This window comes from Lysinibacillus sp. 10T31, from assembly GCF_056394365.1.
On sequence record NZ_JBFTHS010000008.1, the window covers coordinates 57,225 to 114,895 of the forward strand.

Annotated in this window: 66 protein-coding genes and 2 other annotated features (1 of these 68 only partly in view); of the genes, 63 read left to right on the top strand and 3 right to left on the bottom strand. The window is 39.2% G+C overall.

Features of this window, described 5'->3' with window-relative positions:
* The first annotated feature begins 15 nt into the window (after positions 1-15).
* The 4 genes from AC1DCY_RS06555 (at position 16) to AC1DCY_RS06570 (ending at position 2,997) form a co-directional block, all read left to right on the top strand.
* On the top strand, positions 16-369 hold the full coding sequence (locus AC1DCY_RS06555) for a DUF4003 family protein (RefSeq protein ID WP_477348564.1): 354 nt from the start codon (positions 16-18) through the stop codon (positions 367-369).
* The gene (locus AC1DCY_RS06560; RefSeq protein WP_477348566.1) at positions 329-979 is read left to right on the top strand and encodes a DUF4003 family protein; all 651 of its coding nucleotides are present in this window, start codon (positions 329-331) and stop codon (positions 977-979) included. Before AC1DCY_RS06555 ends, AC1DCY_RS06560 begins: the two co-directional genes overlap by 41 nt.
* A 43-nt stretch (positions 980-1,022) precedes the next feature.
* Entirely contained in the window at positions 1,023-2,450 is a 1,428-nt protein-coding gene (locus tag AC1DCY_RS06565; protein WP_477348568.1) for an aldehyde dehydrogenase family protein, read from the top strand.
* 67 nt (positions 2,451-2,517) lie between these two features.
* Positions 2,518-2,997 carry an acyl-CoA thioesterase gene (locus AC1DCY_RS06570; protein ID WP_477348570.1) on the top strand — a complete coding sequence of 160 codons (480 nt, stop codon included), beginning with the start codon at positions 2,518-2,520 and terminating at the stop codon, positions 2,995-2,997.
* 48 nt (positions 2,998-3,045) lie between these two features.
* Here AC1DCY_RS06570 and AC1DCY_RS06575 read toward each other — a convergent pair whose 3' ends face one another.
* Positions 3,046-4,356, bottom strand: coding sequence for a protoglobin domain-containing protein (locus tag AC1DCY_RS06575; RefSeq protein WP_477348572.1), 1,311 nt, complete (start codon positions 4,354-4,356; stop codon positions 3,046-3,048).
* 296 nt (positions 4,357-4,652) lie between these two features.
* On the opposite strand from AC1DCY_RS06575, the gene AC1DCY_RS06580 reads away from it, so the two are divergent.
* Complete coding sequence (locus tag AC1DCY_RS06580; RefSeq protein ID WP_477348574.1) at positions 4,653-4,862, top strand: hypothetical protein; 210 nt, start codon at positions 4,653-4,655, stop codon at positions 4,860-4,862.
* A 127-nt stretch (positions 4,863-4,989) separates the two neighbouring features.
* Here the strand turns inward: AC1DCY_RS06580 and corA are convergent, their stop codons facing one another.
* Together corA and AC1DCY_RS06590 are read right to left on the bottom strand one after the other, a co-directional pair.
* Positions 4,990-5,949, bottom strand: a complete 960-nt coding sequence (gene corA / locus AC1DCY_RS06585; protein ID WP_477348576.1) for a magnesium/cobalt transporter CorA — start codon at positions 5,947-5,949, stop codon at positions 4,990-4,992.
* A gap of 49 nt (positions 5,950-5,998) precedes the next feature.
* Positions 5,999-6,685, bottom strand: coding sequence for a class I SAM-dependent methyltransferase (locus AC1DCY_RS06590; protein WP_477348578.1), 687 nt, complete (start codon positions 6,683-6,685; stop codon positions 5,999-6,001).
* A gap of 119 nt (positions 6,686-6,804) precedes the next feature.
* On the opposite strand from AC1DCY_RS06590, the gene AC1DCY_RS06595 reads away from it, so the two are divergent.
* The 58 genes from AC1DCY_RS06595 to secY all read left to right on the top strand — a co-directional run.
* Complete coding sequence (locus AC1DCY_RS06595) at positions 6,805-7,110, top strand: magnetosome magnetite crystal formation protein family (protein ID WP_477348580.1); 306 nt, start codon at positions 6,805-6,807, stop codon at positions 7,108-7,110.
* A gap of 204 nt (positions 7,111-7,314) precedes the next feature.
* Positions 7,315-7,776 (top strand): CtsR family transcriptional regulator, encoded by a 462-nt coding sequence (locus AC1DCY_RS06600; protein WP_477348582.1) that lies wholly within the window; start codon positions 7,315-7,317, stop codon positions 7,774-7,776.
* A 23-nt stretch (positions 7,777-7,799) separates the two neighbouring features.
* Complete coding sequence (locus AC1DCY_RS06605) at positions 7,800-8,348, top strand: UvrB/UvrC motif-containing protein (protein ID WP_477348584.1); 549 nt, start codon at positions 7,800-7,802, stop codon at positions 8,346-8,348.
* A complete protein-coding gene (locus AC1DCY_RS06610; protein ID WP_477348586.1) occupies positions 8,345-9,454 on the top strand; it encodes a protein arginine kinase in 1,110 nt (369 codons plus the stop codon). Before AC1DCY_RS06605 ends, AC1DCY_RS06610 begins: the two co-directional genes overlap by 4 nt.
* Entirely contained in the window at positions 9,444-11,888 is a 2,445-nt protein-coding gene (locus AC1DCY_RS06615; RefSeq protein WP_477348588.1) for an ATP-dependent Clp protease ATP-binding subunit, read from the top strand. Before AC1DCY_RS06610 ends, AC1DCY_RS06615 begins: the two co-directional genes overlap by 11 nt.
* 137 nt (positions 11,889-12,025) lie before the next feature.
* Complete coding sequence (gene radA, locus AC1DCY_RS06620; protein ID WP_387084952.1) at positions 12,026-13,402, top strand: DNA repair protein RadA; 1,377 nt, start codon at positions 12,026-12,028, stop codon at positions 13,400-13,402.
* A gap of 516 nt (positions 13,403-13,918) precedes the next feature.
* Positions 13,919-15,004, top strand: a complete 1,086-nt coding sequence (locus AC1DCY_RS06625; protein WP_477348590.1) for a PIN/TRAM domain-containing protein — start codon at positions 13,919-13,921, stop codon at positions 15,002-15,004.
* A 12-nt stretch (positions 15,005-15,016) separates the two neighbouring features.
* On the top strand, positions 15,017-15,709 hold the full coding sequence (ispD, locus tag AC1DCY_RS06630; protein ID WP_477348664.1) for a 2-C-methyl-D-erythritol 4-phosphate cytidylyltransferase: 693 nt from the start codon (positions 15,017-15,019) through the stop codon (positions 15,707-15,709).
* A 287-nt stretch (positions 15,710-15,996) separates the two neighbouring features.
* Positions 15,997-16,473 carry a 2-C-methyl-D-erythritol 2,4-cyclodiphosphate synthase gene (gene ispF, locus AC1DCY_RS06635; protein WP_477348593.1) on the top strand — a complete coding sequence of 159 codons (477 nt, stop codon included), beginning with the start codon at positions 15,997-15,999 and terminating at the stop codon, positions 16,471-16,473.
* A 91-nt stretch (positions 16,474-16,564) separates the two neighbouring features.
* Positions 16,565-18,025, top strand: a complete 1,461-nt coding sequence (gene gltX / locus AC1DCY_RS06640; RefSeq protein ID WP_477348594.1) for a glutamate--tRNA ligase — start codon at positions 16,565-16,567, stop codon at positions 18,023-18,025.
* Between the two features lie 50 nt (positions 18,026-18,075).
* Positions 18,076-18,294: a binding site (T-box leader), on the top strand.
* Between the two features lie 187 nt (positions 18,295-18,481).
* The gene (epsC, locus tag AC1DCY_RS06645; RefSeq protein WP_477348596.1) at positions 18,482-19,132 is read left to right on the top strand and encodes a serine O-acetyltransferase EpsC; all 651 of its coding nucleotides are present in this window, start codon (positions 18,482-18,484) and stop codon (positions 19,130-19,132) included.
* Complete coding sequence (gene cysS, locus AC1DCY_RS06650; protein ID WP_477348597.1) at positions 19,129-20,529, top strand: cysteine--tRNA ligase; 1,401 nt, start codon at positions 19,129-19,131, stop codon at positions 20,527-20,529. Before epsC ends, cysS begins: the two co-directional genes overlap by 4 nt.
* Before the next feature lie 5 nt (positions 20,530-20,534).
* Positions 20,535-20,954: a Mini-ribonuclease 3 gene (locus AC1DCY_RS06655; protein WP_477348599.1), complete on the top strand. Its 420-nt coding sequence runs from the start codon at positions 20,535-20,537 to the stop codon at positions 20,952-20,954.
* Complete coding sequence (gene rlmB, locus AC1DCY_RS06660; protein ID WP_477348601.1) at positions 20,954-21,706, top strand: 23S rRNA (guanosine(2251)-2'-O)-methyltransferase RlmB; 753 nt, start codon at positions 20,954-20,956, stop codon at positions 21,704-21,706. The genes AC1DCY_RS06655 and rlmB overlap by 1 nt, the downstream gene beginning before the upstream one ends.
* Positions 21,707-21,708: 2 nt before the next feature.
* Positions 21,709-22,221 (top strand): NYN domain-containing protein, encoded by a 513-nt coding sequence (locus AC1DCY_RS06665; RefSeq protein WP_477348603.1) that lies wholly within the window; start codon positions 21,709-21,711, stop codon positions 22,219-22,221.
* A gap of 68 nt (positions 22,222-22,289) precedes the next feature.
* Positions 22,290-22,937, top strand: coding sequence for an RNA polymerase sporulation sigma factor SigH (sigH, locus tag AC1DCY_RS06670; RefSeq protein WP_049662792.1), 648 nt, complete (start codon positions 22,290-22,292; stop codon positions 22,935-22,937).
* 76 nt (positions 22,938-23,013) lie between these two features.
* Entirely contained in the window at positions 23,014-23,160 is a 147-nt protein-coding gene (gene rpmG, locus AC1DCY_RS06675; RefSeq protein WP_079562383.1) for a 50S ribosomal protein L33, read from the top strand.
* A 48-nt stretch (positions 23,161-23,208) separates the two neighbouring features.
* Positions 23,209-23,394 (top strand): preprotein translocase subunit SecE, encoded by a 186-nt coding sequence (secE, locus tag AC1DCY_RS06680; RefSeq protein WP_053596042.1) that lies wholly within the window; start codon positions 23,209-23,211, stop codon positions 23,392-23,394.
* 313 nt (positions 23,395-23,707) lie between these two features.
* Entirely contained in the window at positions 23,708-24,241 is a 534-nt protein-coding gene (nusG, locus tag AC1DCY_RS06685) for a transcription termination/antitermination protein NusG (protein ID WP_477348606.1), read from the top strand.
* A gap of 225 nt (positions 24,242-24,466) precedes the next feature.
* The gene (gene rplK, locus AC1DCY_RS06690; RefSeq protein ID WP_004233593.1) at positions 24,467-24,892 is read left to right on the top strand and encodes a 50S ribosomal protein L11; all 426 of its coding nucleotides are present in this window, start codon (positions 24,467-24,469) and stop codon (positions 24,890-24,892) included.
* A gap of 119 nt (positions 24,893-25,011) precedes the next feature.
* A complete protein-coding gene (gene rplA, locus AC1DCY_RS06695; RefSeq protein ID WP_370043892.1) occupies positions 25,012-25,710 on the top strand; it encodes a 50S ribosomal protein L1 in 699 nt (232 codons plus the stop codon).
* Positions 25,711-25,771: 61 nt separating this feature from the next.
* Positions 25,772-25,918 (top strand) — a sequence feature (ribosomal protein L10 leader region).
* Between the two features lie 32 nt (positions 25,919-25,950).
* Positions 25,951-26,451, top strand: a complete 501-nt coding sequence (gene rplJ / locus AC1DCY_RS06700; RefSeq protein WP_477348610.1) for a 50S ribosomal protein L10 — start codon at positions 25,951-25,953, stop codon at positions 26,449-26,451.
* Between the two features lie 73 nt (positions 26,452-26,524).
* Positions 26,525-26,884, top strand: coding sequence for a 50S ribosomal protein L7/L12 (gene rplL, locus AC1DCY_RS06705; protein WP_049662812.1), 360 nt, complete (start codon positions 26,525-26,527; stop codon positions 26,882-26,884).
* 76 nt (positions 26,885-26,960) lie between these two features.
* Complete coding sequence (locus tag AC1DCY_RS06710) at positions 26,961-27,563, top strand: class I SAM-dependent methyltransferase (RefSeq protein WP_370077741.1); 603 nt, start codon at positions 26,961-26,963, stop codon at positions 27,561-27,563.
* A gap of 242 nt (positions 27,564-27,805) precedes the next feature.
* Positions 27,806-31,381: a DNA-directed RNA polymerase subunit beta gene (rpoB, locus tag AC1DCY_RS06715; protein ID WP_477348612.1), complete on the top strand. Its 3,576-nt coding sequence runs from the start codon at positions 27,806-27,808 to the stop codon at positions 31,379-31,381.
* A 342-nt stretch (positions 31,382-31,723) separates the two neighbouring features.
* Positions 31,724-35,410 carry a DNA-directed RNA polymerase subunit beta' gene (rpoC, locus tag AC1DCY_RS06720; protein WP_477348614.1) on the top strand — a complete coding sequence of 1,229 codons (3,687 nt, stop codon included), beginning with the start codon at positions 31,724-31,726 and terminating at the stop codon, positions 35,408-35,410.
* Positions 35,411-35,548: 138 nt separating this feature from the next.
* On the top strand, positions 35,549-35,797 hold the full coding sequence (locus AC1DCY_RS06725; protein WP_142509905.1) for a ribosomal L7Ae/L30e/S12e/Gadd45 family protein: 249 nt from the start codon (positions 35,549-35,551) through the stop codon (positions 35,795-35,797).
* A gap of 98 nt (positions 35,798-35,895) precedes the next feature.
* On the top strand, positions 35,896-36,315 hold the full coding sequence (rpsL, locus tag AC1DCY_RS06730; protein ID WP_010860613.1) for a 30S ribosomal protein S12: 420 nt from the start codon (positions 35,896-35,898) through the stop codon (positions 36,313-36,315).
* A 148-nt stretch (positions 36,316-36,463) separates the two neighbouring features.
* Positions 36,464-36,934, top strand: coding sequence for a 30S ribosomal protein S7 (gene rpsG, locus AC1DCY_RS06735; RefSeq protein WP_100542814.1), 471 nt, complete (start codon positions 36,464-36,466; stop codon positions 36,932-36,934).
* 42 nt (positions 36,935-36,976) lie between these two features.
* Complete coding sequence (gene fusA, locus AC1DCY_RS06740; protein WP_477348618.1) at positions 36,977-39,055, top strand: elongation factor G; 2,079 nt, start codon at positions 36,977-36,979, stop codon at positions 39,053-39,055.
* Between the two features lie 139 nt (positions 39,056-39,194).
* Positions 39,195-40,382 carry an elongation factor Tu gene (gene tuf, locus AC1DCY_RS06745; RefSeq protein WP_142509903.1) on the top strand — a complete coding sequence of 396 codons (1,188 nt, stop codon included), beginning with the start codon at positions 39,195-39,197 and terminating at the stop codon, positions 40,380-40,382.
* A 538-nt stretch (positions 40,383-40,920) separates the two neighbouring features.
* The gene (locus AC1DCY_RS06750) at positions 40,921-41,604 is read left to right on the top strand and encodes a response regulator (RefSeq protein ID WP_477348666.1); all 684 of its coding nucleotides are present in this window, start codon (positions 40,921-40,923) and stop codon (positions 41,602-41,604) included.
* Between the two features lie 6 nt (positions 41,605-41,610).
* Positions 41,611-42,627 (top strand): sensor histidine kinase, encoded by a 1,017-nt coding sequence (locus AC1DCY_RS06755; RefSeq protein WP_477348620.1) that lies wholly within the window; start codon positions 41,611-41,613, stop codon positions 42,625-42,627.
* Positions 42,628-42,723: 96 nt separating this feature from the next.
* A complete protein-coding gene (locus tag AC1DCY_RS06760; RefSeq protein ID WP_477348622.1) occupies positions 42,724-43,485 on the top strand; it encodes an ABC transporter ATP-binding protein in 762 nt (253 codons plus the stop codon).
* Entirely contained in the window at positions 43,475-45,433 is a 1,959-nt protein-coding gene (locus tag AC1DCY_RS06765) for an FtsX-like permease family protein (RefSeq protein ID WP_477348624.1), read from the top strand. Before AC1DCY_RS06760 ends, AC1DCY_RS06765 begins: the two co-directional genes overlap by 11 nt.
* Before the next feature lie 164 nt (positions 45,434-45,597).
* Positions 45,598-46,914: a Na+/H+ antiporter family protein gene (locus AC1DCY_RS06770; RefSeq protein WP_477348626.1), complete on the top strand. Its 1,317-nt coding sequence runs from the start codon at positions 45,598-45,600 to the stop codon at positions 46,912-46,914.
* Positions 46,915-47,284: 370 nt separating this feature from the next.
* Positions 47,285-47,593, top strand: coding sequence for a 30S ribosomal protein S10 (rpsJ, locus tag AC1DCY_RS06775; protein ID WP_004233624.1), 309 nt, complete (start codon positions 47,285-47,287; stop codon positions 47,591-47,593).
* A 45-nt stretch (positions 47,594-47,638) separates the two neighbouring features.
* Positions 47,639-48,268, top strand: coding sequence for a 50S ribosomal protein L3 (gene rplC, locus AC1DCY_RS06780; protein WP_286925569.1), 630 nt, complete (start codon positions 47,639-47,641; stop codon positions 48,266-48,268).
* Between the two features lie 26 nt (positions 48,269-48,294).
* The gene (gene rplD / locus AC1DCY_RS06785) at positions 48,295-48,918 is read left to right on the top strand and encodes a 50S ribosomal protein L4 (protein WP_477348629.1); all 624 of its coding nucleotides are present in this window, start codon (positions 48,295-48,297) and stop codon (positions 48,916-48,918) included.
* Positions 48,918-49,202, top strand: a complete 285-nt coding sequence (gene rplW, locus AC1DCY_RS06790) for a 50S ribosomal protein L23 (RefSeq protein ID WP_053482811.1) — start codon at positions 48,918-48,920, stop codon at positions 49,200-49,202. Before rplD ends, rplW begins: the two co-directional genes overlap by 1 nt.
* A gap of 47 nt (positions 49,203-49,249) precedes the next feature.
* The gene (gene rplB, locus AC1DCY_RS06795) at positions 49,250-50,080 is read left to right on the top strand and encodes a 50S ribosomal protein L2 (protein WP_477348631.1); all 831 of its coding nucleotides are present in this window, start codon (positions 49,250-49,252) and stop codon (positions 50,078-50,080) included.
* Positions 50,081-50,140: 60 nt separating this feature from the next.
* Positions 50,141-50,419 (top strand): 30S ribosomal protein S19, encoded by a 279-nt coding sequence (gene rpsS, locus AC1DCY_RS06800; RefSeq protein WP_049662848.1) that lies wholly within the window; start codon positions 50,141-50,143, stop codon positions 50,417-50,419.
* A gap of 22 nt (positions 50,420-50,441) precedes the next feature.
* Entirely contained in the window at positions 50,442-50,786 is a 345-nt protein-coding gene (rplV, locus tag AC1DCY_RS06805; RefSeq protein WP_004233639.1) for a 50S ribosomal protein L22, read from the top strand.
* Positions 50,787-50,789: 3 nt separating this feature from the next.
* Positions 50,790-51,443 carry a 30S ribosomal protein S3 gene (gene rpsC / locus AC1DCY_RS06810; protein WP_049662850.1) on the top strand — a complete coding sequence of 218 codons (654 nt, stop codon included), beginning with the start codon at positions 50,790-50,792 and terminating at the stop codon, positions 51,441-51,443.
* A gap of 1 nt (position 51,444) precedes the next feature.
* Entirely contained in the window at positions 51,445-51,879 is a 435-nt protein-coding gene (gene rplP / locus AC1DCY_RS06815; RefSeq protein ID WP_010860599.1) for a 50S ribosomal protein L16, read from the top strand.
* Entirely contained in the window at positions 51,869-52,069 is a 201-nt protein-coding gene (gene rpmC / locus AC1DCY_RS06820; protein WP_049662852.1) for a 50S ribosomal protein L29, read from the top strand. Before rplP ends, rpmC begins: the two co-directional genes overlap by 11 nt.
* A gap of 18 nt (positions 52,070-52,087) precedes the next feature.
* Positions 52,088-52,351: a 30S ribosomal protein S17 gene (gene rpsQ, locus AC1DCY_RS06825; protein ID WP_053482810.1), complete on the top strand. Its 264-nt coding sequence runs from the start codon at positions 52,088-52,090 to the stop codon at positions 52,349-52,351.
* Between the two features lie 43 nt (positions 52,352-52,394).
* Positions 52,395-52,763, top strand: a complete 369-nt coding sequence (gene rplN / locus AC1DCY_RS06830; RefSeq protein ID WP_004233650.1) for a 50S ribosomal protein L14 — start codon at positions 52,395-52,397, stop codon at positions 52,761-52,763.
* A gap of 35 nt (positions 52,764-52,798) precedes the next feature.
* Entirely contained in the window at positions 52,799-53,107 is a 309-nt protein-coding gene (gene rplX / locus AC1DCY_RS06835) for a 50S ribosomal protein L24 (RefSeq protein ID WP_053596063.1), read from the top strand.
* Positions 53,108-53,134: 27 nt separating this feature from the next.
* The gene (gene rplE, locus AC1DCY_RS06840) at positions 53,135-53,674 is read left to right on the top strand and encodes a 50S ribosomal protein L5 (RefSeq protein ID WP_008181719.1); all 540 of its coding nucleotides are present in this window, start codon (positions 53,135-53,137) and stop codon (positions 53,672-53,674) included.
* Positions 53,675-53,696: 22 nt separating this feature from the next.
* A complete protein-coding gene (locus AC1DCY_RS06845) occupies positions 53,697-53,882 on the top strand; it encodes a type Z 30S ribosomal protein S14 (RefSeq protein WP_004233656.1) in 186 nt (61 codons plus the stop codon).
* 29 nt (positions 53,883-53,911) lie between these two features.
* Positions 53,912-54,310: a 30S ribosomal protein S8 gene (rpsH, locus tag AC1DCY_RS06850; protein WP_008181717.1), complete on the top strand. Its 399-nt coding sequence runs from the start codon at positions 53,912-53,914 to the stop codon at positions 54,308-54,310.
* Between the two features lie 30 nt (positions 54,311-54,340).
* Positions 54,341-54,880, top strand: a complete 540-nt coding sequence (rplF, locus tag AC1DCY_RS06855; RefSeq protein WP_402931239.1) for a 50S ribosomal protein L6 — start codon at positions 54,341-54,343, stop codon at positions 54,878-54,880.
* A 32-nt stretch (positions 54,881-54,912) separates the two neighbouring features.
* A complete protein-coding gene (rplR, locus tag AC1DCY_RS06860; protein WP_477348637.1) occupies positions 54,913-55,272 on the top strand; it encodes a 50S ribosomal protein L18 in 360 nt (119 codons plus the stop codon).
* A gap of 21 nt (positions 55,273-55,293) precedes the next feature.
* Positions 55,294-55,797 (top strand): 30S ribosomal protein S5, encoded by a 504-nt coding sequence (gene rpsE / locus AC1DCY_RS06865; protein ID WP_053482806.1) that lies wholly within the window; start codon positions 55,294-55,296, stop codon positions 55,795-55,797.
* Between the two features lie 13 nt (positions 55,798-55,810).
* Positions 55,811-55,993, top strand: a complete 183-nt coding sequence (gene rpmD, locus AC1DCY_RS06870; protein WP_049662869.1) for a 50S ribosomal protein L30 — start codon at positions 55,811-55,813, stop codon at positions 55,991-55,993.
* A 34-nt stretch (positions 55,994-56,027) separates the two neighbouring features.
* Entirely contained in the window at positions 56,028-56,468 is a 441-nt protein-coding gene (rplO, locus tag AC1DCY_RS06875) for a 50S ribosomal protein L15 (protein WP_323654724.1), read from the top strand.
* A protein-coding gene (secY, locus tag AC1DCY_RS06880; protein ID WP_477348640.1) for a preprotein translocase subunit SecY crosses the window boundary here: on the top strand, positions 56,468-57,671 show its 5' portion. 92 nt of this gene lie beyond the right edge of the window; 1,204 of the gene's 1,296 nt are visible here — the first part of the coding sequence; it begins with the start codon at positions 56,468-56,470; the stop codon falls past the right edge of the window. Before rplO ends, secY begins: the two co-directional genes overlap by 1 nt.

Sequence of the window (57,671 nt, forward strand, 5' to 3'; positions counted from 1 at the left end):
AGGAGCGTGCCAAACATGGATTTTGTTATGATTGAAAATCAGTTTACAAATACGGTGGAGGATATTTCAAAGGCTGTTGGTCGGACGGTAGATCGTAAAATTGTTTTAGCTATTGCTAGCAAATATGTAGCGTCAGGAAAACCCTTTGACTCCGTAAAATATAAAGAAGTATTACAAGAAATGAAAAAGCAAACGTCATGGACATCTCCGTTAAGAACAACGGTAGGTTATAGTATTGCTGCAAATTTGATGGAGCAAGAGGATACAGAACAAGCAGTAAAAAATTTACTGACCAACGTTCACATAATGAAGGAAGCAAAATTTAGAAGTGGAAACTTTAGTTTTATTGGTGCACAGTTTTTTAACTAAAAAGGAAAGTGAGAAACGTGCACATGCACAGGCAGCCCGTGCATTATATGATGCAATCCGCAAACATCATAAGTTTTTAACGTCATACGATGATATTCCTTATGCAGTATTGTTAAGCAGCCCATCTGAGGATGTAGAGCTACGTGCGGAAACAATGAATCGTTATTATAAAGAATTACGTACGTATAATTTTAATGCGGGTAATGAGCTTCAATGGCTATCACAAGTACTGACATTCTTATCACTTCAATATGATAATAAATTAGTGCCAAATGTTGTGACAATCCGTGACACATTAAAAAATCAGGATGTAAAGGTCAAGACGATGCACTATCCATTACTTGGCTTTTTAGCAATCCTTGAAGTGAATCAGGCACAGCTTCAACAGATTGTTGATTTATATCATGAGTTAAAGGGTATGAAACTTCTAAAATGGCATCGTGAATTTGTGTTATTTATGGCCATTCAAATTGCTATTTATGATATGGCGCAGGTGCAACAATCCTTATCAATGACGATCATGTCTTCTATTGAATTATTGATTCAAGCACAGCAAGCAGCAATGTTCGCGGCAGTAAGTGCAGCAGCTGTAGCATCAAGCTCTTCGTGATAAAATAAAGAAGAATTTGATTTTTTGGAGGTGCATTTGAAGGATGAAGGAAACAAAGCTTTGGATAAATGGCCAGTGGCAGAACACAAAGGCAACATATGAGTTGAAATCACCATATAGTGGTGAGGTTATTGCAAAGGTAGCTAAGGCGTCAATTTCTGACGTGGAGCAAGCAATAGAAGGTGCACAGGAGGCATTCCAAACGTTTAAAAAGACAACAGCCTACGAACGTGCAGAAATATTATATAAAGTAGTCGACATCATGCGCCAGCGTAAAGAGGGATTAGCTGAAATTTTGGCCTTAGAGGCAAGTAAGCCAATATCAGCAGGTTTAATTGAAATAGAACGCACAATAGCAACCTATCAATTTGCCGCAGAGGGAGCTAAACAAGCAAAGGATGAAACGGTACCGATGGATGCTGCACCTGGAGCAGGAGATCGTATAGGCTGGACAAAACGAGAACCTCTAGGTGTAATTTCAGCCATTACACCATTTAATTTTCCATTTAATTTAGTGGCACATAAATTAGGTCCTGCTTTTGCAGTCGGAAATACTGTCGTGTTAAAACCAGCAAATCAAACACCATTAAGTGCTATAGTGTTGGCTGAAATATTTAAGGAAGCGGGTTTGCCTGATGGTGCGCTACAGATTGTTACCGGTAGTGGTGGTGAGCTTAGTGATACGCTCGTGACACATCCATACGTGAAAAAGGTGACATTCACGGGAAGTGGTAAGGTTGGATTGGGCATTAAAGAAAAAGTAGGCTTGCGTAAAGTCACTTTAGAGCTTGGTTCCAATGCTGCAGTAATTGTCGAGCCATCGACACCAATTGATAAAATTATTTCGCGTTGTGTTGGAGGCGCCTTTAATTTTGCTGGACAAGTTTGTATCTCCTTACAACGTATTTATGTACATGCATCTATTATTGATGAATTTACAAAGGCGTTTGTAGCTGAGACAGAAAAATTAGTGGTAGGTGATCCACTAGATACAAATACTGATGTTAGTGCAATGATTAATCCAAAAGAAGTTGAACGTATTCGTCAATGGATTGAAGAAGCAAAGTCACAAGGTGCGGTAGTTGCAACAGGAGGGACATTCACGGAACGTGCTTTAACGCCAACTGTTATGACGAATGTAACGGCGGATATGAAAATTGTTTGTCAGGAAACATTCGCGCCAATCGTCTCAATTGTTTCATATGAAACATTAGACGACGCTATTCGACTAGTGAATGAGTCGGAACTTGGCCTAAATGCTGGAATTTATACGAATGTGTTACCTGATGCATTACGTGCAGCAGATGAAATACAGGCAGGTGCTGTTATTATTAATGATATTCCGACATTTAGAGTTGATAATATGCCATACGGTGGCGTAAAAATGAGTGGCTACGGACGCGAAGGTATTAAGTGGGCAATTGAGGAAATGACAGATATGAAATTTATTACGATGAAGAAATCGTTCTAATTTGCATCAACTCTTTTTCTACGATACGATGACGAAAGAACATTCATGAAGGGAAGTTGCAAGAACTATGACAAACAACGCAATACCGATGGGTCAGTCACGTACTGTTCAAACGCGTCTCGTATTACCGCCAGATACAAATAATCACAACTCCATTTTCGGTGGAAGAGTGTTAGCTTATATTGATGAAATTGCTGCTATTACAGCAATGAAGCATGCGAAAGGGCATGTAGTTACAGCCTCTATTGATTCGGTTGATTTTTTATCGGCAGCACATGTGGGGGATATTTTAGAAATTGAAAGTATTGTTTCGTCAACTGGACGATCTTCAATGGAAGTTTACGTTCGGGTTATTTCACGAAACATTGAAACTCGTGAGGAAAAATTAACGACGGAATCCTTTGTAACGATGGTTGCAGTAGACGATGACGGTAAACCTAAGTCAGTTCCTGCAATTTATCCTGAAACAGATGCAGAAAAACGTCTGTTTGAAACAGGCCCTGCAAGAAGAGAACATCGTAAACAAAAACGGGAATTACCGCATTAAAATTAAAAAGGGAAATTGACGTATACGGTCAGTTTCCCTTTTTCGTGCTTACATTTTTAACTCATTTACGACATTAATAAGTGAATCGGAAGAAGAGGAAACTAGTGTTGCCCCTTGTGACAGTTCAGTAATCAAGTTAGAGATTGCTGAAATATCTCTTGATGTATTTACATACTGCTGTTGAATTCCAGAAACCGCATCGGCGATATCATTAAATGATTTAGATAAACTGTTTTGTGTATCTACGCTATGTTGAATCTTTTGATCCACGTTAATAACTGAATTCGACATTGTTGTAATATTACTTTCTGTTTCTTTAATGAGATGAGAAACATTTTGTACAGCATTTTTTGTTTCTTCTGCAAGTTTACGGACTTCCTCTGCAACAACAGCAAAACCTTTACCATGCTCACCTGCACGGGCTGCCTCGATAGAAGCATTCAATGCTAATAAGTTAGTTTGATCTGCAATTCCTGTAACTAGCCCGACAATCTCTGATATTTTTTGAGAAGATGTGCGTAACTGGTTCATCGTAACTTCGAGACTGTTTACGCTTTGCAAAATAACCTGTATTAAATCATTTTGATCTTGTAGCTGCTGCTGTCCACGTCTGGATTTTTCTTGTGTATCAGCAACGAAGGTTAAGCCTTGCTTAGTAGCTACTGCGATATCATCCGTTTGAGAAGAAATGACTAATAAAGAAGCTGCTGTTTCTTCGCTAATCCCATTGAGTTCCTCTGCCGTTTTTTGAATGGTAGTAACAAGTGCATGTTTTGTGTCGTCAGCTGCTGTACGAATGCGTTCCTCTTCTTTTTCATAGGCTTCGATTACAAGCTGCTGCTCGAAGTTAATGATTTTGCAGAAGGCATTGATAGCACGTATTGCATCATGTTTCGATATATCTAACTCATTTGTAAAGCGTGTAAATGTCGTTGTTAATGACTGGAATGAGGCGATATACCACTTCGATTGTAGACCAATTCGAACATGGGTTTCGGCGATTGCCTTCCGTTCATCAATATAAGAGTTATTAATATGACTTTCGAAAATATCACTCATATGCTTATGTAAAGTAACTTTTAAACGATCGATTTGTGACGTTCTGTTTATAATATCTAACAAATCTTGGCTCAAACTAATGGCTGCATAAAATTGATCCACCATTTCAGGAACTAAATCCTTAGCTAAAGGCTGTAGTTGTTTAATGATGGCTAAATCCTCAATTGTTAAATCTAAAAGTTGCAACTGTTTTTGAAGTTTTGGATGGTTTGAAATATCCAATTGTACATTGTTCTTATAATTTTCAGGTGCTAATGTAATTGAGTAGCTAGAATCGTTCTTTTTTGTAAACCAACTCATTGTTGTTTGCTCCATTCTTTATAAATGCATAGTAAGTATATAAAAAATCGAATTGCTTAGTTTGTTAATTTTTCGAAATATATGGTATTTAGTCTATTCTACTATTTTTTGTAGTAAATTTGGTTAAAATTTTAGTTTATTTCTTTATTTTTTTATAGGTATTATAGATGATTGTCGATTAAAAGTCATGAAATAGACTATTAAAAAGGTAATAGGTAAATTGAATTTGAAATAGGAAACCTGTAAAATACGAACTGTTTAGATTGAACGTAACAATAGTTTTGAGGAGGTATTACATGGAGAAGAAGCGTTTCAAATTTGTCATTCCGGTTATGGTAATTGTAGCAATTGGATCGGTTTACATGTTACGAAACTACTATGCTGATGTACCAGACTTAGATCAACTATTAATCACTATCGGTGCAACATTAGTTTCAGGGGTACTTGCATACTTTTTATTTCCACAGCAAGGCGAAGATAAAATTGATGATCGTGGTCCTTACTGACAGTAAAAAGGCACCTTAGAAAAATTTCTAAGGTGCCTTCAGCTTGTCGACAAAAGAATAACTGGCTGAAGGCTTGGCTTCAATCTGTGTCGTTGGTCCCAAAGGAATTGCTATAGCAACATCACTTTTAAGATTTAAATAAACCGAACCATCCTTTAAGTTTAAAGACTCCCAACATAAATAAAACGATAAGAATCATAATTGCGAGTACAATAAAGTAGCTATATTTTCCGTGTAGCTCTGGCATATAGTCAAAATTCATTCCATAAACACCGGCAATGAATGTTAGGGGAATAAAGATTGTTGAAACAATTGTTAAGGTCATCATAATGCCATTCATGCGACTAGAGCTCATCGCCATGTAGCTATCACGCATATCAGCAGTGAGCTCGCGGTTAGATTCGATCATTTCGGTGAGTTTAAGCAGATGATCGTAAATATCTCCGAAATATGCTCGTTCTGATTTCTTAAGTGAAAATCGGTAAGAGTTAAGGATACGATATAATAGATCACGCATTGGTAAAATGGTGCGTCGTAGATCAAGTAAATCACTACGGAATTCAAACACAACTTTCATAGCATTGGGGTTACTTTGATAGGTAAGCTCATCTTCTAGTGCATTTAAATGATCCTCAATCTTATAGACAAGAGGGAAATAGCTATCAACAATTTTATCGATTACTTGGTATGTTAAATATACTGTGCCGCGTTCCCAATTTTTTGGCTGTTTTTCTAACATCATTTGTACTCGATCTATTTCTGGAGCTATGTTTTTATGAAATGTGACAATAAATTTATTAGAAACAAAAATGTTTACTTCCTCAGCTGTTAATTCTTCATTAACTCTTTGGATAACAAAGAAATGGAAATCATCATAAAAATCGAGCTTTGGCCGCTGTAAACGCATTAAACAATCTTCTATAGCGAGTGGATGAAAATGAAAAAATGTATCTAACAGTAGTTCTTCCTCATCGGTCGGGCAATTAAAATCGACCCAGTACCATTCAAATTCGTTTTTGTGTATATCTTCAAGAGGAAATTCCTTTATAAGCTTTTGGTCTTTTGTAATTCCAATTGTGCGTATCACAGCATTCACCTCAATTCTGTTCATTCTATCCTAACAGGTGTATATATCTTCACAAGAAACTTTCTTTATAACATATCCAACCACCAAATAAAGTGGTAGCAAAGAATCTAGATGGTTTTGTAAAGCCTGCCTGCTGTAGTAGTGATAAAATGTCCTCTTCACGCATAAATGAAAGAGAACGTATGGATTTCTCCATTTCAGCTACGTCCGATGGTGTTAGCTTTGTATGCTGTAGCCAATAAGCACGCCATAAATCAAATTGTAGCTCAGTTTCTAAGGAACCGAGTTGCCCGTATTTTGAGACGAGAACAAATGGGGCACCAGGCTTTAAATTATTCGCTATTTCTTTTAATGTTGCAAGCTTCTCTTGATCATCTTGTATAAAATGAAGCACTAATACACAGCTTGCTGCATCAAACTTCACTGCAGGTAGCTGAGTATCCAGTATAGTTCCTTGATATAAAGAAATATTATTAGGTAGGGATTTTAAACGTTCACCAGCAATTTGTAGCATCGCTTCTGACGGATCTATACCAAAAAATGACCAATGTGGTCTTTCCTCAGCGAGCTGTAAAATTTCATTACCACTTCCGGAGCCAACTACTAAAAATGCAGCTTTTTCGTGTAACGCAGATTGGTAAAAGGTTTGTGTCAAACGTAGCATTGCATCATAGCTAGGTAGCGTGCGGCGAATACCTTTTTCGTATTCGTTTGCAAGTTTGTTATTAAATTCCATCGAGTATCACATGCCTTTCAAAAAGATTTTAAAATCCAATTATATTTGAAACTATTTAAGGAATAGATCCGTAAATAGTAGTACATAAAATAAAAAATTAAATGGAAGGGTTGATATAAATGGAAACTAAATGGTCTAAGGTAATCATACACGCAAGTGCGTTTTTTGCGCCATGGTTAGTACCAATAATATTTTTCTTAATTGGATCGGATGAAGAGGTAAAGAGTATTTCTGTGCAAGCCTTATTGTTCCAAGTTGTGATGGTGGTATTACTTACAATTTCGGGTATTTTAAGCTTCTTGCTTATTGGTATACCGTTCGTGATTATTTTTGGTATTATTTATTTTATTGCGCCAATTATCGGTATTGTGAAGGCTTTATCTGATGAGCCTTGGCGTTATCCAATTGTTGGTCGTTGGGTATAATTTTTATAGACGCAAGTATATGCTAGTTGCATATGCTTGCGTTTTTTCTATAGCTGAAAAGGGTATCTTATAAAAAGGACAGAAAACGCTTTGATTTTTCTATGTGCGAATTAATTGCAATTATTTTCAAGCGTTTTGTATAATATACTCAAAGAAAGTCAAAGATAGTCAAAGTCAGTGGAGTAAGCGAGGTGTATTCCTAAAATGCGTAATATATCAGACATCATAGAAGGCTACTTAAAGCAAGTACTTGAATTAGGTGGAGAAGGGCATATTGAAATAAAACGTAGTGAAATCGCAGATAAATTTCAATGTGTGCCCTCGCAAATAAATTATGTAATTAATACAAGATTTACTGCCGAACGAGGTTACCTTGTTGAAAGCAAACGTGGTGGTGGTGGATACATTCGAATTTTACGTGTCCGCGCGAATTCACAAATTGATTTAATCGATGATGTCCTCAGGCAAATAGAAGGTGGGGCATCGCAAACAATGGCAGAAGATTTAGTTTATCGACTAATTGATGAGCAGGTAATTTCAAAGCGAGAAGCGAAAATAATGTTAGCAGCAGTTGATCGCTCAACTATCGATTTTCAACTCCCGTTACGGGATATCATTCGAGCAAAAATTTTAAGAGCAATGCTAACAACGATTAAATATGAATAGCAAAAATAAAAGAGGTGATGGAAATGATATGCGAACATTGTAAGCAGCGTAATGCGACAGTTACCGTAACACAAGTTCAAAGTGGCCAAAAGGTGGAGCACCATTATTGTGACGTCTGCGCCTCGCAATTCCATCCATTTCATGCTGAATTTAAGCAAGAGCCAGTATCTATTCAACAGCTATTATCTAATTGGTTTGGCTCACCATCATGGCAGCAACAACAAGTGGGTGAAAAACAGCAGGCACCACCACAACCGCAAACATGTCCACGATGTGGATTTACGTATAAACAATTTTTAAAAGAAGGTAAATTTGGATGCCCTAGCTGCTATGACACCTTTAGCGAGCATTTACCGAAGCTCTTTAACCGTATACAGGCTGGTCCTCAACATATAGGGAAAATGCCTGGTGCTCGAAATAATGTTTATGTCATCAAAAAGCAAATTGAAGATATTCGTAAACGTATGAAGATTGCTGTAGATGAAGAACACTTTGAAGAGGCAGCAAAGCTTCGTGATGAAGCGAAGGAACTTGAGAAGCAGCTACAATTTGAAGGTGGTGATGTGTCGTGATGATTGAATCGTTTTTAGAGCGTGCTACACCAATATGGATGAGTGTGGAGGACGATTATTCAGATATTGTCATAAGTACACGCATTCGCCTGGCGCGAAATTTAGATGGTTATCGTTTTCCATTAGCCTTTACAGAGGATGAAGCATTACATGTGGAACAGGCAGTTACACATGCAATCAAGGATAGTACAGAACTTCGAGAAAATTATTCATATTTTGCTATTAAAGATTTAACGCCTTTACAGCGTCAAATACTTGTAGAAAAACATTTAATTAGTCCTCAGCTTGCTAAAAAAGAGCAAGTTGGCTCCATGCTCTTATCTGATGACGAATCCATTAGCATTATGGTGAACGAAGAAGACCATTTACGCATTCAATGTATGACAGCGAGTTTTCAACTTCAAAAGGCATACGAGCAGGCCAATAAAATTGATCGTACCTTAGAGAAAGCTTTGCCTTATGCATTCCGAGATACATTTGGTTATTTAACAAGTTGCCCAACAAATATTGGTACTGGTTTGCGAGCATCTGTCATGATGCACCTACCAGCCCTTACACTCACGGGTCAGATGAATCAAATCATTAATGCAATGACACGATTAGGAATGACCGTAAGAGGAATATATGGAGAAGGTAGCGAAAATATAGGTAACGTTTACCAAGTGTCAAATCAGATTACACTAGGGAAAACAGAGGATGATATTTTAGCGGATATCCAAAGTGTCGCTGAAAAAATAATTCAAAAAGAACGGCATGCAAGAGGCAAGTTAATGGAAAAAGCTGAGCTTGCACTAGAAGACCGTGTATACCGTGCTTTAGGCACTTTAATACATGCTCGAATTTTAACGAGTGAGGAAGCTGCTACCTGTCTATCCAATGTTCGCTTAGGAGTAGATTTACAGTTAATTGAAGGTATTAAAGCGACTAAATTAAACGAATGTGTAGTTAGTATGCAACCTGGATTTTTACAGAATTACGCAGGTGACGTTTTGCCACCTGCTGAGCGAGATCGCGTACGAGCTGAAATGCTTCGTGAGGCACTATCTCGAGAAAATATGAGTAAGCCTATTATTCGGGGAAAAGGAGAGGATTCATTTGATGTTTAATCGTTTTACACAACGCGCGCAAAAAGTATTACAGCTTGCACAAGAAGAGGCAATTCGTTGGAAACACGAATCAATTGGAACAGAGCATATTCTATTAGGGCTTATCCGTGAAGGTGGCGGTATTGCTGCAAAAGCATTAGAAGCCATTGATATTAGTCCTCAAATGATTGAAGCAGGTATTGAAGAGCTTGTAGGGAAAGGTAAAGAGGATGTTGGTCCAATTGTCCACTACACACCTCGAGCTAAAAAGGTAATAGAACTATCAGTCGATGAATCACGTAAATTAGGTCATTCCTATATCGGCACAGAGCATTTACTATTAGCACTTATTCGTGAAGGTGAAGGTATAGCGGCCCGTGTATTAAATAATGCTGGTGTCGGATTGAATAAGGCTCGTCAGCAAGTGCTATTGTTATTAGGCAATAACGATAATGCTCAGTCTGGCCAACAAGCTGCACAGGCTGCCAATACACCAACATTAGATAGCCTTGCGCGTGATTTAACGCAAATTGCTCGTGAAGGCACTTTAGATCCGGTCATTGGTCGAAGCAAGGAAATTACACGTGTTATTGAGGTTTTGTCACGTCGTACAAAAAATAACCCTGTATTAATCGGAGAGCCAGGTGTTGGTAAAACAGCTATTGCTGAAGGCTTAGCACAGCAAATTATTAATAATGAAGTGCCAGAAATTCTTCGTGATAAACGTGTTATGACACTTGATATGGGGACAGTTGTTGCTGGAACTAAATATCGTGGTGAATTTGAAGATCGCTTGAAAAAAGTAATGGATGAAATTCGCCAAGCAGGTAATGTTATTTTATTCATCGATGAATTGCATACATTGATCGGTGCAGGTGGTGCAGAAGGTGCCATTGATGCATCAAATATTTTAAAGCCATCTTTAGCACGTGGCGAGCTTCAATGTATTGGTGCAACGACACTAGATGAGTATCGCAAATATATTGAGAAGGATGCAGCATTAGAGCGCCGTTTCCAACCAATTCAAGTTGATGAGCCAACTGTAGAAGAAGCGATTCAGATTATTCAAGGCTTACGTGATCGTTATGAAGCACATCACCGTGTGAAAATTACAGATGAAGCAATTGAAGCGGCAGCAAAAATGAGTGATCGATATATTTCTGATCGTTTCTTACCAGACAAGGCGATTGACTTAATCGATGAAGCGGGTTCTAAAGTACGCTTGCGTTCATTCGCAGTGCCACCAAACTTAAAGGCACTAGAAGATAAGCTTGAAAATGTGCGCTCTGAAAAGAATGCAGCTGTTTCAGGTCAAGAATTTGAGAAGGCAGCGTCATTAAGAGATACAGAACAAAAGCTAAAAGATGAAATTGAAACTACGAGAAAAAATTGGAAGGAAGAGCAGGGTAAAGCCGAGTCAAAAGTTACAGTGGATGATGTAGCAGCGGTAGTATCTATGTGGACTGGAATTCCGGTATCAAAAATTGCTTCAGAAGAATCTTCTAAGTTATTACAGCTTGAAGAAGAGTTACACAAACGAGTTGTAGGTCAAGGAGAAGCAGTAGAGGCAATTTCTCGCGCAATTCGTCGTGCAAGAGCTGGTTTGAAAGATCCGAAACGACCAATTGGTTCATTTATTTTCTTAGGCCCTACTGGGGTTGGTAAAACAGAGCTTGCTAGAGCACTAGCTGAGGTTATGTTTGGTGATGAGGACGCAATGATTCGCGTTGATATGTCTGAGTACATGGAAAAACATTCGACTTCTCGTTTAGTTGGTTCACCTCCAGGCTATGTAGGTTTTGATGATGGCGGTCAACTAACAGAAAAAGTTCGTCGTAAACCGTATTCAGTAGTATTACTAGATGAAATTGAGAAGGCTCACCCAGATGTTTTCAATATTTTACTTCAAGTACTTGAAGATGGCCGTTTAACAGATTCTAAAGGTCGAGTGGTAGATTTCCGCAACACAGTTGTTATTATGACATCAAACGTTGGTGCAGATACTTTAAAATATCGTAAAAACCTTGGCTTCAATGTTGGTGGTACTGATACGAAGTATAAAGATATGAAGGGTACAATGCTCGAGGAATTGAAAAAAGCATTCCGCCCAGAGTTCTTAAACCGTATCGACGAAATGATCGTCTTCCACTCACTAGAAAAAGAACATTTAAAAGAAATCGTAGCAATGATGGCGAATGCTTTAACAAAGCGTTTGAAAGAGCAAGACATCTCGTTAGAGTTAACGGATTCGGCTCTCGAGAAAATTGCAGAGGAAGGTTACGATCCTCAATACGGTGCTCGTCCATTACGTCGTTCATTGCAAAAACAAGTAGAAGACCGTTTATCGGAAGAACTGCTGAAAGGCAATGTAGAGAAGGGCGACCAAGTTATCATTGATTACGTAAATGATGAGTTTGTTGTGAAGAAAAAAGAGGAAGTTTCTACTTCTAAATAATCTTCATCAGTGGGGGCTTCTCCATCCCCCATCTGCCCGTTAATTGTTTATTTGAAAAGGACAGCAAGGCTATAGTGCCAAGCTGTTCTTTTTTATGTACAATAAACATAAGAACAAATATTCGAGGTGGATGCAATTTGGCAAAGAAAAAAACAAAATTTGTATGCTCAAGCTGCGGCTATGAATCCGCAAAATGGATGGGAAGATGTCCAGGGTGTGGAGAATGGAATAAGATGGTTGAAGAGGTGGAAGTCGTCGCGAAAGGCCCACGTGGGGCATTCCAACACTCTGCTACAGTTACCCAAAAGGCTCTCCCTATTATGCAGATTGAAGCTGCCGAGGAATCACGAGTTGCAACAGAAATGGGTGAGCTTAACCGAGTGTTAGGTGGAGGCATCGTGCCAGGTTCTCTTGTGTTAATTGGAGGAGATCCTGGGATTGGGAAGTCGACGTTGTTATTACAAGTATCTGCGTTGCTTTCGAATAAAGGGCATCGTGTGCTCTATATTTCTGGTGAGGAATCCATCCGTCAAACAAAGCTACGTGCAGAACGTTTAGGCGTGGTATCACAAGAGCTTTATATATATTCTGAGACGAATTTAGAGTTTTTAAATCAGACCATTGACGATGTGCAGCCGAAGTTTGTTATTGTCGATTCTATTCAAACTGTTTTTCATCCGGAGGTAACGAGTGCACCTGGTAGTGTATCACAAGTGCGTGAATGTACAGCAGAACTTATGCGAATTGCAAAAACAAAGGGAATTGCCATTTTTTTAGTTGGACATGTAACAAAAGAGGGACAAATTGCAGGGCCACGTATTCTGGAGCATATGGTTGATACGGTATTGTATTTTGAAGGTGAACGACATCATAATCACCGTATTTTACGCAGCCAAAAAAACCGTTTTGGCTCTACGAATGAAATTGCTATCTTTGAAATGCTCCAGGGAGGCTTAAAGGAAGTGTTAAACCCGTCTGAGTTGTTCTTACAGGAGCGTTCACAGGGGGCGGCAGGGTCAACAATCGTAGCCTCAATGGAAGGTACACGGCCAATTCTAGTTGAAATTCAGTCACTTGTAACACCAACAAGCTTTAATTATCCGAAACGAATGGCAACGGGGGTCGATCAAAACCGTGTGCAACTACTTATGGCAGTCCTTGAAAAGAGAATGGGCCTCATGCTACAGGCTCAGGATGCATATATTAAAGTTGCTGGCGGCGTGAAGCTTGATGAACCTGCAATTGATTTAGCTGTGTTGACAAGCATCGTTTCGAGTTTTAAGGATCAAGCTGTCAGAGCAACGGATTGCTTTATTGGGGAAGTGGGTTTGACAGGCGAGGTGCGTCGTGTATCTCGTATTGAACAACGTGTGATTGAGGCAGCAAAGCTAGGATTTAAACGGGCCTTCATACCGGCCTCGAATATCGGTGGATGGGATTTCCCGCAAGGTATTGAGATAGTTGGTGTGGAAACGATAAAGGATGCATTGAATGCTTGCTTTAGAGAGCTATAAAGAAGCTTGTGCATGTTGGACAATGTTCTAACATGCACTTTTAATTAATTTATTTCAGCGGGAGTACAAACACCCGCTGAAATCAAGGAACTCAGTCTAAGAACGCCACGTCCTGTGGCAACGGCTGAGTGACCAACATCACGTTGGCCCAAAGCCTCCGGCGGATGTCACGGAAATCGGCAAGGAGTGCTTTGTGCATGCACAAAGCCGATTCCGGACGCAATTATGCCGAGGCATAATTGATTTGCACGCTTTTGTAATTCATAGATAGAAGGTAGGAAACTCTAAGAGGGGAAACGGCGTCTAAAATAACGTCTGCGAAAAGGTTTGTGTATTGCCTGGCGGATGTCAAAGGGAAATTTTAAGTTTTTAGTGTGAAGAATTTCAGTAATTGATTTTCTTCTTTCAGTAGACTCAAAAATGATCGATCAAAAGTAGAGGGATTGATGGGTTCATAAAAGATTTTCTACAGTAAACTATGTATAATTATATATTAAAAATGGGAGGTGACAGTTTATGAAAAAATTTGTTCAAATTGCTTTTTTACTGATTGGAGGAGCACTAGGCCTTGTTTTCTTACCGCCATTATACGAATTGCTTCATTTATCATCTAATCCTTGGCTTGATAATCCTTATGTATCAGTAGCTTTAGGAGCGCTTTTACTGTTTACATTATCGTTTGCCTTTTCAGATTATTTTGTAAGGCTCATTAGCTGGATGGAAGAGGTGTTATTTAAAGTACCTGTTGGGGATTTATTATTTGGTACACTTGGACTTATTATCGGGCTTATCGTTGCTTATTTCTTAGGCTTTGCAATTGATAGTATTGATTTACCGATTATTACAAAGGTTTTACCAATTATACTGTCATTTGTGCTTGGCTATTTAGGGTTCCGTGTAGGCTTTAAAAAACGAGATGAATTAATCCAACTATTTACGTTACGTGGTAATAATACGAAGAAAAAATTAGCGGAAGGTGTAGAGCCTCAAGAAGTACGAGGCAGCTATAAACTGTTAGATACTAGTGTTATTATTGATGGTCGTATTGCAGATATTTCTGAAACAGGCTTTATAGAAGGTACACTAGTAGTACCTCAATTTGTCCTTACTGAGCTCCAGCATATTGCTGACTCTTCGGATACATTAAAGCGTACAAGAGGTCGTCGAGGTTTAGATATTTTGAAGAAATTACAAGATGAACGTATGACGAAGGTACAGATTACGGAAGAGGACTTTGAGGATGTTCAAGAGGTTGACTTAAAACTAGTGCGCCTTGCAAAGAAAATGGGGAACGATACACAAATTGTGACGAACGACTTTAACCTTAACAAAGTTTGTGAGCTCCACAACGTTAAAGTACTAAACATCAATGATTTAGCAAATGCAGTAAAGCCTGTCGTTATTCCAGGTGAGAATATGCAAGTGATGGTCATTAAAGATGGCAAAGAGCATAATCAAGGGGTTGCTTATTTAGATGATGGCACAATGATCGTTGTTGAAGGTGGACGTAGCTATATAGGACAGGCAATTACAGTAACCGTAACAAGTGTTCTTCAAACATCAGCGGGGCGTATGATTTTTGCTAAACCAAAGGATGACTAGGAAGTGGGAAATGTGCAATATGAAGTAGTGTTGCCTGCTGCGGGAAGCGGAAAGCGAATGGGTGCAGGGCAAAATAAGTTGTTTTTAAATCTTTTAGAAAAACCGATCCTCATACACACACTGGAGGTATTTGAACAGGATAGCCAGTGTACAGGTATTTGGCTTGCAGTGAAGCCGGAAGAGCGTGTATTTATTCAAGAAATGCTAGAGAGGTATGGAATTACTAAAGTTAAAGGTTTACCTGATGGTGGTGCAGAACGACAGCATTCCGTTCATTCGTGCATGAAAGAAATGAAGCAGGTTGATATTGTGCTTGTGCATGATGCTGCGCGTCCATTTATTACGCATGACATTATTGCGAATCTTGTACAAAGTGCGCAAGAATTTGGCGCTGCGATTGCGGGGGTTCGTGCGAAGGATACGATGAAAAAAGTACGTGATGGTGTTATTGAAGAGACTATTGATCGAGAAAGCTTATGGATGATTCAAACTCCACAAGCATTTCAATTTGATTTAATTGTGGAGGCGGAGGATGTCGCTGAGAAGGTAGGCTTCCTTGGTACCGATGAAGCAATGCTTGTTGAACGTCTCGGCCATGAGGTGCATATTGTAGAAAGTAGCTACGAGAATGTAAAGATGACGACGCAAGAAGATTTAGTTTTCGGTGAAGCGATATTGCGTAAACGTGCTTTGAAAAAATTATAATAACAAACTAAAAATCTCATCAGCATTATAATTTGCTGATGAGATTTTACATTTTCCTATCTTTTGATGTTAATTCACAGTACTGTTCACTACCGACTCAATTTCCTAGGAAATATGTTAAAATGTGAGGGTATAATATAGAGTAAATATAAAAGTGAAGGAAGGTGAATGAGACTGCCTTATAAGCTGAATAGAAGCTTTTTAAGTCTGCATATTTTTTGAAGTAAATAAGCTTCAGTTGGTGGATTTTTTGTTTTATTTATCTTATTAGACAGTCTCAAAATCATATGTTTCGAGTGGGACAAGGATTTGACGTGCATGCATTTGAAGAAGGACGTCCATTAATTATTGGTGGTATAACAATTCCTCATGAAAAAGGGTTAGTAGGGCATTCAGATGCAGATGTTTTATTACATACTGTAACTGATGCAGCGTTAGGGGCTATTGGTGAGGGAGATATCGGTCGTCATTTCCCAGATACAGATCCCGCGTTCAAGGATGCTGATTCAGCAAAATTATTAGAGTATATTTGGAAGATTGTTGAGGATAAGGGCTATATTCTAGGTAATGTGGATTGTACGATTATGGCACAACGTCCGAAGATGGCGCCATATATTCAACAAATGCAAAATCGAATTGCTGAATTGCTTCATGCAGAGCCTTCTCAGGTGAATGTTAAAGCGACAACAACTGAGCGTTTAGGTTTTACAGGTCGCGAGGAAGGGATTGCTGCGATGGCGACAATCCTATTGATTAAGAAATAAAAGCAGGCTCTCAGCGCTTTTATTTCCTGTAACAGAGTGGTAAAATGAACAAAGTCAATTTTTTGAACGAAAATTTAGGAGGCTTTTAATTATGGCGAAAGAAGTTCGTGTTCGTTACGCGCCATCCCCTACTGGTTTCTTACATATCGGTGGAGCGCGTACAGCGTTATTTAACTATTTATATGCAAAACATCATAACGGTAAATTCATCGTACGTATTGAGGATACAGATATTGAGCGTAATGTAGAGGGCGGAGAAGCATCTCAGCTAGATAATTTAAAGTGGTTAGGTATTGAGTATGATGAGTCGATCGATATTGGTGGACCATATGCACCTTATCGCCAAATGGAGCGTCTTGATATTTATAAAGAGCACGCTGAAAAGCTATTAGAGCAAGGCTTAGCTTACAAATGCTTCTGTTCTTCTGAGAAATTAGAAGCGTCTCGTGAAGAGCAAAAAGCACGAGGTGTTGCAGCTCCAACTTATGATGGTACTTGTCGTCATTTATCAGCAGAGGAAGTTACGGCTAAAGAAGCTGCTGGTGAACCATATACAATTCGTATGCGCGTACCTGAAAATGTAACATATGAATTTGAAGATTTAGTACGTGGACAAGTATCATTTGAGTCAAAAGATATTGGTGACTGGGTTCTTGTTAAAGCAAACGGTATCCCAACGTATAACTATGCGGTAGTGCTAGATGATCACTTTATGGAAATTTCACATGTATTCCGTGGTGAAGAGCATTTATCGAATACACCAAAACAAATGATGATTTTTGATGCATTCGGCTGGGAATATCCACGCTTTGGTCATATGACATTAATCATTAATGAAAACCGTAAAAAATTATCAAAACGTGATGAATCAATTATTCAATTCGTCACACAATATAAAGATTTAGGCTACCTACCTGAAGCAATGTTCAACTTCTTCGCATTACTTGGCTGGTCTCCTGAAGGGGAAGAAGAGATTTTCTCAAAAGAAGAATTTATTAAAATGTTTGATGAAAAACGTCTTTCAAAATCACCATCTATGTTTGATAAACAAAAGCTTACTTGGATGAATAACCAATACATTAAAAAATTATCTTCAGAAGAAGTAGTAGCATTATCTTTACCACACTTGCAAAAAGCTGGTTTATTACCAGAAGCCTTAACGGAAGAAGAACGTGCATGGGCTACAGATTTAATCGCACTTTATCATGATCAAATGAGCTTTGGTGCTGAAATTGTAGAACTATCTCGCCTATTCTTTAACGACCATATTGAATATGATGAAGAAGCAAAAGCAGTTTTAGCAGGTGAGCAGGTACCTGAGGTAATGGCTGCATTTAAAGCTCAGCTTGAAGGTTTAGAGGAATTTACGCCTGATACTGTCAAAGCCGCTATTAAAGCTGTTCAAAAAGAAACAGGTCACAAGGGTAAAAATCTATTTATGCCAATTCGCGTCGTAACGACGGGTGAAACGCATGGTCCAGAACTTCCGAACGCGATTTGCTTAATTGGCAAACAGAAAACAATTGATCGTGTAGAAAAATTTGCGCAATAAGTAGAAATTGATTGACAATTTATCAGTTCGTTGTAAAATGTATTTACATTGAGAAAGCGTTGATAAGGAGAAGTAAGTGGCGCATGCTCCAAAGAGAGGACCATCACCGGCTGAAAGTGGTCTGAGCCTAGGCAAAACTGAAATGCACCTTTGAGCATAAAGCTGAACAACTAGTAGGCTTTATCGATTCGTTCCCGTTACAGAACGTCCAGAGTGGAAGGCATTTGCCTTCAATCAGAGTGGAACCGCGCAAATTTAGCGTCTCTGTCATTCCTTTTTGGGATGATAGGGGCGCTTTTTTATTTTCTGAACATGTAACTTGAAGTGATGGATGCGCCGGATTCTACTTCATTAACTCTGCGATGAAATCAACGTCAGCTATAGTATTTCAATGGCCAGGGATGCAAGTGGTTGTGTGAAATTAAAGCAGAACAAAATGAAAAGGGGGAGCTTTTTGTGTTTAAAAGAATGAAGGAAGATGTAGAAACAATTTTTGAAAATGATCCAGCGGCGCGCAGTGTATTCGAAGTTATACTAACATACTCAGGTTTGCACGCTACTTGGTCACATCGAGTTGCCCATTGGTTCTTTAAAAAGCGTTTTTATTTTATAGCCCGTGCCATTTCACAAATTAGTCGCTTCTTTACTGGAATTGAAATTCATCCTGGAGCGAAAATCGGTCGACGTTTCTTTATTGACCATGGGATGGGCGTTGTAATTGGTGAAACATGTGAGATTGGTGATAATGTCACGTTGTATCAAGGTGTAACTTTAGGTGGTACAGGGAAAGAAAAGGGAAAACGCCACCCGACATTAGAGGATAATGTACTAGTTGCGACAGGTGCAAAAGTTTTAGGTTCTATTACAATTGGTGAAAATAGTAAAATTGGTGCAGGTTCAGTTGTCTTAAAAGAAGTGCCGCCAAATGCTACAGTTGTCGGTATTCCTGGTAAAATAGTGATTAAGGATGGAGTCCGTCTAGAGAAAAAACTAGACCATCAAAATATACCTGACCCTGTAGAAGAACGTTGTCAAGCTTTCGAGAAGCAGATTGCAGCAATGAATCAGGAAATCGAACGCTTACAAAAGGAGAGAGAAACACAATGAGTATTCAAATTTTCAACTCATTAACACGACAAAAGGAAACTTTCATACCGTTGGAAGAAGGCAAAGTAAAAATGTACGTTTGCGGTCCGACAGTTTATAACTACATTCATATTGGGAATTCACGTCCTGTAATTGTCTACGACACAGTGCGTCGTTATTTCCAATACAAAGGCTATGATGTAAAATTTGTTTCAAATTTCACAGATGTGGACGACAAAATTATTAAGGCTGCAAATGAACTTGGAGAAGAAGTTCATGAATTAACGGAGCGCTTTATTGCCGCATACTTTGAAGATGTTACAGCGCTAGGTTGCAAGAAAGCAGATGTACATCCACGCGTAACAGAGCATATGGATGATATCATTCAATTCATTCAAGTTTTAGTCGATAAAGGCTATGCTTATGAGTCAGCTGGTGATGTCTATTACCGAACTCGTAAATTTAATGGTTACGGTAAATTATCTCACCAATCGGTGGATGATTTAAAAATTGGTGCTCGTATAGAAGCAGGCGAGAAAAAAGATGATGCGTTAGATTTCGCTCTATGGAAAGCTGTGAAGCCAGGTGAAATTTTCTGGGAAAGTCCTTGGGGCAAAGGACGTCCGGGTTGGCATATAGAATGCTCCGTAATGGCACGTGAGCATTTAGGAGATACTATTGATATTCATGCTGGTGGGCAAGATTTAACATTCCCGCATCATGAAAATGAAATTGCACAATCTGAAGCTCATAATGATAAAACATTTGCGCGTTATTGGATGCACAATGGGTATATTAATATTGATAATGAAAAAATGTCCAAATCCCTTGGTAATTTTATACTCGTTAATGATATTCGTAAACAAATTGACCCACAAGTTTTACGATTCTTTATGCTTTCTGTGCATTATCGTCATCCGATTAACTTTGCGAAGGATTTAGTAGATGCAGCCGCAAATGGGTTAGAACGAATTCGTACTGCTTACAACAATGTAAAACACCGTTTAACAGCAACTGCGAGCTTAGGTGATCACCCAGAAGAATGGCTTGAAAAAATTGCTGAACAAAAAGCTCACTTTGAAGAAGCGATGGATGATGACTTTAATACAGCAAATGCCGTTTCTGTATTATTTGAATTAGCGCGTATCGCAAATATTTATCTAAATGAAACGAATACTGATGAAAAAGTATTAGTAAGTTTTACTGAAACTTTTGAGGTGTTAGGTGACGTCTTAGGTATTGAATTTGTAAAAGAAGAAGAGCTATTAGACGAAGAAATTGAAGCACTTTTACAGGAACGTGTAGAGGCACGTAAAAATCGTGATTTTGCTCGTTCGGATGAAATTCGTGACCATTTGCAAGCGCAAGGTATCGTTTTAGAAGATACGCGACAAGGAACTAGATGGAAACGAGGGTAAGTAACTTGGATAAACTCCGCAACGAAGATGTTAAGCAATTGAATGCATTAGCGTTAGCCTATATGGGAGACGCCGTTTTAGAACAAAAGGTACGAGAGCATTTACTACGTGCTGGCCGTGTCAAACCTAACACACTTCATAGAGAAGCGACACGTTACGTATCAGCGAAAGCACAATCTATGATTGTACATCGAATGATGGATGAAGGTTTTTTAACAGAGGAGGAGTTGGCTGTGTTCCGCCGTGGACGCAATGCCAAATCCGGCTCTGTACCAAAAAATACCGATGTTCAAACATACCGTAATAGCTCAGGTTTTGAGGCTGTGCTTGGTAGTTTATATTTATTAAATGAATTAGAACGCGTTTATGCAATCATTGCATACGCTATTCAAATCATCGAGGAATCGAAAGGAGTGTCAAATTAATGGCAGAGCAAAATGGTGAAATTATTGCCGGTAAAAACCCAGTGTTAGAAGCACTTCGTTCAGGCCGCGATATGAATAAAGTATGGATTGCAGAAGGTGTGAAAAAATCAGGGGTGAATGAGCTTCTAGATTTAGCGCGAGAACGTGGAGTCATCGTTCAATTTGTCCCGAAAAAAAAGGTGGATCAATTATCAGATACCAACCACCAAGGAATAGTTGCCTCTGTTGCAGCATATAGATATGCAGAGCTAGAGGATTTATTTGCTGCAGCGGCAAAAAAACAAGAAGATCCATTCTTCTTAATTTTAGATGAACTAGAGGACCCGCATAATCTGGGCTCTATTATGCGAACTGCTGATGCGATAGGTGCGCATGGTATTATTATCCCGAAGCGCCGTTCTGTGAGTTTGACTGCTGTAGTGGCAAAGGCATCAACTGGAGCAATTGAGCATGTACCTGTCGTGCGTGTTAATAACCTAGCGCAAACGGTAGATGAGCTGAAAGAACGAGGGGTATGGATTGCGGGGACAGATGCAAAAGGTTCAGCAGACTATCGTAAAATGGATGCAACATTGCCACTTGCGATTATTATTGGTAGTGAAGGTAAAGGAATGGGCCGCTTATTAAAAGAGAAATGTGACTTTTTATATCATTTACCGATGGTTGGGCATGTCACATCACTAAATGCATCAGTAGCTGCTGCACTTTTAATGTACGAAGTGTATCGTAAACGTCAAGAAGCGAATGATTGACGATGAAAAACATTTTGCTTGTTGACGGCTATAATATGATAGGAGCTTGGAAAGAGCTGCGACCATTACGTGATACTAATTTTGAAGATGCCCGTAGGAGATTAATTGAGCTTATGGCTGAGTATAAGGCAGCTATAGGGTGGCGCGTAATTATAGTTTTTGACGCACATCTTGTACCGGGTGTGGAGCAAACTTATTTAGAAAATGATGTTGAAGTCATTTATACACGGAAAAACGAAACAGCAGATGAACGTATTGAAAAAATGACACACGAACTAAAAGCTAGAAATGTACAGATTCACGTAGCAACTTCTGATATGGCAGAGCAAAATGTTATTTTTGGTAATGGAGCTCTTCGAAAATCGGCAAGAGAGCTAGAAATTGAGATGGGTATTATCCAGCATAAAATTTCTCATGATGTGAAACGAAAACAAGATAGCAAGCCGCCTTCTCGCATAGCGCTAAAGCCCGATGTTGCTTTGGCCTTCGAAAAATGGCGGCGTGGTTTGAAATGATTGATTGACGCATATTTTCCAATTCCGTTATACTGTTCCTAATTATCTGTTGTGGCTGAGGTGATACCATGTTTAAAAATAGTATTGTACAAGTGACACAAGATTTTGAACGATTCAATGATGAAGAACTTATTGAAATGGTGCATCAAGGTAATACAGATGCGTTGGATTATTTAATTACGAAATACCGTTTGTTAGTGAGAGCGAAGGCTAGATCTTATTTTTTAATTGGTGCTGATAAGGAAGACATTGTGCAAGAGGGCATGATTGGTTTATATAAAGCCATTCGCGATTTTAAGGGAGATAAGCTTGCTTCTTTTCGAGCTTTTGCTGAATTATGTATTACAAGACAAATTATTACGGCTATTAAAACAGCTACAAGACAAAAGCATATACCACTAAATTCTTATGTTTCTTTGGACAAGCCTATTTTTGATGAAGAATCAGATCGTACATTAATGGACGTGTTAACCGGTGCCATTATGGATGATCCGGAAGAATTAATGATTCATAGAGAAGAATTTGGCTACTTAGAAGAAAAGATGGGTGAGATTTTAAGTGAATTAGAGCTACAGGTGTTAGCTCTCTATTTAGATGGACAGTCTTATCATGAAATTTCTGAGAAATTAAATCGTCATGTGAAATCTATTGACAATGCTTTGCAACGAGTAAAGCGTAAATTAGAGCGACATTTAGTTCTTGAAGAAATGTCTTAGCGGTTGTATGCCTTTATTGACATTGACAAATATAGGTGTTAGTCTTGAAAAGACAAAGTGCCGAAAAGGTGATTATATGGCAAAAAAAGTCGTTCTAAATTGCGAAAAATGCGGATCGAGAAATTATACGTTTCCGGCTAAGGAAGATTCAACTGTACGCCTCGAATTAAAGAAATTTTGCTCGCATTGCAATGAACATACAGTGCATAAACAAACGCTATAAAATAATTTGTAAATAGACAGATATGATTGATTCGGAGGTTAGGCTAGAATGGGCAAGATTAAAGGCTTTTTCAGCAATGTAATGTCGGAAATGCGCAAAACAAGCTGGCCAAAAAGTAAAGAACTGACGAAATATACAGTCGTTGTAATTTCAACTGTTGTAATTATGGCTTTATTTTTTGTGTTAGTAGACTTAGGTATTTCATCATTATTCCGCTGGTACTTAGAGTTATAATTTAGTAAATAGCATGTTAATACTTCTGAAATAGCCCGTCATTATAATAAACGGGTTTTTTCGTTCGTTTTATGAAGTGAACAGCAGTAAAATATTCTCAATATGATAAGTATGCTACTAGGGATAGTATGAGGGTAGCAATAGATGACTATGCTAGATTTGGTATATATCATCAGGCTTTCGCTAGCTGTTAGCGAAAGCTATGTTTTTCTAATGAGCAGTTTGTGAAAAGAGTAAAGAATGCACTTAGCATATCGTGAATCATTTTCACTCTTATTTGTAAGGGAGGGACGGACGAGGAGTCCTAGTAGTTATGGAGAAAAATTGGTATGTTGTTCATACGTATTCAGGGTATGAAAACCGCGTAAAAGCAAACCTAGAGAAACGTGTAGAAACAATGGGTATGCAGGATAAGATTTTCCGTGTTATTGTACCTGAACATGAAGAAACAGAAATGAAGGATGGGAAAAAGCGTACTATGATGCGTAAAGTTTTCCCTGGTTATGTTTTAGTAGAGCTAATTATGACAGATGATTCATGGTATGTTGTACGTAATACGCCAGGTGTAACTGGCTTTATCGGTTCATCTGGTGGTGGTGCAAAACCGACACCTTTATTACCTGAAGAAGCGGATCGTCTACTTCAACAAATGGGAATGACTGACAAAATTGTCGAGATTGATATTTCTATTGGAGAAGCAGTAGAAGTATTGGAAGGGCCTTTTGCTCACTTCCAAGGACGTGTTGAAGAAATTGACACTGAAAAAGGAAAAGTGAAAGTTTCTGTCGATATGTTTGGTCGCGAAACAATTATGGAACTAGATTTTGAGCAAATACAAAAAATGTAGTTCTAGTAACTAAAGTACATATGTCTAAGACGTATGTCGCAGATTTTGTTAATTACTACTTGCTTAAAAAATTTAAAAGTGGTATCATTTCTAGGTCAGATTGTCATACTTTGGTTTGACGTCTGCAATGATAATTTTAATGTTATCGGCAATTAGCTGACAGACAGATATTGAGTGGGAGGGGCAACCCAATTACCACATCACGGACTTAAGGAGGTGTGTCTCGTGGCTAAAAAAGTTATTAAAGTTGTTAAACTTCAAATCCCTGCTGGTAAAGCAAACCCAGCTCCACCGGTTGGTCCTGCATTAGGTCAAGCAGGTGTGAACATCATGGGATTCTGTAAAGAATTCAACGCGCGTACTGCAGATCAAGCTGGTCTTATCATTCCAGTTGAAATTTCAGTATTCGAGGACCGTTCATTCACTTTCATTACAAAAACTCCACCTGCAGCGGTACTACTTAAAGTAGCAGCTGGTATCCAATCTGGATCTGGTGAACCAAATCGTAAAAAAGTGGCAACGGTTAAACGTGATAAAGTTCGCGAAATCGCTGAAACTAAAATGCCAGACCTTAACGCTGCTTCAGTAGAAGCTGCAATGTTAATGGTTGAAGGTACTGCACGAAGCATGGGTATTGTTATCGAAGACTAATCCCATTACTTGATGATGTATTTGTTTTTTGGAAGGTTGCGGAGTTTCTTTGTGAACGCGCAACCTTTATTCGTGGGAGGTAAAATCCGCTATAACCACAATCAAGGAGGAATTATATAATGGCTAAAAAAGGTAAAAAACTGCAAGATGCAGCAAAATTAATCGACCGTAACGCATTATACGGCGCTCAAGAAGCAATCGAACTTGCTCAAAAAACTAGCACAGTGAACTTCGACGCTACTGTAGAAGTTGCTTTCCGTCTAGGAATCGATACTCGTAAAAACGACCAACAAATCCGTGGTGCAGTAGTGTTACCAAACGGTACTGGTAAAACTCAACGTGTATTAGTATTCGCTAAAGGTGAAAAACTTAAAGAAGCTGAAGCTGCTGGTGCTGACTATGTAGGCGATGCAGAATACATCCAAAAAATCCAACAAGGTTGGTTTGATTTCGATGTAATCGTTGCAACTCCTGACATGATGGGTGAAGTTGGTAAACTTGGTCGTGTATTAGGACCTAAAGGTTTAATGCCAAACCCTAAAACTGGTACAGTTACTTTCGATGTAACAAAAGCTATCGCAGAAATTAAAGCTGGTAAAGTAGAATACCGTGCTGATAAAGCTGGTATCATCCACGCACCTATCGGTAAAGTTTCTTTCTCTACAGAAAAATTAGTTGAAAACTTCTTAACTGTATTCGATGTAGTGCAAAAAGCGAAACCTGCTGCATCTAAAGGTACTTACATGAAATCTGTAAACGTTACAACTACAATGGGTCCAGCTCTTAAAGTTGACGCTTCAAGCGTAGTAGTAAAATAATTAAAGTTTTTATGTAAAACCGTTGACGGCACTGTCTATCTATGATAAGATGGTTGCTGTTGTGAATCATCCATTTGTACCGTAGACAGTAGGAGTGACTTGTCACTTAATGATCCTACCGAGGACAGCGGAATTCGGATTCTTATTTTAAAGATGATGACTTTCAGCCTCTGTGTCTATTTGACCCAGAGGCTTTTCTTTTGTCGGTATAAATGACCCATTCTAATAGGAGGTGTCATCATGAGCAAAGTTATCGAAAACAAACAAGCACAAGTTCAAGAGATTACTGAGAAATTCCAAAATGCTGCTTCTGTAGTAGTTGTGGATTACCGTGGTCTTAACGTTGCGCAAGTAACTGAACTTCGTAAACAACTTCGTGAAGCTGGCGTTGAGTTCAAAGTTTACAAAAACACTTTAACACGTCGTGCTACTGAAGCTGTTGGTCTTGCAGGAATCAATGACGTATTAGTTGGTCCTAACGCAATTGCGTTCTCAAATGAAGATGTTGTAGCTCCTGCTAAAATCATCAACGAGTTCGCTAAGAAAAATGAAGCTTTAGAAATTAAAGCAGGTATTATTGAAGGTACAATCTCTTCTGTTGAAGATGTTAAAGCACTTGCAGAACTTCCATCACGCGAAGGTCTTCTTTCTATGCTTTTATCTGTACTTCAAGCTCCAGTGCGCAACTTCGCACTTGCAACAAAAGCTGTTGCAGAACAAAAAGAAGAACAAGGCGCGTAATTTCATACGCACTATAACTTCCGCGGCCTGACCGCAACAATAAAAAACATTATCCAATTAGGAGGAAATTATAATGAACAAAGAGCAAATCTTAGAAGCTATCAAAGCTATGACAGTTCTTGAATTAAACGATTTAGTAAAAGCTATCGAAGAAGAATTCGGTGTAACAGCTGCTGCTCCTGTAGCAGTAGTAGGTGCTGCTGCTGGCGCTGCTGAAGAAAAAACAGAGTTTGACGTAGTATTAGCATCTGCTGGTGCTGAAAAAATCAAAGTAATCAAAGCGGTTCGTGAAATCACTGGTTTAGGTCTTAAAGAAGCTAAAGAAGTAGTAGATAACGCTCCTAAAGCTCTTAAAGAAGGCGTTTCTAAAGATGAAGCTGAACAAATCAAAGCTAAACTTGAAGAAGTTGGCGCATCTGTAGAAGTTAAGTAATCTCGCATTACTTTTAAACAAAAGGAAAGCTCGTCATTGCGGCGAGCTTTTTTCTTCATTCTGAGGAGGCGTGGAAATGTCAGATCACTATTATACGAGTAAGCCTCAAACCGAGAGTAAACCTCGTCACTGGACATTCAAGTTGTTAGGGCATACGTTTTCCTTTGAAACGGATGCAGGTGTATTTAGTAAAAGCGAAGTAGATTTTGGATCCCGTGTTTTAATAGATGCTTTTCAAATGCCTGATATTGATGGTGCGATTTTTGATGTGGGGTGCGGGTACGGACCAATCGGATTATCGATTGCCAAAACAAACCCAGACCGTACCGTTCTTATGATGGATATCAATGAACGTGCTGTTGCACTCTCGCAAAAAAATGCGCAAGTAAACGGTGTTCAAAATGTACGGATATTTGTGAGTGACGGACTATCGATGGTTGACAATGATGTAAACGCCGCAGCTATTTTAACCAATCCTCCAATTCGCGCAGGAAAGGAAACAATTTTCCGCTTTTACGATGGAGCTTATGATAAGTTAGTGTCATCTGGTGAGCTGTGGGTAGTAATACAGAAGAAGCAGGGTGCACCATCAACGGTAAGTTACTTAGAAGAAAAATTTTCTGAAGTCGATGTTGTGGAGAAGAAAAAAGGGTACTGGATAGTACGCGCGAAAAAATAAGTGAAATATGCATAAATTATTGACTTGACAAATCGGCTATGATAACATGATACAATGCAAAAATATTATTTTGAGGTCGTATGCCCTTTTTGAATATGATTGTTATAATGTGGGTATACTTGCCAAGATAAGTTTAGTTAACCGAAAATGAGATCTTTTTGAAGACTCGTTTTCTTTTTGTCTTTCGAAATCATACACTATTTGTATGATTTTGCAAAGACCTAATATCGCTTTATTGAGGGGTGAATGAGTTGACAGGTCAACTAGTTCAGTATGGACAACACCGCCAGCGTAGAAGCTTTGCGCGTATTAACGAGGTGCTTGAGCTTCCAAATCTGATTGAGATTCAAACGGCGTCTTACGAGTGGTTCCTTGAAGAAGGTTTACGTGAAATGTTCCGTGACATTTCGCCGATCGAGGACTTTACAGGCAATCTTTCATTAGAATTCATCGATTATTCATTAGGAGATCCTAAGTATGATGTTGATGAGTGTAAAGAGCGAGATGTTACTTACGCAGCTCCATTACGTGTGAAAGTACGTCTTTACAACAAAGAAACAGACGAAGTGAAAGAACAGGATGTCTTCATGGGTGACTTCCCATTAATGACAGAGACAGGTACGTTCATTATCAATGGTGCTGAACGTGTTATCGTTTCACAATTAGTTCGTTCACCAAGTGTGTATTTCCATGATAAAACTGATAAAAACGGTAAGAAAGGTTTCGGAGCGACAGTTATTCCTAACCGTGGTGCATGGTTAGAATATGAAACTGACGCGAAAGATGTAGTATACGTGCGTATTGATCGTACTCGTAAGCTACCAGTAACAGTGTTACTTCGTGCATTAGGCTTCGGTTCAGACCAAGAAATTATCGATATTATCGGTGATAACGAATATTTACGTAATACGTTAGAAAAAGATAACTCTGAAAGTACTGAAAAAGCACTTTTAGAAATCTATGAACGTTTACGTCCAGGTGAGCCACCAACAGTTGAAAGTGCGAAGAGTTTATTATACTCTCGTTTCTTCGATGCAAAACGCTATGATTTAGCGAATGTTGGTCGCTACAAAATGAATAAAAAGCTTCATATCAAAAACCGTTTATTTAACCAAACGATTGCTGAAACGCTTGTAGACCCAGAAACAGGCGAAATTTTAGTAGAAAAGGGTACAGTTCTTGATCGTCGTACTTTAGATAAAATCTTACCGTATCTAGAAGATTCATCAAAAGGAATCGGTTACCGTACTTTATCACAAGTAGGTGGGGTACTTGAGGACGATGTAACAATCCAGTCTATTAAAATTTATGCACCAAAAGATGAAGCGCAAAAAGAAATCAATATTATTAGTAATGCTTACATCGATGAAGAAGTGAAGAATATTACGCCTGCTGACGTATTATCTTCAGTAAGTTATTTCTTCAACTTACTTTACCAAGTAGGGGCAACAGATGATATCGACCACTTAGGTAACCGTCGTCTACGCTCTGTTGGTGAGCTTTTACAAAACCAATTCCGTATCGGTTTATCCCGTATGGAACGTGTAGTACGTGAGCGTATGTCTATTAACGATACAGCTGCTATCGTACCACAGCAGTTAATTAATATTCGTCCGGTGATTGCGTCAATTAAAGAGTTCTTTGGTAGCTCTCAATTATCACAATTCATGGACCAAACAAACCCATTGGCAGAGTTAACGCATAAGCGTCGTCTATCTGCATTAGGACCTGGTGGTTTAACACGTGAGCGTGCTGGTTTCGAAGTACGTGACGTTCACTATTCTCACTATGGTCGTATGTGTCCAATCGAGACACCAGAGGGTCCAAACATTGGTTTAATTAACTCACTATCTTCATTTGCCAAAGTAAATAAATTCGGATTCATTGAAACACCTTATCGTCGTATTGACCATGAAACAGGTCAAGTAACGGATCAAATTGATTACTTAACAGCAGATGAAGAAGATAACTACTATGTAGCACAAGCGAACTCACTATTAAATCCTGATGGTACATTTGCTAAAGAAGAAGTAGTAGGTCGTTTCCGTGGGGACAATACAGTGTTTAATAAATCGCAAATGGACTACATGGACGTATCTCCTAAACAAGTAGTGTCAGCTGCGACTGCATGTATCCCGTTCTTAGAAAACGATGACTCGAACCGTGCACTTATGGGTGCCAACATGCAACGTCAAGCAGTTCCTCTTCTAAACCCAGAAGCACCATTCGTTGGTACTGGTATGGAACACGTTGATGCGCGTGACTCAGGTGCGGCTGTAGTAGCGAAATATGATGGTATTGTTGAGCACGTTGAAGCTCGCTCTATCCATGTTCGCCGCATTGAAGTCGTTGACGGTAAAGAGGTAAAAGGCGATTTAACAAAATATAAATTACAAAAATTCATTCGTTCTAACCAAGGTACTTCATACAACCAACGTCCACTTGTAAAAGTTGGCGAACGTGTGAAACCTCGTGACATTTTAGCAGATGGCCCATCTATGGAAAATGGTGAACTTGCTCTTGGTCGTAACGTACTTGTTGCGTTCATGACTTGGAACGGCTTTAACTATGAGGATGCTGTTATCATGAGCGAACGCCTTGTAAAAGACGATGTTTATACATCTGTTCATATTGAAGAATATGAATCAGAGTCTCGTGATACAAAATTAGGACCTGAAGAAATCACTCGTGATATTCCAAACGTTGGGGAAGATGCGCTTCGTAACTTAGACGAACGTGGTATTATCCGCATCGGTGCAGAAGTACGTGATGGTGACATTCTTGTAGGTAAAGTAACACCTAAAGGGGTTACAGAATTAACTGCTGAAGAACGTTTATTACATGCTATCTTCGGTGAAAAAGCTCGTGAAGTTCGTGATACTTCATTACGTGTACCACACGGTGCTGGCGGTATTATTCTTGACGTTAAAGTATTTAACCGTGAAGATGGCGATGAATTACCACCGGGTGTTAACCAATTAGTTCGTGCTTACATTGTTCAAAAACGTAAAATTCGCGTAGGGGACAAAATGGCCGGACGTCACGGTAACAAAGGGGTTATCTCTCGTATCTTACCGGAAGAGGATATGCCATTCATGCCAGACGGTACTCCTGTCGATATCATGTTAAACCCACTTGGCGTACCTTCTCGTATGAACATCGGACAAGTTTTAGAGCTACACTTAGGTATGGCTTCTCGTTACTTAGGCGTTCATATGGCAACTCCAGTATTTGATGGTGCCAACGAGGAAGATGTTTGGGAAACGATGGAAGAAGCAGGTATGAACCGTGACGGTAAAACAATCCTGTATGATGGACGTTCAGGTGAACCATTCGATAACCGTGTATCAGTAGGTATCATGTACATGATCAAACTTGCTCACATGGTTGATGATAAACTTCACGCACGTTCAACTGGTCCTTATTCACTTGTTACTCAACAGCCACTTGGTGGTAAAGCACAGTTCGGTGGACAACGCTTTGGTGAGATGGAGGTATGGGCACTTGAAGCATACGGTGCTGCTTACACACTTCAAGAAATCTTAACAGTTAAATCCGATGATGTTGTTGGTCGTGTGAAAACATACGAAGCAATCGTTAAAGGTGAAAGTGTACCAGAGCCAGGCGTTCCTGAATCATTCAAAGTATTGATTAAAGAACTTCAATCTCTTGGTATGGATGTGAAAATGTTAACAGTTAATGATGAAGAGGTAGAGCTTCGCGACTTAGACGAAGAAGAAGATCTTCAACCAGCTGACGCACTTAACATTGCACCACAGCAAGAAAAAGAAGAAGAGCCAGTAGAGTCTTTTGAATAATGGAAAACGTTAGTTCACACCTTTGTGAACACGGTCAAAGTTATTTTTCAAATTAGTCGGGCAGGATTTAACGCCCTGTCCGGCTTTTTCTTTTAACTTCTTTCAGCGGGTGTCCAAACACCTACTGAAAGAAGTGAAAGCCTCCGGCGGATGTCACGGAATCGGAAAGGAATTCTTTGTGCAAACACAAAGCCGATTCCAGACACAATTATGCCGAGGCATAATTGATTAAATCATTCTATTTTTAATCTTTTGCCAAAGAGACATGATTCTTGCAAAACGATTATCGAGCTGCGTAAAAGAGTCTTTATAAAAGACCTATACTAGAGGGAGGTAGGCTCCTTGATAGACGTTAATGAATTTGAATATATGAAAATCGGTTTAGCTTCTCCTGACAAGATTCGTTCTTGGTCATACGGTGAAGTCAAAAAACCTGAAACAATCAACTATCGTACTTTAAAACCAGAAAAAGATGGTTTATTCTGTGAGCGTATTTTTGGTCCAACTAAGGACTGGGAGTGTCATTGTGGTAAATATAAACGTGTACGCTATAAAGGCGTAGTTTGTGATCGTTGTGGAGTTGAAGTAACACGCGCTAAAGTTCGTCGTGAACGTATGGGTCACATCGAATTAGCAGCACCAGTATCTCATATCTGGTACTTCAAAGGTATTCCTAGCCGTATGGGACTTATTTTAGATATGTCCCCACGTGCACTAGAAGAAGTAATTTACTTTGCTTCTTACGTTGTAATCGAGCCAGGTGCTACAAACTTAGAAAGTAAGCAACTGCTTTCTGAAAAAGAGTACCGTGCATATCGTGAAAAATTCGGCAACACATTCGAAGCATCTATGGGTGCGGAAGCAATTAAGAAATTGCTAGGCAAAATTGATCTTGAAGATGAAACTCATTCTTTAAAGGAAGAGTTGAAATCAGCACAAGGTCAACGTCGTACACGTGCAATTAAACGTCTTGAAGTTGTTGAATCATTCCGTAACTCAGGTAACTCTCCTGAATGGATGATTTTAGATGTACTACCGGTTATTCCACCAGAGCTTCGTCCGATGGTGCAATTAGATGGTGGTCGTTTTGCAACTTCTGACTTAAATGATTTATATCGTCGTGTAATCAACCGTAATAACCGTTTAAAACGTTTACTAGACCTTGGTGCTCCAAGTATCATCGTACAAAACGAAAAACGTATGTTACAAGAAGCTGTTGATGCATTAATCGATAACGGTCGTCGTGGTCGTCCTGTAACAGGTCCTGGTAACCGTCCATTAAAATCACTTTCACATATGCTGAAAGGTAAACAAGGTCGTTTCCGTCAAAACTTACTTGGTAAACGTGTTGACTACTCTGGTCGTTCGGTTATCGTAGTAGGTCCAAACTTAAAAATGTATCAATGCGGTCTACCAAAAGAAATGGCAATTGAGCTATTTAAGCCTTTCGTAATGAAAGAGTTAGTAGAACGTGGTCTTGCTCATAATATTAAATCTGCTAAACGTAAAATCGAGCGTTTAAACAACGATGTATGGGACGTTTTAGAAGATGTAATTCGTGAGCATCCAGTATTACTAAACCGTGCACCTACGCTTCACCGTCTTGGTATTCAAGCGTTTGAACCAACACTAGTTGAGGGTCGTGCTATTCGTCTTCACCCATTAGTATGTACAGCTTATAACGCTGACTTCGATGGTGACCAAATGGCGGTTCACGTACCATTATCAGCAGAAGCACAAGCAGAAGCTCGTCTTCTAATGCTTGCTGCACAAAATATCCTGAACCCGAAAGATGGTAAACCAGTTGTAACACCATCTCAAGATATGGTATTAGGTAACTACTACTTAACACTTGAGCGTGAAACAGCTCGCGGCGAAGGAACAATTTTCTATGGACCAAACGAAGTATTAATTGCATATGATACAGGTCATGTTCATTTGCATACTCGTATTGCGATTAAAGCAAGTTCGTTAAATAACCCAACATTTACTGAGGAACAAAATAATATGTTCCTATTAACGACTGTTGGTAAAGTAATCTTTAACGAAATCTTGCCGAAATCATTCCCATACATTAACGAGCCAACTGATTTCAACTTAGAGCAAGAAACACCAGACAAATACTTTGTTAACTTAACAATTGATGAAGAAACGTTAAAAGAGCTTGAAGCAGATGCTACTTATAATGGGCTTGATGAAAAAGGTAAAGTTGAAGCACAACGCACAGCTGTACTGCGCAAACACTTTGCATCAGTACCAGTTGTAAACCCATTCCGTAAAAAATTCTTAGGTAATATTATTGCTGAAGTATTTAAACGTTTCCACATTACTGAAACATCTAAAATGCTTGACCGCATGAAAAACCTAGGATTCAAATATTCAACACGCGCTGGTATCACTGTAGGTGTATCTGACATCGTCGTATTACCAGACAAAGGCGAAATTTTAGCGGTAGCTCAAGAAAAAGTAGATAAAGTTCAAGCGCAATTCCGTCGTGGTTTCATCACGGAAGATGAGCGTTATGATCGCGTTATCTCAAGCTGGAGTGCTGCGAAAGATGAAATTCAATCGAAGCTGATGAAGTCGCTTGAGAAAACAAACCCAATCTTTATGATGTCTGACTCAGGTGCCCGTGGTAACGCATCTAACTTTACACAGTTAGCTGGTATGCGTGGTCTGATGGCCAACCCGGCTGGTCGTATCATCGAACTTCCAATTAAATCTTCATTCCGTGAAGGTTTAACGGTATTAGAGTACTTCATCTCAACTCACGGTGCTCGTAAAGGTCTTGCCGATACAGCCCTAAAAACTGCCGATTCAGGTTACTTAACACGTCGTCTTGTTGACGTAGCACAAGATGTTATCGTTCGTGAGGATGACTGTGGAACTGACCGCGGTTTAACAATCGGTGCGTTAATGGAAGGCACAGAGTTAATTGAAGCGTTAGATGAACGTATTATCGGTCGTCATACGAAGAAAACAATCATGCATCCAGAAACAGGTGAAGTTATCTTAGAAAAAGATGGCTTGATCGATCAAGATATCGCTCGTGCGATTATCGAGATTGGTATCGAGGAAGTAACAATCCGTTCAGCATTCACATGTAATACAAAACATGGTGTATGTAAAAAATGTTACGGCATGAACTTAGCAACAGGTGAAGAGGTTGAAGTTGGAGAAGCAGTTGGTATTATTGCGGCTCAATCAATCGGTGAACCAGGTACACAATTAACAATGCGTACATTCCATACAGGTGGGGTTGCCGGGGATGATATTACGCAAGGTCTTCCACGTATCCAAGAGATTTTTGAAGCACGTAATCCTAAAGGTCAATCAGTTATTTCTGATATCGCGGGTACTGTTTCAGACATCACTGAAATCCGTGAAGGTCTAAAAGAGATTACAATTGAAGGTGAAGTAGAAACACGTAAATACGCAGCACCTTACAATGCTCGTCTAAAAGTACAAGAAGGCGACTTTGTAGAGCGCGGTCAAGTATTAACAGAAGGTTCTATTGATCCAAAACAATTATTAAAAGTTAAAGACGTTTCAACAGTTCAAGAATACCTGTTAAAAGAAGTACAAAAAGTATACCGTATGCAAGGGGTAGAAATTGGAGACAAACATATCGAGGTAATGGTTCGCCAAATGCTTCGTAAAGTTCGTGTAATCGAAGCTGGTGATACAGAATTATTACCAGGCTCATTACTAGATATTCACCAATTCTCAGAAGCAAATGTAGATGCTGTGCTAAATGGCAAAAACCCTGCAACTTGTCGTCCTGTTATCCTAGGTATTACAAAAGCGTCTCTTGAAACAGAATCATTCTTATCCGCTGCATCATTCCAAGAAACAACTCGTGTGTTAACGGATGCTGCTATTAAAGGAAAACGTGATGAACTTCTTGGTCTGAAGGAAAACGTAATTATCGGTAAACTTGTTCCTGCAGGTACTGGTATGCAACGTTACCGTCAAATCCGTATTGAAAAAGATGAGCTTGACACAGAAAACCTAATTTCTGCTGAATAATCATTAAAATATGTGCCGAAGAGATGTATTTTAAGCATCTCTTCGGGCTTTTTAAAGATATTAGTTGACAGTCGAAATTGGTAATGATAATATATTGAAGGTTGATAGTTAACTGTCTGTACTTCGGAGGATATGAAAATGTCTTATGATAGAGTAAGGGATAGTCAAACAATCATAGGTACAAAGCAAGCAGTAAAAGCAATGCAAGCTGGTTCAGTGAAAGAACTTTTTGTGGCACTTGATGCAGACAATTGGGTAACCGATTCGGCCATATCTTTCGCGAGAGAAATCGGTATACCAGTTATTCTTGTTGAGTCCAAAAAGGAACTGGGCAAGGCCTGTGGAATCCACGTTGGAGCTGCAGTAGTTGCGATCACTGTAGAGTAGTTTTTGTGTATTAAACACAAAGACTTTGTTTTTACCCAAAAAATGAACCACCTGGATGTGTGGTATTAAAAAGGAATAAATGAAGGGAGGAAATACCGATGCCTACAATTAACCAATTAGTACGTAAGCCTCGTCAATCTAAAATCACGAAATCAAAATCACCAGCGTTAAACAAAGGATATAACTCATTTAAAAAATCTTTAACTGATGTTAAATCTCCACAAAAACGCGGTGTTTGTACTCGTGTAGGTACAATGACACCTCGTAAACCAAACTCAGCGTTACGTAAATACGCTCGTGTACGTTTAACTAACCAAATTGAGGTTACAGCTTATATCCCAGGTGAAGGCCACAACTTACAAGAGCACAGTGTTGTTCTTATCCGTGGCGGACGCGTAAAAGACTTAGCGGGTGTTCGTTACCATATCGTACGTGGAGCTCTTGATACAGCTGGTGTAAACGGTCGTTTACAATCACGTTCTAAATACGGAACAAAACGCCCTAAAGAAAAAAAATAATTTAACATTATTGAGCATTGCTTAATAATGAGCTTAAGTAGTTGTCGCAAATTTCTAATCTTGCTAGCAGATTGGAATTTTTTGCGGCAAATATAACAAGACAATTTTTATAAAATAAATCGATAACTATTCGAAAGGAGGAAAACACATGCCTCGTAAAGGTCCTGTTTCCAAACGTGACGTGTTACCAGATCCAATTTATAGTTCAAAACTAGTAACTCGTTTAATTAATAAAATGATGGTTGATGGTAAAAGAGGTACTTCTCAAAAGATTTTATACGGTGCGTTCGATTTAGTTAAAGAACGTTCTGGTGAAAATCCAATTGAAGTATTCGAAGCCGCTCTAAATAACGTAATGCCAGTTCTTGAAGTACGCGCTCGCCGTGTTGGTGGTTCTAACTACCAAGTGCCAGTAGAAGTACGTCCAGAACGTCGTACAACTTTAGGTCTTCGTTACCTAGTTAACTACGCTCGTCTTCGTGGTGAAAAAACTATGGAAGAGCGTTTAGCTAACGAAATCCTAGATGCTTCTAACAACACTGGTGCATCAGTTAAAAAACGTGAAGATATGCACAAAATGGCAGAAGCGAACAAAGCATTCGCTCACTACCGTTGGTAATCTAAACATCGCATAAGCCCAATATGGAAGGAGAAATACCTTATGAAACGCGAATTCTCTCTAGAGAATACTCGTAATATTGGGATCATGGCTCACATTGATGCTGGTAAAACAACAACTACTGAGCGTATCCTTTATTACACAGGTAAGATTCACAAAATCGGTGAAACTCACGAAGGCGCTTCTCAAATGGACTGGATGGAACAAGAGCAAGAACGTGGTATCACAATCACTTCTGCTGCGACAACAGCTCAATGGAACGGCAACCGTGTAAACATCATCGATACTCCTGGACACGTAGACTTCACTGTAGAAGTTGAACGTTCACTACGCGTACTTGATGGTGCTGTAACAGTTCTTGATGCTCAATCTGGTGTTGAACCTCAAACTGAAACAGTATGGCGTCAAGCTACAACTTATGGCGTTCCACGTATCGTGTTCATTAACAAAATGGATAAAACAGGTGCAGATTTCTTATATTCTGTAGGAACTCTACACGAGCGTTTACAAGCTAACGCTCACCCTATCCAATTACCTATCGGAGCTGAAGATCAGTTCTCAGCAATCATTGACTTAGTTGAAATGAAAGCTACTTTCTACGGCGACGAAAAAGGTACTGCAGTAACTGAAGGTGAAATTCCTGAAGAACACCGCGCACAAGCTGAAGAATACCGTGAAAAATTAATCGATGCTGTTGCAAGTGTTGATGAAGAAATCATGGAAAAATATTTAGAAGGCGAAGAAATTTCTGTTGCTGAACTTAAAGCGGCTATCCGTCGTGCTACGATCGCAGTAGAATTTTACCCAGTAATCTGTGGTACAGCATTCAAACACAAAGGCGTACGCCCAATGTTAAATGCAGTAGTTGATTACTTACCATCTCCATTAGATGTACCAGCAATCAAAGGTACTGATATTGATGGTGACGAGGAATTAGAACGTCATTCTTCAGATGAAGAGCCATTCTCAGCTCTTGCATTCAAAGTTATGACTGACCCATTCGTAGGTAAATTAACTTTCTTCCGTGTGTATTCTGGAACTTTAGAATCAGGTTCATACGTACAAAACTCTTCTAAAGGTAAACGTGAACGTGTAGGTCGTATCCTACAAATGCACGCAAACTCTCGTGAAGAGATTTCTAAAGTATTTGCTGGGGACATCGCAGCAGCAGTAGGTCTTAAAGATACTACTACTGGTGATACTCTATGTGACGAGAAAAACCTAGTTATTCTTGAATCAATGGAGTTCCCTGAGCCAGTAATTTCTCTTTCTGTAGAACCAAAGTCAAAAGCTGACCAAGATAAAATGGGTCAAGCTTTACAAAAACTTCAAGAAGAGGATCCAACTTTCCGTGCTCACACTGACACAGAAACTGGACAAACAATCATCTCAGGTATGGGTGAGCTTCACCTTGATATCTTAGTTGACCGTATGCGCCGTGAATTTAAAGTAGAAGCTAACGTAGGTGCTCCAATGGTATCTTACCGTGAAACATTCCGTAGCTCTGCAAAAGTTCAAGGTAAATTCACTCGCCAATCTGGTGGTCGTGGACAATACGGAGACGTAACGATTGAGTTCTCTCCAAATGAAGAAGGTAAAGGCTTTGAATTCGAAAACGCTATCGTTGGTGGTGTAGTACCTCGTGAATACATTCCTGCAGTAGAAGCTGGTCTTCGTGACTCTCTTGACCGCGGTGTAGTAGCTGGTTACCCACTAATCGACATTAAAGCGAAATTAGTATTCGGTTCTTACCATGACGTTGACTCAAATGAGATGGCGTTCAAAATTGCTGCATCTATGGCTCTTAAAGAAGCTGCTAAACAATGTGACGCAGTTATTTTAGAACCAATGATGAAAGTAGAAGTTGTAATTCCAGAAGAATACCTTGGTGATATCATGGGTAACATTACTTCTCGTCGCGGACGCGTTGAGGGTATGGAAGCTCGCGGTAACTCTCAAGTTGTTCGCGCAATGGTTCCTTTATCGGAAATGTTTGGTTATGCAACGACTCTTCGTTCAGCAACGCAAGGACGTGGTGTATTCTCAATGACATTCGATCATTATGAAGAAGTACCAAAATCAATCGCTGCTGAAATCGTTAAAAAAAATAAAGGTGAATAATTGAATTTTCATCTTGCATAAAGTATAACTAATTTGTAAGCTATGATTGTGGGATGGTGGATGGGCCCGTTCGCCATCAGCAATCATTCTATAAATTTTAAAAAAATATAAACATATAATTTTGAGGAGGCAATCTCTAATGGCTAAAGAAAAATTCGACCGTTCAAAAACGCATGCTAACATTGGTACAATCGGACACGTTGACCATGGTAAAACAACTTTAACTGCTGCTATCGCAACAGTTCTTTCTAAAAAAATGGGTGGAGAAGCTAAATCATACGCTGATATCGATAACGCTCCAGAAGAAAAAGAACGTGGTATCACGATCAATACTTCTCACGTAGAATACGAAACTGATACTCGTCACTATGCACACGTTGACTGCCCAGGACACGCTGACTATGTTAAAAACATGATCACTGGTGCTGCACAAATGGACGGCGGTATCTTAGTAGTATCTGCTGCTGACGGCCCAATGCCACAAACTCGTGAACACATCCTTTTATCTCGTCAAGTAGGTGTTCCATACTTAGTAGTATTCATGAACAAATGTGATATGGTTGACGACGAAGAATTATTAGAATTAGTAGAAATGGAAATCCGTGACCTACTTTCTGAATATGACTTCCCAGGCGACGATCTTCCTGTAATCAAAGGTTCTGCTCTTAAAGCTCTTGAAGGTGAAGCAGAATGGGAAGAAAAAATCATTGAATTAATGGACGCTGTAGATTCTTACATCCCAACTCCAGAACGTCAAACTGACAAACCATTCATGATGCCAGTAGAGGACGTATTCTCTATCACTGGTCGTGGTACAGTTGCAACTGGCCGTGTTGAACGTGGTCAAGTTAAAGTTGGTGACGTTATCGAAATCATCGGTATCACTGAAGAAGCTAAATCTACAACTGTAACTGGTGTAGAAATGTTCCGTAAATTATTAGACTACGCTGAAGCTGGTGACAACATCGGTGCTTTACTTCGTGGTGTAGCTCGTGAAGAAATCCAACGTGGTCAAGTATTAGCTAAACCAGGCTCAATTACTCCACACACTAACTTCAAAGCTGAAGTTTATGTTTTATCAAAAGAAGAGGGTGGCCGTCATACTCCATTCTTCTCTAACTACCGTCCTCAGTTCTACTTCCGTACAACTGACGTAACAGGTATCTGTAACTTACCAGAAGGCGTTGAAATGGTAATGCCTGGCGATAACATCGAAATGACAGTAGAACTTATCGCTCCAATCGCTCTTGAAGAAGGTACTAAATTCTCTATCCGTGAGGGTGGCCGTACTGTAGGCGCTGGCGTAGTTGCTTCTATCCAAAAATAATTTTAGCGCAAGCTAATTTTCCAAACCAATCTGTAGGGACGCTTACAGATTGGTTTTTTTGTGTTAAAATATGTAAAGAATATTTGGTAATCTTAGTTGAATTAGATTATTTAATGTATACATAATGGGTGAAATACCAAAAAGCAGAAATATCGATTTTTTACGAAACCGCTAGAGGTGAAAGCTAGTACCAGAGACATCCGCGGGAAGTTTTAACTTCTTTCAACGGATGTTTGGACAACTGCTTAAAGAAGTTGAAATTAAAAGGCAGTGTAGCATGTAGAGTATAGAATCGCACCCCTTTTAATTACTATTAACCGTTTATTAATTCATCTTTAAAAAGTTAGGATAATATTTGTTAAAAACGTATTATATATAAGTTGGTTGGAGTGGAGGTTGGGCAACTCCTCGGGGATCAGCGGCTCTTCGGACGCCCCCAGGAAAGCGCCCAGTCGGAACTGAAATCAACCACACGTTATGACGATTAGCCTATTTAATACATATAAACATTTCATGAAAGGAGAATTTGCAAATGGAGATGAAAATATTGTTGATTGAAGATGATCCATCAATTTTCGAAATGATTCAGACACGTTTTGCACAATGGTCACTCCAAGTTGTAGGTCCTAAAGACTTTCAAAAGGTAATGGATGATTTTATTGAACAAAAGCCACAGCTTGTATTGATTGACATTCAGCTTCCAGCCTATGATGGTTTTCATTGGTGTCGCGAAATACGTCATATCTCAAAGGTGCCAATTCTCTTTCTATCTTCACGAGACCATCCAATGGATATGGTAATGGCAATGCAAATGGGGGCAGATGACTTTGTACAAAAGCCTTTTCATATGGAGGTATTACTTGCAAAGGTACAAGCCATTTTACGTCGTACATATGATTATATAGAAGAATCTATGGATGTCACACGGTTTAATGGTGCAGTTATTGACTATGCACGCAGTGAAATTATGTATGAGGGTAACCTTGCTTCGCTAACTAAAAATGAACTCTTTATTTTACGCATTTTAGTGGAGAAAGCTGACCAAATAGTTTCTAGAGATGATTTAATGAGAAGGCTATGGGATGATGAGCGCTTTGTTAATGATAATACATTGTCGGTAAATGTTAATCGATTACGTACTAAGCTTGAGGATATAGGTTTACAAGAAGCGATTTTAACTAAAAAGGGACTTGGTTATATGGCTGTAACACAAGGGACGTGAGTGACAATGCTAATTTTATTTTTAAGAGAACGCCTCGCTTGGATAGGCTTTTTCGTTTTTATCATCGTTATTATCAATGTTCTATTTTCTCTAGATGCTGGTTTAGAGGGAATATCTATTTGGTATATGAATGTTAGCATGGTTATTAGTTTTATGATTTTTCTTATTTGGCGATATATAGTAGAAGTAAGGCAGCTAAAGGATTTCCTGGGAAATGTGGAGAGTCAACTCGATGATGTGCATAGCAAAAGTTTGGCGTTATCACCGTTTCAAACGGCATACCTTACGAAAATTGAAGATGTATTTTATGACAAGAACACAGAGTTAAATCAAGCAAAGGTACAGCTGCAAGAATATTCGGATGAACTCCTAGCGTGGGTTCATGAAGTAAAGGCACCTTTAACTTCAATTAATTTAATGCTGGATCACGTAGAAGATTTGACACTACGTCGTAAATTAGAGACTGAGTGGTTAAGACTACATTTATTAGTTGATCAGCAGCTACATCAAACACGTTTAGCTTCTATTGAAAAAGATAATTATATGACGGAGATCGAGCTAAGTACTGTGGTTTATAAGGAAATAAGAGCTATGCAGGCATGGTGTATTGAAAAAGGTATCGGTTTCGATGTTGAAGCGTTAACAGAGACAGTGATGACAGATGGTAAATGGCTAGCCTTTATAATCCGACAAATTCTGTCCAATGCCATTAAATATAGTCCTGCAAATTTAGAGGTATTGATTTTTACGGAAATAGATACAACTGGAGCGACACTACTACATATAAAAGATGCGGGTATTGGCATTCATAAGGAGGATTTACCTCGAATTTTTTATAAATCGTATACTGGGACAGCCGGCAGAGAGTCTGCACAATCAACAGGTATGGGCTTATACTTAGCGCATAATGTGGCGCAGAAAATCGGCGTTCGTATAACTGTTCAATCCAGTGTGGGTGAAGGCTCGATATTTACGTTACGTTTTCCATTGCAAAATGAATATGTCAAACTAACAGGTAGATGACGAAATTGTCACCTACCTTTTTATATTGTCATGTAAAACACACGAATTAGCGAAGAAGGCAGGGTACACTTGAACTATAGAAAGGGGCGTTTTTAAGTGGCAGTTTTAATTGGTCGTAAAGTAAAAAAAGTCTATGGAAAAAAATCAACAGCCCAAGAGGTTTTAAAGGGCATTGATTTAGAAGTTAATCAAGGTGAATTCGTTGGCATTATGGGACCTTCAGGATCTGGGAAGACAACTCTTTTAAATGTTTTGTGTTCAATTGACTTTGCAACAGAAGGTGTTATTGAAATAAATGGTCAAAACTTACGTGGTATGAAGGAGAAGGCGTTAGCTAATTTCCGTCGCGAACAATTAGGATTCATATTCCAAGATTATAATTTGTTAGATACGCTAACGGTAAAAGAAAATATTCTACTACCATTAGCTATTGGTAGGCTACCAAAGGCTGTTGCAGAGAGTCGTGTAAAAGAGCTTACACACTTATTAGGTATTACAGAGATTTTAAATAAATACCCAAATGAAATATCAGGTGGTCAAAAGCAACGTACATCAGCAGCTCGTGCACTGATTACAAATCCATCGCTTGTTTTCGCTGATGAACCTACAGGTGCACTTGATTCAAAATCAGCCACTGCACTTTTAAAAAATCTACAAAGTATTAATGAGTCAAAAAAAGCAACGATTATGATGGTTACGCATGATGCGGTAGCAGCGAGTTTTTGTACCCGTGTTTTATTTTTGAAGGACGGACTTATTTATAGTGAGCTATATAAAGGGGATAAAACGAGACAGGCATTTTTCCAAGAAATCATGCATACGCAAAGTGTGCTAGGCGGTGACGGCTATGAGTCTTAGTAAACTCGTACTACGCAGTATGAAGAAAAATATGAAGCATTATTATTTATATTTTTTCGCACTTATTTTTAGTGTTACTTTATATTTTTCTTTTGTGACATTGCAAAATAATGCTGAAGTGTTGGCTACAGTAGACAAGAGCGGTACGGCCAAAGCGGGATTTGCTGCGGCAACATATATGCTGTACTTTATTGTCTTGTTTTTCGTCCTATATGCCAACCATCTATTTATGAAGCGTCGCAGTAAGGAAATAGGCTTGTATCAGCTAATAGGGATGACAAAGGGGCTCATCGTACGCTTATTAGCGGTAGAAAGTATCCTCTTGTTTGTAGGAGCAATCGTTTTAGGGATGCTTGCAGGGTTCTTTAGTTCGCGCTTATTTGCAATGATATTACTGCGGGTACTCGAAAAAGAGGCACTTGTGACGATGACATTTAGTACAGAGGCAATGCAGCAGTCTATCGTAGTATTTGCCATTTTACTAATCATTGTACTTGTGCAAATGGCTTGGATGATTTACCGCGTATCATTACTATCATTATTCAGTGCTTCCAAGCAAGCAGATGAGCGCGTAAAGCGTTTCAGCCCATTACAAATGGTCATTGGTTTTTTGGGGCTTGTACTAATTGCATATGGCTACTATGCATCAACGAAGCTCTTCGATATTAACTCTCAGGGCAATTTAACTCTTAATATGATGATTATTTTAGCAACTACCATTGGCGGAACGTTCCTTGTTTTCCGTTTCTCTGTAGCATTTATTATGAATTCAATTCGTCTTAAGAAAAATGGACATTTAACTGTCCGTGATGTATTAGCGCTAACACCAATTATGCATCGTATGAAAGGTAATGCGAAATCATTAACACTTATAACGGTTTTAACAGGCGTTTCACTTGGTATTACAACTTTAGCCTATATATCGTATTATTCATCAGAATCATCGGCGTATAGCTGGGTGCCTGGTGATTATGTTTTACTTGAAGATAAGGGCCAGGAATTTTTAAAGAAGCTAGAAGAAAATAATATTGCTTTTGATAAAAGAGATTACCGATTACAGAGTGTTTCAGCTTCGTTTACACAATTATTATCTGAAAGTCAACAAAATGAGGATAATCCCCTTTTTGGTTTAGATGGAATCATTTATACAATTCCACTTTCAAATTATCAACAATTAGTTCCTGAAGCTTCCGTTTCGGATAATGATGTTATATTAACAAACTATGGTGGTTATATGGCAGAGATGTTTCCACTTGAAAAGGATCGTGATGTAGTTGTCACACCAGGAGGTCCAGAGGGGGCTAAGGAAGAAACGCTTCATGTTAAAGAAGTTCGACATGAAAGTATTATAAGTGGTACTGTGACTTCTGGGCCTGGGGGGCCAATTTTTGTAGTTCCAGATGCACTGTTTGAAAAGTTAGATGCTCATGATGTATCTGATATGTGGCAAAATCAAACTACTATAAATCTAAAGAATAAAAGTGATTTAGCTCTAGCAGAGAAATTATATAAGCAAACAAATGGCGAAAATTTTATACAATCCTATGAAGAAGAGCGTAAGGGGAATATTGAATCATTAGGAATAACGATATTTACCGCAGCATTTTTAGGATTAGCATTTTTAATGACAACAGGCAGTATTTTATACTTTAAGCAAATGTCTGAGGCAGAAGAGGAGCGAGGTTCTTATACGATATTAAGAAAGATTGGCTTCGCTGAAAAAGATATTATGAAAGGTATTTATATGAAGCAAGCCTTTAATTTTGGTGTTCCATTAATAATAGGGCTGCTCCATAGTTACTTTGCTGTAAAGTCAGGCTGGTTTTTATTCGGCTCAGAGTTAACTACACCATTATGGATTGCTATGAGCTGCTATATAGCGTTATACGCTATCTTCGCTATACTTTCCGTCGGCTATTATAAAAAAGTTATCCGTGAATCATTATAATAGGAAGAAATCTAAAAGCAGTATGATTATTTAAGATCATACTGTTTTTTGTCGTTTAAATTAGGAAGATTATTATAGGGGTATAAAAATATCTTGACTTTCAATTATTAGACGATTAAAGTTTAATGTATTAGTAATCTAGTGTATGAAAGTGAAGTGTCGAAATGAACGCAGTAATTGTGGCAGTAGCTGTCATGTTAATATTAAGCTTGCTCCGTATCAATGTTGTTCTTTCTCTTGTGTTGGGGGCCTTTGCGGGAGGTCTAACAAGCGGCATGGGTATTGAAGCAACTGTAAAATCATTTACAGATGGCCTAGGAGCAGGCGCAACGATTGCTTTAAGTTATGGATTGCTTGGTGGTTTCGCCATAGCTATTTCAAAAACGGGAATTCCTGAATTAATGATTGCAGGGATTTTAAAGATATTAAATAAAAACGGTACAAGTAATCGAAAAGGTTTAGTAAAGGTTTTAATCTTCTTACTGATTTTTATGATGTCTATTTTCTCACAAAACTTAATTCCAATTCATATAGCCTTTATCCCATTATTGATACCTCCAATCTTAAAGGTTTTAAATATGCTTGAGGTTGACCGACGAATTATCGCAACATTAATTGCGGTTGGTTTAATAGGTACATATAGTTTCGTTCCGGCTGGCTTCGGAGCTATATTCCAAGATATCGTTTCTACGCAAGTAACTAAGGCAGGTATGGAGGCATCTTCACGTGATGTACCAGTAGCGATGGCTATACCCGTTCTAGGGATGCTAATTGGATTATGTGTAGCCTTTTTCGTTTACCGGAAACCTCGACAATATCAAAATAATGATGTAGAGACAGAGTCTTTAAATGTTAATGTCAGTAAGTACGTGATTTTTTCTACGACTGCGGCTTTAATTGTCTCTCTTTGTGCACAAATTTATACTGATTCGATGATTGTAGGCGCTTTTGCAGGCATTATGATTATGTATTTCACTGGTGCACTTAAATGGAAAGAAGCAGATGAGATTCTTTCTGAGGGAATGAAGATGATGGCCTTTATTGGTTTCGTTATGATTGCAGCAAATGGCTTTGCATCTGTTATTAACGCCACAGGTCATATAGATAGCTTAATTAATGGTTCAATAGACATTCTTCAAGGAAATACGAGTCTAGCTATATTAATTATGTTAGTCGTTGGTTTAATTGTGACGATGGGAATCGGATCTTCCTTTGCGACTGTACCTATCATCGCGACTTTATTTGTTCCTCTTGCACAAGGGTTAGGAATGAGTCCTTTAGCGATTATTTGTCTAATAGGTACAGCAGGCGCTTTAGGTGATGCAGGCTCTCCTGCTTCAGATTCTACTCTTGGACCAACTGCGGGTTTAAATGTAGATGGACAGCATAATCACATTTGGGATACATGTGTGCCAACGTTTATTTTTATAAACATTCCACTTATTATATTTGGCTGGATTGCATGTGTGTTCTTCTTATAAAGTAATAGTAAGAGCGGTTTCTAAATATTAGAGACTGCTTTTTTTTACATATTGGCATCACTTAATTGTTAGAAATGTCCGAAAACGTTGATATAACAACCTTAAGTGTTGCAAAGTGCATTGTAATTTTATATACTAGTAATCGGCTTAGATAAGCGAGAAATATTAGTAGTAAGAATATCTACAACATTTAAAAGAATTTAGCGAAAAGACTTGCTTATTCTTTTTTTATTGTGTATAATGTTGAATGTTGGTCTTTGACTGCGATGAAACGAGAGGTTGCCGACACACCCGGCCGCTTTGCCATGGCGGTGTGTAGGATAATTTTCGTGGAGAATGTCTAGAAAATAGGCGAGAAGGAGGGAAAATAATGGCAAAACAAAAGATTCGTATTCGTTTAAAAGCGTATGATCACCGTATTTTAGATCAGTCTGCTGAAAAAATTGTGGAAACTGCAAAACGTTCAGGTGCAAGTGTATCAGGTCCGATTCCACTTCCAACTGAGAAGTCTGTGTACACAATTCTTCGTGCTGTTCACAAGTACAAAGATTCTCGTGAACAATTCGAAATGCGTACGCATAAACGTCTGATCGATATCGTTAACCCAACACCACAAACTGTTGATGCGTTAATGAAACTTGATTTACCATCTGGCGTTGATATCGAAATCAAACTTTAATGGTAAAAAATATAACTTTTTTAAAACTTACAGGAGGTGTGACAAATGGCTAAAGGAATCTTAGGTAGAAAAATTGGTATGACACAAGTTTTCGCTGAAAACGGCGATTTAATCCCGGTAACAGTTATCGAAGCTACTCCAAACGTAGTTCTTCAAAAGAAAACTGTTGAAACAGACGGCTACGAAGCTATCCAAGTTGGTTTCGAAGACAAGCGTGTTAAGCTTTCTAACAAACCAGAACAAGGTCACGTAGCAAAAGCGAACACTGCTCCTAAGCGCTTCATCCGTGAATTCCGCAACGTAAACGTTGGAGAATACGAAGTTGGTCAAGAAGTCAAAGTAGAAATTTTCGCAGAAGGCGATGTAATTGATGTAACAGGTGTTACTAAAGGTAAAGGTTTCCAAGGTGTAATTAAACGCCACGGTCAATCTCGTGGTCCTATGGCCCACGGTTCTCGTTACCACCGTCGTCCTGGTTCAATGGGTCCAGTTGCTCCGAACCGCGTATTCAAACAAAAGAAATTACCTGGTCAAATGGGTGGCACAGTAGTTACAATCCAAAACTTAGAAATCGTGAAAGTTGATGCGGAACGTAACTTACTACTTGTTAAAGGTAATGTTCCTGGTTCTAAAAAAGCTCTAGTTACAGTTAAAACTGCAATTAAAGCTAAGTAATCACCTAAGGAAAGGAGGAAACAGGAATGACAAAAGTATCTGTACTTAGTCAAACAGGTGCTTCAGTTGGTGAAATCGAATTAAACGATGCGATTTTTGGAATCGAGCCAAATGAAGCAGTTTTATTCGACGCTGTAGTAGCACAACGCGCTTCTCTTCGTCAAGGTAATCACAAGGTTAAAAATCGTTCTGAAGTTGCTGGTGGTGGTCGTAAACCATGGCGTCAAAAAGGAACTGGTCGTGCTCGTCAAGGTTCTATCCGTTCTCCACAATGGCGCGGTGGTGGTATCGTATTCGGTCCAACTCCACGTAGCTACTCTTATAAATTACCGAAAAAAGTTCGTCGCTTAGCTCTTAAATCAGCTTTATCAGCTAAAGTAGTAGAACAAAACTTCTTAGTTCTTGATGCTCTTACACTAGCAGCACCAAAAACAAAAGAATTCACAAGAATCCTTAAAGATCTTTCTTTAGAGAAAAAATCTTTATTCGTAACTGCTGACCTAGATGAAAACGTAGCATTATCTGCTCGTAACATCCCTGGTGTAACAGTTTTAACTGCAAATGGAATCAACGTTCTTGATCTATTAGGTCATGAAAAAGTTGTATTCACAAAATCTGCAGTAGAAAAAGTTGAGGAGGTGCTTGGATAATGGAAGCACGTGATATTTTAAAACGTCCGGTCATTACTGAGCGTTCTTCAGAACTTATGGCAGAGAAAAAGTATACTTTCGAAGTAGACACTCGCGCTAACAAAACTCAAGTAAAAGACGCTGTAGAAGAAATCTTTGGTGTAACAGTTGAGAAAGTAAACGTTCTTAACTACAAAGGTAAATTCAAACGCGTAGGCCGTTACGGTGGTTACACTAACAAACGTCGTAAAGCGATCGTTAAATTAACTGCTGATAGCAAAGAAATCGAATTATTCGAAATGTAATCCTTTATGGATTTATGATTTGAACAATCAAGAAGGAGGGAAACACAATGGCGATTAAAAAGTATAAACCTACCTCTAATGGTCGTCGTAATATGACGTCTTTAGACTTTGCGGAAATTACAACTAACAAGCCTGAGAAATCATTGCTTGAACCAACTAAACGCAAAGCTGGTCGTAACAACCAAGGTAAAATCACTGTTCGTCATCATGGCGGTGGACATAAGAAGCAATACCGTGTTATCGATTTCAAACGTGTAAAAGATGGCATTCCGGCTAAAGTTGCTACTATTGAATATGATCCAAACCGTTCTGCGAATATCGCATTAATCAACTACGCTGATGGAGCAAAAGCTTACATCTTAGCACCAAAAGGTCTAGAGGTTGGTCAAACAATCGTATCTGGTCCAGATGCTGATATTAAAGTAGGTAACGCATTACCATTAGCAAACATTCCAATGGGTACTACAATCCATAACATCGAGTTAAAACCTGGTAAAGGTGGACAATTAGTACGTTCTGCAGGTACTTCTGCTCAAGTACTTGGTCGTGAAGACAAGTACGTAATCGTTCGTCTACAATCTGGTGAAGTACGTTTAGTGTTAGCTACTTGCCGCGCTACAATCGGTCAAGTTGGTAACGAACAACACGAACTAGTACACATCGGTAAAGCAGGTCGTAGCCGTTGGTTAGGTAAACGCCCAACAGTTCGTGGTTCTGTAATGAACCCTAACGATCACCCACACGGCGGTGGTGAAGGACGTTCTCCAATCGGACGTAAATCACCAATGACTCCTTGGGGTAAACCAGCACTTGGTTACAAAACTCGCAAGAAGAAAAACAAAACGGATAAATTCATCATCCGTAGTCGTAAAAAATAATGTGGTTAAACTACGGTTCTATGTGAGAGCCGTGGTGGAATCACGGAGGGAGGTTCCTACATGGGTCGCAGCTTGAAAAAAGGACCTTTTGTTGATGACCACTTAATGAAAAAAGTGGAAGCACAAGAGGCTTCTGAGAAGAAACAAGTTATTAAAACTTGGTCTCGCCGTTCTACAATTTTCCCTACTTTTATCGGTTTAACGATTGCTGTTTATGATGGACGTAAACACGTTCCTGTATACGTAACAGAAGACATGGTAGGCCACAAACTTGGTGAATTCGCACCAACACGTGCTTACAAAGGTCACGGTGCAGACGACAAGAAAACAAGACGCTAATTTTGAGAGGGGGTAAATCCTAATGACACAAGCTAAAGCTATCGCTCGTACTGTTCGCATTGCTCCTCGTAAAGTCCGTCTAGTTGTAGACTTAATTCGAGGTAAGCAAGTTGGTGAGGCAGTTGCAATTTTACGTCATACTCCAAAAGCGGCGTCTCCAGTCGTTGAAAAAGTATTAAAATCTGCAGTTGCTAACGCTGAACACAACTACGATCTTGACATCAACTCTTTAGTAGTTTCTGAAGTTTTCGTTGATGAAGGTCCAACATTAAAACGTTTCCGTCCACGTGCACAAGGACGTGCAAGCGCAATTAACAAACGCACAAGCCACATTACACTAGTGGTATCTGAGAAGAAGGAGGGTTAATCCGTGGGTCAAAAAGTACATCCAATAGGACTGCGCGTTGGTATTATTCGTGACTGGGAGTCAAAATGGTACGCTGAAAAAGACTATGCAACTCTACTTCACGAAGACATCAAAGTGCGTAAATATATTGAAACGGCTCTTAAAGACGCTTCTGTTTCTAAAGTTGAAATCGAACGCGCTGCAAACCGTGTAAACATTACAATTCACACTGCGAAGCCAGGTATGGTAATCGGTAAAGGTGGTTCTGAAGTTGAGAATCTTCGTAAATACCTTAGCGATTTAACTGGTAAACGTGTACACATCAACATTATCGAAATCAAACGTGCTGATCTTGACGCTCGTCTAGTAGCTGAAAATATCGCTCGTCAATTAGAAAACCGTGTATCATTCCGTCGTGCGCAAAAGCAAGCGATCCAACGCACAATTCGTGCTGGTGCAAAAGGAATTAAAACACAAGTATCTGGTCGTTTAGGTGGCGCTGATATCGCGCGTGCTGAACACTATAGTGAAGGAACTGTTCCACTTCATACTCTACGTGCTGACATCGACTATGCACACGCAGAAGCTGACACTACTTACGGTAAATTAGGCGTTAAAGTATGGATCTACCGTGGTGAAGTTCTTCCTACGAAGAAATCTGTGGAAGGAGGCAAATGATATGTTATTGCCTAAACGCGTAAAATACCGTCGTGAACACCGCGGAAACATGCGTGGCGAAGCGAAAGGCGGTAAAGAAGTATCTTTCGGCGAATGGGGCTTACAAGCTCAAACAGCTAGCTGGATTACTAACCGTCAAATCGAATCTGCACGTATCGCGATGACTCGTTACATGAAACGTGGCGGTAAAGTTTGGATTAAAATCTTCCCGCATAAACCTTACACTAAAAAACCTCTAGAAGTCCGCATGGGTTCTGGTAAAGGTTCTCCTGAAGGTTGGGTAGCAGTAGTAAAACCAGGAAAAGTAATGTTCGAAATCGCTGGTGTATCTGAAGAGATCGCACGTGAAGCACTTCGTTTAGCATCACATAAGCTTCCTGTTAAATGTAAGATCGTAAAACGTCAAGAAACTGGTGGTGAATCTAATGAAAGCTAATGAAATCCGTGACCTTGCCACTTCTGAATTAGAGTTAAAAGTGAAATCACTGAAAGAAGAGCTTTTCAACCTTCGCTTCCAATTGGCGACTGGTCAATTAGAAAACACAGCTCGTATTCGTGAAGTGCGTAAAGCAATCGCGCGTATGAAAACTGTTATTCGTGAAAGAGAAATCAGTGCAAATAACTGATAAAGGAGGTTTTCAAGTATGACTGAGCGTAATCAACGCAAAGTTTACACGGGCCGCGTTGTTTCAGATAAAATGGACAAAACTATTTCTGTTTTAGTTGAAACTCACAAAAAGCACAAGCTTTATGGTAAACGTGTAAAATACTCTAAAAAGTTTAAGGCTCATGATGAGTTAAACACAGCGAAAATCGGTGATATCGTACGTATCATGGAAACTCGCCCGCTATCAGCAACTAAACGTTTCCGTCTAGTTGAAGTTGTAGAAAAAGCGGTTATTATTTAATAACTATTTCGGAACAACCAATTTCCGAAGGGAGGTAACCTAAGTGATCCAACAAGAAAGTCGTATGAAAGTTGCTGACAACTCAGGTGCACGTGAAGTTCTTACAATTAAAGTCCTTGGTGGCTCTGGCCGTAAAACTGCTAACATCGGTGATATCGTTGTTTGTACAGTTAAGAAAGCAACACCAGGTGGCGTTGTTAAGAAGGGTGACGTTGTTAAAGCTGTTATCGTTCGTACTAAATCAGGCGTACGTCGTAAAGATGGTACGTACATCAAATTTGATGAAAATGCTTGTGTAATTATTCGTGATGATAAATCACCACGCGGAACTCGTATTTTCGGACCTGTTGCACGTGAATTACGTGACAGCAACTTCATGAAAATCGTTTCTCTAGCTCCAGAAGTTCTTTAATTTCATGATAGTGCCAATCAAGGAGGTGCGACAGCATGCATGTAAAAAAAGGTGACAAGGTTAAGGTTATCACTGGTAAGGATAAAGGCAAAGAAGGCGTTATTCTTGCTTCTTACCCTAAACAAGATCGCGTTCTTGTTGAAGGTGTGAACATCGTGAAAAAACACGTAAAACCTAACCAATTGAATCCACAAGGTGGAATTGTAAGCCAAGAGGCTGCAATTCACGTTTCGAACGTAATGCTAATCGATCCTAAATCTGGCGAGCCGACTCGTGTAGGTTATAAAATCGAAAACGGTAAAAAAGTTCGTGTTGCAAAAAAATCAGGTGCAGTAATCGACTAATTTCTATAAAAGAAGGGAGGTACACAAATGAGCCGCCTAAAAGAAAAATATTTAAATGAAGTTTCTCCTGCTCTTATGAGCAAGTTTGGATATAAATCAGTTATGCAATTGCCGAAAGTTGACAAAATCGTTATCAACATGGGTGTTGGTGACGCAGTTCAAAACTCAAAAGCATTAGATGCAGCTGTAGAAGAATTAACAATTATCACTGGTCAAAAACCAGTAGTAACTAAAGCGAAAAAATCGATCGCAGGTTTCCGTCTACGTGAAGGTATGCCTATCGGTGCTAAAGTTACATTACGCGGTGAGCGTATGTATGAATTCTTGGACAAATTAATCTCAATTTCACTACCTCGTGTACGTGACTTCCGTGGTGTTTCTAAAAAAGCATTCGATGGTCGCGGTAACTACACTTTAGGTGTTAAAGAGCAACTAATTTTCCCAGAAATCGATTACGATAAAGTTTCAAAAGTACGCGGTATGGACATCGTGATCGTAACGACAGCGAATTCTGATGAAGAAGCTCGCGAGTTATTGACACAATTCGGTATGCCGTTCCAAAAGTAATTTAAACAAGGAGGGCGAAAACGTGGCTAAAAAATCTATGATCGTTAAACAACAACGTAAGCAAAAGTTTAAAGTGCAAGAATATACACGTTGTGAACGCTGTGGTCGTCCACACTCTGTATATCGCAAATTCAAACTTTGCCGTATTTGTTTCCGAGAACTTGCATATAAGGGACAAATTCCTGGCGTGAAAAAAGCCAGCTGGTAATCCCCTAATTTGGGAAGGAGGTAAATGTAATGACAATGACTGATCCGATTGCAGATATGCTTACTCGCATTCGTAATGCGAACATGGTTCGTCACGAGAAGTTAGAAGTACCAGCTTCCAACGTGAAAAAAGAAATCGCTGAAATTTTAAAGCGTGAAGGTTTCGTACGTGACGTAGAATACGTGGAAGACAACAAACAAGGTATCATCCGTATCTTCTTAAAATACGGTAAAGATAACGAGCGCGTTATCACTGGTTTAAAACGTATTTCTAAACCTGGTCTACGAGTATATGCAAAAACAAATGAAGTGCCTAAAGTACTGAACGGTCTTGGTATCGCTTTAGTGTCAACTTCACAAGGTTTATTAACAGATAAAGAAGCTCGCGCTAAACAAGTTGGCGGCGAAGTTCTAGCATACGTTTGGTAATTAGCAATAAATGAATGGAGGTGCAACTAAATGTCTCGTGTAGGTAAAAAAATTATCGAGGTACCAGCTAACGTAACTGTTACTGTTGCAGCTGACAACTCAGTTACCGTTAAAGGTCCTAAAGGCGAACTTGTTCGTTCTTTCCACCAAGATATGAAAATTGAGCAAGAAGGTAACGTAATTACTGTATCTCGTCCTTCTGATTCAAAAGAACACCGCACAAACCACGGTACAACTCGTGCGCTATTAGCGAACATGATTACTGGTGTTTCTGCAGGTTTCGAAAAATCATTAGAACTTATCGGTGTCGGTTACCGTGCGCAATTACAAGGTAAAAAACTTGTTCTTAACGTAGGTTATTCACACCCAGTTGAGTTCACACCTGAAGATGGTCTAGAAGTTGAAGTTCCTTCAAACACTAAAATCATCGTTAAAGGTATCAGCAAAGAACGTGTTGGTGCTCTTGCATCTAACATCCGTGACGTGCGTCCACCAGAGCCTTACAAAGGTAAAGGTATCCGTTATGAAGGCGAATATGTTCGTCGTAAAGAAGGTAAAACAGGTAAATAATGCTGCCTAAGCATTAGAAAGGAGTGACCCTTGTGATTACGAAACAAGATAAAAATCAGGTTCGTAAAAAACGTCATGCACGCGTACGTTCTAAAATTACGGGTACTGCTGAGCGTCCACGCTTAAACGTATTCCGTTCTAACAAGAACATCTACGCTCAACTTATCGATGACGTAGCAGGCGTAACAATTGTTAGCGCATCTTCTCAAGAAAATGGTTTTGATGCTGCTGGTAGCAATGTTGATGCTGCAACTAAAGTCGGTGAATCAATCGCAAAACGCGCTACGGAAAAAAATATTACTGCTGTAGTATTTGACCGTGGTGGTTACTTATATCATGGACGCGTAAAAGCTTTAGCTGAAGCTGCACGCGAGAACGGTTTACAATTTTAATAAAAAGGAGGGACACATTTCATGAGTCGAATTGACGCAAACAAACTTGGAGAACTTGAAGAACGCGTAGTTACTATTAACCGTGTTGCTAAAGTTGTTAAAGGTGGACGTCGCTTCCGCTTCACAGCATTAGTTGTAGTTGGCGATAAAAACGGTCACGTTGGTTTCGGTACTGGTAAAGCTCAAGAGGTGCCAGATGCTATCCGTAAAGCTGTTGAAGATGCGAAGAAAAACTTAATCGAAGTGCCACGCGTAGGTGGAACAACTCCACACTTAGTGCAAGGTCGCTTTGGTGCAGGAGAAATCCTAATTAAACCTGCTGCTCCTGGTACAGGAGTTATCGCTGGTGGTCCAGTACGTGCCGTACTAGAACTTGCTGGTATTACTGATATTCTTTCAAAATCTCTTGGAACTAACACACCAATCAATATGGTGCGTGCAACTATTCAAGGTTTAACTGAATTAAAACGCGTAGAGGACGTAGCTAAATTACGTGGTAAATCAGTGGAAGAAATATTAGGATAAGGGGGGAAAGATAATGGCTAACAAATTAGAAATCACCCTTACAAAATCTGTGATTGGTTCTAAACCAGCACAACGCAAAACTATTGAAGCTCTAGGTTTACGTAAATTAAACCAAACTGTAGAGAAAGCTGACAATGCAGCAACTCGCGGTATGATCGATGTAGTAGCGCACTTAGTTACTGTAAAAGAAAACTAATTTTTAATTAATGAACAAGGAGGTGCCATCCAATATGAAACTTCATGAGTTAAAACCAGCAGAAGGTTCCCGTAAAGTACGTAACCGCGTAGGTCGCGGTATCGGTTCTGGTAACGGTAAAACTGCAGGTAGAGGTCATAAAGGTCAAAACTCTCGTTCTGGCGGCGGTGTACGCCCAGGATTCGAAGGTGGTCAAAACCCTTTATTCCGTCGTTTACCGAAACGCGGCTTTACTAACATTAACCGTAAAGAGTACGCGATCGTTAATCTTGACACATTAAACCGTTTTGAAGATGGTGCAGAGGTAACAACTGCATTATTACTTGAAACTGGTCTTGTGAGCAATGAAAAAGCTGGAATTAAAGTTCTTGGAAACGGAACTCTTGATAAAAAGCTTACAGTAAAAGCTCATAAATTCTCTGCTTCAGCTAAAGAAGCAATCGAGAATGCCGGTGGAACTACTGAGGTGATTTAATGTTTCAGACGATCTCTAACTTTATGCGTGTTCGAGATATACGAAATAAAATCATTTTCACTCTTTTAATGTTAATCGTTTTCCGTATTGGTACGTTTGTACCAGTACCAAACGTTGACGCTAATGTATTAAAGGCAACTGATGAGTTCAATCTCGTTGGTTTCCTGAATACTTTTGGCGGTGGTGCTTTGAAAAACTTCTCTATCTTTGCGATGGGAATTATGCCTTACATCACTGCTTCAATCATTGTTCAGTTATTGCAAATGGACGTAGTACCGAAATTTGCTGAGTGGGCAAAGCAAGGTGAAGTCGGAAGACGTAAACTTGCTCAATTTACTCGTTACTTTACAATTATTCTTGCTTTTATCCAATCATTCGCAATGTCATTTGGTTTTAACAGAATGTACGGCGGATCATTGATTAAAGAAGAAGGAATTTTAACATATGTTACGATTTCTATTGTATTAACAGCGGGTACAGCATTCCTAGTATGGCTTGCTGAACAAATTACTGCGCATGGTGTTGGGAATGGTATTTCTGTTGTGATTTTCGCAGGTATCGTTGCGGCATTACCGAATGGCATTAACCAAATCTATGCACAGCAAATCGAGGGTGCTGGAGATAAACTATTTATCAATCTAGTAATTCTTGGTTTACTTGTTTTAGTCTTGCTTGCAGTTGTTATTGGCGTTATTTACGTGCAACAAGCGTTACGTAAAATTCCAATTCAATATGCAAAACGAGTTACTGGACGCAATCAACAAACTGGTGCTCAACAAACGCATTTACCGTTAAAAGTAAATGCTGCAGGGGTTATTCCGGTAATCTTTGCATCAGCGTTTATGATGGCACCACGTACGATAGCTCCTTTATTTGGTGATGGTGCTATATCAACATTCATTCAACACACGTTTGATTATACAAAACCTGTTGGGATGGTTGTTTACATCGCATTAATCATCGCGTTCACATATTTCTATGCATTCGTACAAGTGAATCCAGAAAATGTGGCAGATAACTTGAAAAAGCAAGGTGCTTACATCCCGGGTATTCGTCCTGGTGAGAGTACGCAAACGTATTTAACAAGCGTGTTATATCGTCTGACATTTGTCGGTGCGATTTTCTTAACTGTTATTTCAGCAATGCCGATTATAATCATAAACTTTATGAATCTACCTGCCACAGTGCAAATCGGTGGTACTA

Coding starts and splice junctions, on each gene's coding strand:
- AC1DCY_RS06555 (WP_477348564.1), top strand. CDS start 16: ATGGATTTTGTTATGATTGAAAATCAGTTTACAAATACGGTGGAGGAT.
- AC1DCY_RS06565 (WP_477348568.1), top strand. CDS start 1,023: ATGAAGGAAACAAAGCTTTGGATAAATGGCCAGTGGCAGAACACAAAG.
- AC1DCY_RS06570 (WP_477348570.1), top strand. CDS start 2,518: ATGACAAACAACGCAATACCGATGGGTCAGTCACGTACTGTTCAAACG.
- AC1DCY_RS06575 (WP_477348572.1), bottom strand. CDS start 4,356: ATGAGTTGGTTTACAAAAAAGAACGATTCTAGCTACTCAATTACATTA.
- AC1DCY_RS06580 (WP_477348574.1), top strand. CDS start 4,653: ATGGAGAAGAAGCGTTTCAAATTTGTCATTCCGGTTATGGTAATTGTA.
- AC1DCY_RS06590 (WP_477348578.1), bottom strand. CDS start 6,685: ATGGAATTTAATAACAAACTTGCAAACGAATACGAAAAAGGTATTCGC.
- AC1DCY_RS06595 (WP_477348580.1), top strand. CDS start 6,805: ATGGAAACTAAATGGTCTAAGGTAATCATACACGCAAGTGCGTTTTTT.
- AC1DCY_RS06600 (WP_477348582.1), top strand. CDS start 7,315: ATGCGTAATATATCAGACATCATAGAAGGCTACTTAAAGCAAGTACTT.
- AC1DCY_RS06605 (WP_477348584.1), top strand. CDS start 7,800: ATGATATGCGAACATTGTAAGCAGCGTAATGCGACAGTTACCGTAACA.
- AC1DCY_RS06625 (WP_477348590.1), top strand. CDS start 13,919: ATGAAAAAATTTGTTCAAATTGCTTTTTTACTGATTGGAGGAGCACTA.
- ispF (WP_477348593.1), top strand. CDS start 15,997: ATGTTTCGAGTGGGACAAGGATTTGACGTGCATGCATTTGAAGAAGGA.
- gltX (WP_477348594.1), top strand. CDS start 16,565: ATGGCGAAAGAAGTTCGTGTTCGTTACGCGCCATCCCCTACTGGTTTC.
- cysS (WP_477348597.1), top strand. CDS start 19,129: ATGAGTATTCAAATTTTCAACTCATTAACACGACAAAAGGAAACTTTC.
- rlmB (WP_477348601.1), top strand. CDS start 20,954: ATGGCAGAGCAAAATGGTGAAATTATTGCCGGTAAAAACCCAGTGTTA.
- AC1DCY_RS06665 (WP_477348603.1), top strand. CDS start 21,709: ATGAAAAACATTTTGCTTGTTGACGGCTATAATATGATAGGAGCTTGG.
- sigH (WP_049662792.1), top strand. CDS start 22,290: ATGTTTAAAAATAGTATTGTACAAGTGACACAAGATTTTGAACGATTC.
- rpmG (WP_079562383.1), top strand. CDS start 23,014: ATGGCAAAAAAAGTCGTTCTAAATTGCGAAAAATGCGGATCGAGAAAT.
- secE (WP_053596042.1), top strand. CDS start 23,209: ATGGGCAAGATTAAAGGCTTTTTCAGCAATGTAATGTCGGAAATGCGC.
- nusG (WP_477348606.1), top strand. CDS start 23,708: ATGGAGAAAAATTGGTATGTTGTTCATACGTATTCAGGGTATGAAAAC.
- rplA (WP_370043892.1), top strand. CDS start 25,012: ATGGCTAAAAAAGGTAAAAAACTGCAAGATGCAGCAAAATTAATCGAC.
- rplJ (WP_477348610.1), top strand. CDS start 25,951: ATGAGCAAAGTTATCGAAAACAAACAAGCACAAGTTCAAGAGATTACT.
- rplL (WP_049662812.1), top strand. CDS start 26,525: ATGAACAAAGAGCAAATCTTAGAAGCTATCAAAGCTATGACAGTTCTT.
- AC1DCY_RS06710 (WP_370077741.1), top strand. CDS start 26,961: ATGTCAGATCACTATTATACGAGTAAGCCTCAAACCGAGAGTAAACCT.
- AC1DCY_RS06725 (WP_142509905.1), top strand. CDS start 35,549: ATGTCTTATGATAGAGTAAGGGATAGTCAAACAATCATAGGTACAAAG.
- rpsL (WP_010860613.1), top strand. CDS start 35,896: ATGCCTACAATTAACCAATTAGTACGTAAGCCTCGTCAATCTAAAATC.
- rpsG (WP_100542814.1), top strand. CDS start 36,464: ATGCCTCGTAAAGGTCCTGTTTCCAAACGTGACGTGTTACCAGATCCA.
- fusA (WP_477348618.1), top strand. CDS start 36,977: ATGAAACGCGAATTCTCTCTAGAGAATACTCGTAATATTGGGATCATG.
- tuf (WP_142509903.1), top strand. CDS start 39,195: ATGGCTAAAGAAAAATTCGACCGTTCAAAAACGCATGCTAACATTGGT.
- AC1DCY_RS06750 (WP_477348666.1), top strand. CDS start 40,921: ATGAAAATATTGTTGATTGAAGATGATCCATCAATTTTCGAAATGATT.
- AC1DCY_RS06755 (WP_477348620.1), top strand. CDS start 41,611: ATGCTAATTTTATTTTTAAGAGAACGCCTCGCTTGGATAGGCTTTTTC.
- AC1DCY_RS06765 (WP_477348624.1), top strand. CDS start 43,475: ATGAGTCTTAGTAAACTCGTACTACGCAGTATGAAGAAAAATATGAAG.
- AC1DCY_RS06770 (WP_477348626.1), top strand. CDS start 45,598: ATGAACGCAGTAATTGTGGCAGTAGCTGTCATGTTAATATTAAGCTTG.
- rpsJ (WP_004233624.1), top strand. CDS start 47,285: ATGGCAAAACAAAAGATTCGTATTCGTTTAAAAGCGTATGATCACCGT.
- rplC (WP_286925569.1), top strand. CDS start 47,639: ATGGCTAAAGGAATCTTAGGTAGAAAAATTGGTATGACACAAGTTTTC.
- rplD (WP_477348629.1), top strand. CDS start 48,295: ATGACAAAAGTATCTGTACTTAGTCAAACAGGTGCTTCAGTTGGTGAA.
- rplW (WP_053482811.1), top strand. CDS start 48,918: ATGGAAGCACGTGATATTTTAAAACGTCCGGTCATTACTGAGCGTTCT.
- rplB (WP_477348631.1), top strand. CDS start 49,250: ATGGCGATTAAAAAGTATAAACCTACCTCTAATGGTCGTCGTAATATG.
- rpsS (WP_049662848.1), top strand. CDS start 50,141: ATGGGTCGCAGCTTGAAAAAAGGACCTTTTGTTGATGACCACTTAATG.
- rplV (WP_004233639.1), top strand. CDS start 50,442: ATGACACAAGCTAAAGCTATCGCTCGTACTGTTCGCATTGCTCCTCGT.
- rplP (WP_010860599.1), top strand. CDS start 51,445: ATGTTATTGCCTAAACGCGTAAAATACCGTCGTGAACACCGCGGAAAC.
- rpmC (WP_049662852.1), top strand. CDS start 51,869: ATGAAAGCTAATGAAATCCGTGACCTTGCCACTTCTGAATTAGAGTTA.
- rpsQ (WP_053482810.1), top strand. CDS start 52,088: ATGACTGAGCGTAATCAACGCAAAGTTTACACGGGCCGCGTTGTTTCA.
- rplX (WP_053596063.1), top strand. CDS start 52,799: ATGCATGTAAAAAAAGGTGACAAGGTTAAGGTTATCACTGGTAAGGAT.
- rplE (WP_008181719.1), top strand. CDS start 53,135: ATGAGCCGCCTAAAAGAAAAATATTTAAATGAAGTTTCTCCTGCTCTT.
- rpsH (WP_008181717.1), top strand. CDS start 53,912: ATGACAATGACTGATCCGATTGCAGATATGCTTACTCGCATTCGTAAT.
- rplF (WP_402931239.1), top strand. CDS start 54,341: ATGTCTCGTGTAGGTAAAAAAATTATCGAGGTACCAGCTAACGTAACT.
- rpsE (WP_053482806.1), top strand. CDS start 55,294: ATGAGTCGAATTGACGCAAACAAACTTGGAGAACTTGAAGAACGCGTA.
- rpmD (WP_049662869.1), top strand. CDS start 55,811: ATGGCTAACAAATTAGAAATCACCCTTACAAAATCTGTGATTGGTTCT.
- rplO (WP_323654724.1), top strand. CDS start 56,028: ATGAAACTTCATGAGTTAAAACCAGCAGAAGGTTCCCGTAAAGTACGT.